Genomic DNA, 57,671 nt, shown 5'->3' with positions numbered 1-57,671 from the left:
CACATATAGCCATAATAGCCCCAGAAACGGCCATAGTAGCCGAATGCAGGATAAGGTGCATAGCCCATGGAACCTGGTACATATCTTCTTTCAGATTCTTTATTCACCAGTGATACTGTAAGCACGGAAGTATAGCCGGCGGCTCTCATCCGTTCTCCGGCGGCTGTTTTATCTGCTTCACGGGTGGGATCAAACTTAGGTGGAAAGATGTCGGCGCCCCGTCCGGCTACGATTCCGCGTTTCTGTAGTGCTTCCGCCAACCTTGATTCAACCGTTTGCTGCGCGCCCATATTGGAGGTCAGCGCTGCTACCACCATGTTATGAAACCCAGAAGAGGGTGCCTCCGGCGCTTTCCAGGTACCGGTCATATGTACCGTAGTGCCACAGGCTCCTAACAGTAGTATTGCAGCAAGCAGTGCTGACAAAAGGATTGATTTCATAGTTGTAATGTTTTAGTGGAACCTAATGGATTACATAAAGAAAACACTTTACCGGCCTGAAAAGTTTTACCGGCCGGTGAATGCATACATTCCGGGCGCTTTCGTTTTTTACCGGCAATAATCCCGCTTCTGCCGTAAAATGGGGGTAGCCCACCAGTAGCGTATTTCCTGGCTTTTATGTGCGGGATACATTTGTATAAAAATCGCTGCAAATGCTGGCCACTGCTATCTTACAGGTTCTGCTCCATCTGCTTACAACTGGTTTCCCGATGTTGTTGCTGCACCTTATTTATCACCATGCGACCAGTACAGCCACCTTATTTCCCTTTAACCAGATCCGGCATACTGGTTTACAGGAGCGGCTGGCCGATATTGTGATAGCGGCGGTATTGTTGTTGCTTCCTCTGCCGTCGATATTGGCGCATAGCCGGTTATGGCAGTATACCTGTTATTGTTTGCGAAGCTTTACGCTGGCAGAAGAATGGCATACCTGGAAGGAGTTGTATCACTGGAATCCTGAAAAAGCCTGGGTGGCCACTGCTACCGCTGCTATTCGTCTTCATTAGGCAGGCGCAACGCGCAGGCAACGCGATAAAATTCATATCCTTTTTCCGACCGTTCCGGCAGGTATCGTTGGCGGTATTGGGCAGCTCCCTGGTCCTGCTGCAGCGCAAAATGATATTGGCCCAGGTATGCCGCCAGTTCTTCCGGTTCGAAGCCGAAGGTCCATCGCTCTTCCAGGGCAGCTACATCTTCCAGCAATCTGGGGCCGCCCAAAAATGCAGCAGGGTTACGGAGTACCTCCTGGTGTACATAGGTGAAGATCACCGTAGATCCGGGGGCAAAACGTTGCAGGAAACTGAAGGTATTGTCGATGGCGTGCTTATCGAGATAATTGGTAACACCTTCCCAAATGATGGCAGTGGGCACGCTAAAATCGAAGTGATGCTGCGCTGCCAGCTGGTCGAGACTTTGTTTATTGAAGTCTATCTGGTAATAGAATATGTTCGCCGGCATATGATGCACCCGTAATGCTGCCTGTTTATAGGCGGAGGTATTAGGATGGTCTATCTCCACGACTTTTAGGTGTTTTAATGCCGGCAAACGCAGGCCACGGGTATCAAACCCTGCACCCAATATGAATACTTGTTGTGCGCCCGTGTCAACGGATTGCAATAGCAATTCGTCAATATATTTCGTACGTGCGATACCGGAGGACAGGGCTCCAGGAATTTTCTTTCTAACGATCCGTTCCACAAAGGCTCTCCAGCCGGGAATGGAGCAGAGTCGTACCGCCCATTTTAAGCCATTGTCGAGGAACCTGGAGGCAAATGGGTCGGCAAATAATCTTTTCCTGGGTGAGCGCGTAGTTTCCAATGCTCTGAATAACGCCATGTACTGCGCTGTTCTGCTGGTAACATTGGCTTTCATAGATCATAGATTTTAACGACAGGTAAATAGTTATCAATATAACTAAAAAAAGCCAGCTATCCGGGAGCATAGTTTCATTGGGAGAAAACATTACTTCTAAGCCCTTTCCCGTGTATAAACTGTAAAAGGCGGCGGTGGACAGGCTTTCCAGCTGATGCCGGAAAGCGAATAATTTTCGCCCAGATGATTATTGCGATTATTTCAAAAAAATACCTAATTTTAGAAAAAAATCTAAATCGCGTTGCAAAAATGAGTCACCCATTAAATATTGACAAATTAGACCTGCAAATCATTTCAGAAATGTCAACCGATGCCAGTATTTCCTATGCTGAATTAGGAAAGAAGCTCTTTGTATCTGGTGGTACTATTCATGTGCGCATTAAGAAATTACATGAAATGGGGGTCATTAAAGGGACGCGTTTACAGGTAAACCTGCGTGCCATCGGCTATGATGTACTGGCCTTTATAGGTATTTACCTGGAAAAAAGTTCGCTGTATGAAACCGTAGCCAAACAGCTGTTAAAGATTCCGCAGATTGTAAGGCTGAACTATACTACCGGCTCGTATAGTATGTTTGCAGAAATCATTTGCAAAGACAGCGGCGAGTTGCGTAAAATTTTACAGGACGATCTCCAGCACATTAAGGGAATAGAGCGTACAGAAACCATTATATCCCTGGAGGAGAGCTTTTCCAGGCCGATTAACGTGAGTGAAGCTATTTAAGACAACAACCGTTTTGTTGATATGCGCTGCCCGTAAAAGGCAGCGCTTTTTTATGTTATGTTTTTATAGTAAGGACTGCTACTCATTATTATCTACTACCAACTTCCTGGCATCGCGGGTACCGGCGTAGAGCTCATATTCCAGCAGGCGACAGTCGATTGTACTATTATAAAACTCGATTCTTCTTTTCGCTTTCAGGCCTATTTTCTTGGCCAGTTCCAGGTTGCCGGTAAACACGTAGCCGTGGTAACCGCCGCAGCGCTGCTTCATGAAATCGCCGATACGGCCATAGGTTTCTTCCAGCGCTTCTATTTCGCCGAGGCGCAGTCCATATTCCGGGTTCATGTATACAACGCCGGCAGCATTGGCAGGCACTTCTGTAGCAGCAAAATCGCAGACCCTGAATTCTATCATGTCCTGCACGCCCGCGGCCTTTGCATTTTTACGTGCATTCACGATAGCCATGTCGCTAAGATCGGTAGCAATAATGCGTAAGCCGGGCACTTCTACTATCTGTTTTTCCAGGATGCCCCGCTCTTCGAGGTACACCGCCTCGTTATAACCTTGCAGGTGCATAAAGGCGTAGTTGTCGCGGAACAGGCCGGGACGGCTGTTGGTGGCTATCAGTGCCGCTTCTATGGCCACAGTACCAGAGCCGCACATCGGGTTGATAAAGGGGCTCTTGCGGTCCCATTTCGTAGCAAGGATGGTGGACGCTGCAAGGGCTTCCAGCATAGGCGCGCGACCGGGAATTTTGCGATAACCATGGCGGGCCAGCGAATCACCGCTGGTATCTACAAAAACTTCTGCCTTTTCATTTTTCCAAAACAGGTGAATCACGGCGCCACTCAGCTCTGCGCCGGTAGAAGGGCGTTTCCCTGTTTTAGCACGCAAACGGTCTACCACAGCGTCTTTTACACGGAGATTGGCAAACATGCTGTTATTGATGGTATCATTCTGCACGTTGCTGGTGATAGAAAAATATCCATCTGCCGGAAGAATTGTTTCCCAGGGATAGCTATGCAATGCCTGATAAATATCATCCGCATCGGTGGCCTCAAATTGTTTCAGGCTATAAAGTACCTGGCTGCCGCAGCGCAGCTGCAGGTTTAAACGGATACACTCGTTGACAGATGCCTGCAACCGTACGCCAGTCACAAATGTTTCATCAATTGTAAATCCCAGTTCTTTTACTTCCTGTTCCAGGAAGGGTGTCAGGCGTTTGTTACAGGTAACTGTAACCGTTCCCTTGGTAGTGTATAATGACATAAGGCGGCAAATTTACCAATCTTTATGATAATCGCCGTTCATTCCTTAATTTAACCGCCTCATTAGATCCTGTTTTATATGCGATATTGTTTTATGCTGCTGTTGCTGGCAGTGTTTTATTTCCCGGCACAAGCGCAGCTGAAAGCCACACTGGTGCGTAATAAGCTGATCATGGAAAAGCCGGTCACCCCTTCCAGCCATGCATCTACCATCACTGCCCTTCCCGGCGGACAATTACTGGCAGCCTGGTTTGGCGGTAAGGAAGAAGGCAGTAAGGACGTGGTGATATGGGCATCTGTGTATAAAAACAACCAATGGCATCAACCTGTACAACTGGCAGATGGGATTATCAATGATACACTGCGGTATCCTTGCTGGAACCCGGTGCTGTTCCGCACCCGGGCAGGGCTGCTTTGCCTGTTTTACAAGATAGGCCCCAATCCGCGGGAATGGTGGGGCATGGCCCGTTACAGCCATGACAACGGCGTTAGCTGGTCATCTCCGGAAAAACTACCTGCCGGTATTTTAGGACCTATTAAAAATAAATGCATACAGCTGCCTGATGGGCATCTGCTGCATCCCTCCAGTACAGAGAGTGTGACAGGCAACGTATGGGTATCGCATATGGAAATCAGTGACAGCAGCGGGCATGCTTGGAAGAAAATAAACATCAACTGCGACACTTTCGGTGTCATACAGCCTACCCTGCTCTCTTATAAAGACGGGAAGTTACAGGCGCTGTTCCGCAGCAGGCAGAATGTGGTGGCCAGCAGCTGGTCGGCCGATAATGGAGCTTCCTGGAGCGCGGTGAGTGGCCTGTCTCTCCTCAATCCCAACTCAGGTATCGATGCTGTTACCAGGCCCGATGGATGGCAGGTGCTGGTATATAACCCCACCAAATCGGGAAAGGATTGGTCTAATGGCCGCAATGAGCTGAGAGTAGCCGTGTCGAAAGATGGACTGCAATGGAAAGATGTGTATACATTGGAGAAACATGCAGGCGGCGAATATAGCTATCCTGCTATTATCGCCACCGCAGATGGTTTGGTACACATTACGTATACCAGTGACCGTAAGAATATCCGGGAAGTAACTTTATCGCTGCGATAAGGATTAGTTCCAGATTTCGTTGGCGGCAGTCAATATGATAGGCGCCTGATCGGTTACCACAATGGTATGTTCGTGCTGGGCTACAAATCCACCCCTATTGCCGATGAGCGTCCAGCCATCGTTGCTTTGATTGGCAAAAGAAGATTTGGTAGAGATAAATGTTTCAATAGCGACCACTCCATTTCTTTTAAACCGGGTTTTATTGAAGCGAACATAACAATTGAGGATATCGTCTGGCGCTTCGTGGAGGCTGCGGCCTACGCCATGTCCGGCCAGGTTGCGAATTACCGTGAACCCTGACTTTCCGGCTTCGGTTTCTATAAATCGTCCCAGGTCGGCCACACGGGAACCTGTTTTGATGCGGTGAATCGCTTTATAGAGAATAGATCTTGATGCATCTACCAGCGCCTGGTGGTGATGGATATCTTCTCCCAACACGAAAGAGCCCCCATTGTCGGACCAATAGCCATCCAGCTCGGCGGATACATCGATATTTACCAGGTCGCCTTCCTGCAATACTTTCGTTTCGGAAGGAATGCCATGTGCCACTTCATTATTAACGCTGATACAGGTCCAGCCGGGGAAGCCATAAGTAAGTCTGGGTGCGGATTTTGCGCCTAAAGCATTTAATATTTCTCCGCCAAAATCATCGATTTCCCGGGCAGTCATACCCGGTTTGGCATAGTTCCTCATTTCTTTCAGGGTGACCGCTACCGCGTTGCTGACCCTTTTCATGCCATTGAGTTCTGCTTCGGAATTGATAGACATATTTTTTATTTAAAAGTACTGATTAATTAAATAATAAAGTCTCTCCTGTAACGGGAGAGACTTTTCAAGACAATTTCAATAGGGAGCTAAATCGCTTCCATGGCGATAAAGCTGGCATTACTGAATATATTTGGGTGGTACTTCATCCGTGAGCCATACCCCATTGGCCGACAGGTAAAACACCCAACCATCGCGATGCATTTGCCCACTGTGTATGGTAAGGATAAGCGGTAAGCCTCTCCTGCTGCCTACTTTCCGGGCGGTACCCAAGTCTTCCGACAAGTGTACATGTTGGCGGCTAATCTTCTGTATGCCGGTGTTCCTGATCTGTTGCACGAATTTACCTACTGTACCATGATAGAGGTATTCCGGCGGTGTAGCCGGGGGCAGATCCAGGGAAATATTCAGCGAAAGCGAATGTCCCTGGCTGGCCCTGATCCTGGTTTTATCTTCGTTGAACGCGAAGCGTTGTTTATCGTTTTCAGCCACCATCGATTCCAGCTCGGTGCTTGAGAAGTGGAATCCATGTGCTTTACATTGTTGCAGTAAAGTAGCTACATCGGCCCAGCCATGGGCATCGAGCGGTAGTTGTACTTTGTCCGGGTTATGCCGGAGAATAAGACTCAGCAATTTGCTGATAGCTTTTGGTGTCATGTTTATTTCAATTGATCCCGTACCGTCATGAGCGCGTAACCTAATAGGTTTTCGCCGCGCCACAGGCTAGGATTTTCCGCATGTTCGTGGGTTTCCGCCATGCCTATTCCCCAGATACGATCCATGGGGCTGGCTTCTACCAATATACGTTCCTGCGTGTTAAGTAAAAATTTTTTCAATGCGGGGTCCTGTGAAAACTTATGATAGTTACCGGTAACCACTATATCAAATTTATGGGCGTTCCAGGTAGGCTGGTCAAAATTTTTCACCTGTTGTCCCAGTTTCTTGACCTCCGCGGGAGCAGTCGCCTGCAATATCTTTTCCAGTGTAACGGGGTCATTAAAGAGACGGGCTTTTCCCGCCATCATCCAATGTTCCGCCGTTTTATAGGTAATACCGTCTACGGTAAAATTGCTTTTCCACCACTGTCCAAGGCAGGAGGCGGTAATTTGTCCGTTTGGCGCCACTAGTGGCTTCCAGAAGAAAACAAATTTTAATCGCTCTTTCGCTTCATACCTGGCTAACAGCCATTCGTTATTATACTGCATGATGTTGAAATTCGTTGTTAAATGCGTTACGGTTATGCTGTTTCTCTGAAGTATCATACACGGCAAATACAATGTTTGTGAAGGCGTGTTGGAATACTTCGTTGTGGCAGATATGATGTGCCAGCCAACGGGCGATATCGGCCGGGTTGTTTCTGAAAACGCCACATCCCCACGCTCCCAATATCAGGGTAGTTTGTTTGTTGGCTACCGCAACAGATAATAGTTTTTCGATCCTTGCCAGCATCACGGCTTCCATATCTTTAAGGCGACCAGGTTCATTGTTGCTGATGGCGCCCGCATTCACGGCCGGGGCGGTGATGATGGATACAGAGTAGGCTTCGTCCAGCAACTCATCGCGATCGTTCCTGAACACAGGTACCAGCGGGGAATAGATCATATTGTCGGTATACAGGCAGGTGTGGGTCAACCTGTTGGCCGTATACATTTGAGGCTTGGATTTGAGGCTGGCATACAGGCCGCTGGCTCTGGACAGCGCTTCTTCCTGGGCTTGTGCACCACCCAGAAAACCTCCGCCGGGATTTTTAGCCGATGCAAAGTTCAGGCAGCATACGTCGGAGATACCTTCTTTTACGATCAGTCGATATGCGGCGGCAAACGTGGTTTCACCGGTAACGGTTATACGAAGCGGTGTTGCCGGCTGATCTTTTAACTGCTGATCTCTTTGTATGAATACGATATCAAAATCTCCGGGTTTATAATGTATCGTGTTGGCCACGCTGTATTGCAGCGCTGCGCTTATATCAATGAGGTGGTTGTGTTGATTCCGGTAACAGCCTTTGTCCATTATATCCAGCGTTTCGTAAGCCGTGGCTATTCTTTTGCTCTTGTTCATGTGGTTGTAGTTTTTCAGCAGGGTTGTTGGAATAATGCCGGGGGTTAACATAATTCCATAGTACAGCTGAGGGTTCAATCACTTGTTTACGTCATTATGACGCAAAGTAAAAGAATATTTACGACTTCGCCACATTTTTTTTTGGGAGAAGGAGGAAAAGACATTTTTTTCAACACTCCCGGGCATTTATTTGTTAAACATAACAGGTGGCCATAAAATTAATTTGGAATTCAATTGTGTACAATTTAATTTTACACAATAAATAAAATATTTTATGGCCACATTTGAAAGTATATACACAGCACACGCCACCGTAGTGGGTGGCAGGAATGGACATGTAACCTCTTCCGACGGGGTATTGGACCTGGATGTTCGCATACCAAAGGAAATGGGTGGCAGCGGCGGCGCTTACACCAATCCTGAACAATTATTTGCTGCAGGCTATGCCGCTTGTTTCGACGGCGCGCTGAACCTGGTGATCAGAACAGAAAAGGTACGTACCGGTACTACCCGGGTAACTGCCGCAGTTAGTTTAGGAAAAGATGAAGCGGGGAATTATGGCCTGGCCGTAAAACTGGAAGTAGCCATCCCGGATACAGACCGTGAGCTGGCACAGTCACTGATAGAAAAGGCGCACCAGGTATGTCCTTATTCCCGGGCAACCCGTGGTAATATAAACGTTGAATTAGCGCTGATATAAACCAGATTATATGCAGGTACTTATTGTATTGACCTCGCACAGCGAGTTAGGCAATACTGGTCATAAGACCGGTTTTTGGGTAGAGGAGTTTGCCGCCCCTTACTATGTGCTGGCAGATGCGGGGGTAGAAATCACCCTGGCTTCTCCGAAAGGTGGTCAGCCACCCATAGATCCGAAGAGTGAGCTGGCCGAATTTCAAACCGCTGCCACCGAGCGCTTTAAGCGGGACGCTGCCTTGCAGGAAAAGCTGGCACATACCGTAAAGCTGAATGAAGTGGATGCGGCAGACTATGACGCGGTGTTCTATCCCGGCGGTCATGGCCCGTTGTGGGACCTGGCCAATGACCCCGGCTCTGTTTCCCTGATAGAAGCCTTCTATCGTCAAAATAAACCAGTAGCCTTTGTTTGCCATGCTCCCGGAGCACTGCTAAAGGTAAAAGGTCCCAACGGCGAGCCTTTGGTAAAAGGTAAGGAAGTGACCGGCTTTAGTAATGCAGAAGAAGAGGCGGTACAGCTCACCAGTGTAGTGCCGTTCCTCTTGGAAGATGAATTGAAAAAGTTAGGTGGCTTTTACAGCAAGGGGCCTGACTGGCACCCTTATGCCCTGAAAGACGGCTTATTGATCACCGGGCAAAATCCGGCATCTTCTGAGGAAGTGGCTAAAATATTAATTGAAACATTAGCTTAGCTTTGCGTTGTTAAATCAAGTCAATTGAAACAACTGAAATTATCCAATCAGCTTTGCTTTTCGTTTTACGCATTATCAAGGCTGGTAACCTCGCATTACCAGCCTTTTTTAAATGCGATAGACCTTACGTATCCCCAATACCTGGTAATGTTATCGCTGTGGGAACATGAAACGTTATCGGTGAAAGCGCTGGGAAAATTGCTAATGCTCGATTCCGGGACCCTCACGCCGTTGTTAAAGAGACTGGAAAGCAAAAGACTGATTAAACGGGCTCGGAGCAAAACGGACGAGCGGATCGTGAACATCCAGTTAACCGCAGCCGGAACGGAGCTGAAAGCCCGGGCGGCAGATATCCCCGAAAAAATCAGTTGCAGTATGGGATTCACCCCGGAAGAATATCAGACCCTGAAACCTATGATCAACGACATCCTGCAACGGAACCAGGAAGCATAGTTTTTTTTTGCATAGCTGGCATTTTTTCGCATAATCTATTATCTTTCTTACTGAACCTATTTTGTACGCGAAAGAATGCTTTACCCACTTTTAACTACTTCCACGCTATGTACCATTTTAACATCAATCGCCGTCGTTTTTTAAAAGGAGCTACGGCTACCCTCGCACTTTCCGCTATAGGCGCCAGCGCGCTCGATTTCATTTATCCTGACAAGCCTTTGCGGGTGGCGCTGATCGGTACCGGTTGGTATGGCAAGAGCGACCTTTTCCGGCTTATACAGGTAGCGCCGGTGAAAGTGATCGCCTTATGCGATGTTGACAAAAACATGCTGCAGGCGGCTGCTGATATGGTACGCCAACGACAGGTTTCCCATGAAACGCCGAGGCTGTATAACGACTATCGAAAGCTCCTGTCTGAAAATGAGCTGGACATTGTACTAATAGGAACACCCGACCACTGGCACGCCCTGCAAACCATTGCTGCGCTGGAAGCTGGCGCCAATGTATATGTACAGAAACCGATCAGCGTAGATGTGATCGAAGGCGAAGCCATGGTAGCAGCCGCACGCAAATATGGTAAGGTAGTGCAGGTAGGTACCCAGCGGAAAAGTACTCCCCACCTGATAGATGCAAAAAAGAATATCGTAGACGCAGGCCTGCTGGGCAAAATATCCCATGTAGAAATGTGCTGCTACTATCATATGCGCAATAACGGTAACCCTCCGGTGCAGGCGGTACCTGATTATTTTGACTACGAGATGTGGACAGGCCCCGCTCCCCTGCGCCCTTACGACGGCCTCCCCCATGTACGCTGGTGGCGTACTTTTATGGAATACGGCAATGGCATTATGGGCGATATGTGTATTCATATGTTTGATACCGTGCGCTGGATGCTGCAACTGGGCTGGCCCAAGCGCATCAGTTCTACCGGCGGTATCTATGTGCAGAAAGAAGGAAAATCGAATATCTCCGATACCCAGTCGGCCATCTTTGAATACGAAGAACTGAACTGCGTGTGGCAGCACCGTACCTGGGGCACGCCGGCAGATCCAAAATACCCGTGGGCATTTAAATTATATGGAGAAAAAGGAACGCTGGCTGCCAGCACCATGTCTTACGATTTCATACCTGCCGACAATGGCACTCCTATTCATAAAGATGTAGTATACGAAAAGGAAAAATACCCGGAAGACCTGACCGAACCGGCTATTGAATTAAATGCAGCTCCCGCTACGCGCCTGCATATGCTCAACTTCCTGGGCGCCATTAAAAATGGCGGACGCCCCGTGGCGGATATCGAAGAAGGACATATTTCCACGGCCAGCTGTATTCTCGCCAATATATCCATGCAACTGGGACGCCCCGTAGTATACAACCCGCAGCAACGGATTATTACCGGCGATCCGGCCGCCACGGCTTTGTTACAACGCCCCTACCGGTCGCCCTGGCAACACCCGGCAGTCTAAAAAACAACATTAAATTATCATGATAAAATATGTTTTGTTATTATAAGTACACTTATTATATTTGCACTTATAAAATATTACTCACATCAAAAACATTACTATCATGTGGTCACAATCTCATACTATCGTCACCAAAGCCGCTACCAAAGAACAAATGTGGAAACTTTTTGCCGACGTTAACAACTGGCATACCTGGGATAACGGTATTGAATATGCCCGACTGGATGGAAAATTTGAAAAGGGCAACCATTTCCTGCTTAAACCCAAAAATGGCCCCAAAGTGAAAATTGAGTTATTTGACATCGTTCCTAATAAAAAGTTTGTAGACCTCACCCGCTTTCCACTGGCTAAAATGTACGGTGAGCATACCTTTGAAGAAACACAGGAGGGGTTGAAAATCACCACTACAATGACGGTATCCGGCGCCCTTGGATTTTTATGGAAGAAGATAGTAGCGCAGGATATTGTGAACGGTTTACCTGCTGATATGGAAAATCAAATCCAGGTAGCGAGCAAACTATAATTACTTTTGCAAAAAAATGGGCGATGAAGAAAGAAGACAATCCATTTAGTGTAACCGAAGCGGAAGAGAGTCCGGGGTTTCTGCTGTGGCAGGTAACCAGTTTATGGCAACGGGAAATCCGCAAGGCGCTCGAGAAATATGATCTAACTCATTCGCAGTTTGTACTGCTGGCCAGTACCCTGTGGCTTACCCGGCAAAACGAGCCAGTGACACAGATCCTGCTCTCTGCCCACTCCAAGATAGATCCGATGACAACTTCCACAGTGTTGCGCACCCTGCAAACAAAAGGCCTGCTGGAGAGAAGGGAACATGCCACAGACACCCGGGCTAAAACCGTAGCATTGACGGCCAACGGTGAAAAGATCACCCGGCAGGCCATCAAAGTGGTGGAGCAGTTTGATGCCGATTTCTTTGCTCCTCTGGGCAGCAAGACCAGCGAATTTAATAAAAAGCTACGCCAGCTGTTACAACAGTAATTTTTAATATATACGTTGACGTTAGTAACCGGGAATAAACCGGCTCCAGATGTTCCGGAGCCGATGAAAAGGGTTTCCTGCATTCCCTCCTATTCCCGGATAATTTTCACCTGGGCAGGCGCTTTAATATCTGACTGAATTTTCCCGTTTGCCAGGCGTGTATGCTTTACCTTTACCACGCCGTAGGGCGTTGGGAAAGTACCTTCTGCAAACGTAAGGTCTCCCAGGTGAGGCACTACCCTGATCACGCGGCAGCCGGGTTCCACCACCGAAATACCCAATATATGCTCTGTTAACCAGGGTGTAGGCCCGGAAGCCCAGCCATGGCATAAACTATGGCGGAATCCCTTGTAACAGTAAGCGCCATAATCGCCGTGAATATCTTTTTGGCCCGGCTGCAACAGGGTATCGATGCGCGCAGCGCCGGGCAGCCAGTCCATATTAAAATCTTCCCAGAAAGTAGTGGCGCCCAGCTTCAGCATAGCGCCCCAGTAGGTGCGAATATCGTTTAGCCCTCCCTGGTAGTCGCCGGCTTTAGCTTTTGCCTGCAGCATATAGTAACCGTAAAATGTGGAGTAATCTTTTACACCTCCTACGGATAAAATCTCCTGGTTAATTTTTTCTGCCGGCACCAGGCCCGCCAATGCCAGCAAAGCAGCTGCCTGCTTGGAACCATTGGCATCCGGCACATTTTTTTTCAGCCGTGCAATAGCCGCTTCGCATTGCCGCACAGCAGCGTCATCTTTCAGCACTTTGCTGAGATCAGCCCCCGCCTTGAGGGTCATGATCATCATGGCCTGCAGGCCCGCATGTATACCGGGTTTATTTTCACTGGAAGGCCAGTCAAGGAACCTTGTACCATCGTTCAGGTCTTCACTATTATTGGCATCGATTTTCTTACATAAATGATCCAGCAGTCCTTTCAGGTACGCGGCCTGCTGTTGCAGGTACGCCTTGTTACCGGTATGTTGATACCAGTCGCGCTGGATCAGCACCCACCACATAGAATAAGACACCATGCCGTTCATATACTGCGGTATTGGTGTAATATCTCTCGACAAATCGAGGCTGCGGGGCACCACGTCATTATACCCAAATACGGCGCTGATTGTGGATGTTTCGGGATGCATATCGCCTATCCATACCAGGCGATCTCGTTTAATACCATCCCACAGATAGTCCTGCATATTGAGGTGCACAGTATAGGCGCCGGTCAGCCATATGTTGTTGAGTAGCTCGTCGCTGCACTTGAACGAGCCGAGGTAGGGCAAATCGCGGTATACGAAAATGGCCCTCACCTCTTTAAGTTGTAGTTCTGCATTATCATCGAGCAAATCTATACGCACAAAACGAAAGCCGGTGTTGCCCACTTCCAGTTTGCCCAACCAGGGCACTTCCACCACCATATCCCGTACCGCATGATCGTTGGTGGCATTTTTTGAAGGTTCTATGTCGCTCATCGCTTCACTGACCGATTCGCCAAAGCGCACCCGTAGCTTTAGGGGTTTCCCGCTTTTATACATGCCGGTTACCAGTTGCAGGCCGCCATGGAGTTCTTTTCCAAAATCAAACAGGATGGCTGGATGGGCTGCGGCAGTACTTTTCAGCACACACATATTTTGATTGGCCAGATCGGCCTGGCCATTGCCGGGCAACAGGAAACGGGCTGCATTGGTAATGGTGGCGCCGCCAGCGTTGGGTGTTTGCCAGGTAATCTTTTCCGGAGACAGGTAACGTCGTACGGTGGCGGTGGTTTGTACCGTCGCCATGCGGCCGCTGTCGAATACTGGTGGCAGTTGAGCCAGGAGAGTGTTTCCCCATAATAACAAGGCGCTGAAGGACGCCAGCCAGGTGCGTATTTTCATGATGATTTTCCTGTGTTTATTCCGTTAATATTTGATGGCTACCAGTTTTACCGGTCCTAACAAACCTGCGGACTGATAAGTAGCCTGCGGTGTATAGGGGTTTACGTTACTCCAGGTTTTACATGCTTCGGGTGGCAATTTACTATCGCCAATCAGCCGGTTTACCCAGGTATTCACCACTTCCACGGTAATTTTATTGACGCCTTTCTTTAGGGCATGCTGTACATTTACGCGGTAGGGAGCCGTCCATACCGTTCCCAGGTCGGCACCATTCAGTTTTACCTTGCCCATAGCAGTTAAATTACCCAGGTCGAGGTAAACGGTGTGGCCTGCCGGTATATTGCTTATTGTAAAAGAGGTTTCATAAACGGCGGTGCCGGAATAATCACGGATTTGTTCGTTGTCGTGTTTACTCCAGTCGATCAGTTGCTTAAATATCACGGGCTTTGCCGGTCCCCGCCTGTCTGCATCGAACTTCACTTTCCAGGCGCCCGCCAAAGTTGTAAGCACTACAGGTTCCGGGAAGTTAATATGCCCGTTACCGTTATTAGTTGCTGCTTTCCTGAACACTACAAAACCGCTCTCATAGGGCGCTAACGTTAACGGCACTACGATATGCGACGATTGCATGGTAAACTCAGGCAAATCGCGGATTTCGCCGGAAACGGCATCCCACCATTCCGGCTGACGGCCGGTAACACGAAATGCAGGCTGCAATGTAATAGGCTGGTCTGATTGGTTGGTAAGGAAGTAAAGGTCACCCATATCGCCGCTGCGGTGTGCATACAATACATTTTCCGGCAGCTGGGCTACATCAGCAGGGAGTTGCAGGATGTCGAGGGCGGCCTTCATATCTTTGCCACTGAGTACCTGTCCTCTACCATATGCATGACGAGCGCTTTGTTCACTGCCCCACAACGCCATGGCCTGTTGCTGTACATGTGCATCGGCAGCAGGAAAATGCTGCAGGCTGGGCGATCGTTTGGGGGCGGGCCCCAGGATGGTGGCGCCTTCCTTTACCAGGGCTGCTATCTTCTCCAGTAATGCCGGCCGCATGGTTTCCAGCTGGGGTATTACCAGCAGGCGATAACTCATGCCATCCGGCAACACCAGCTTTCCATCGCGCACCTGCAGCCTATCCAGGATCACTTCCGCATTGATGTAATCGTAGGAATACCCCGCGGGCAGTTCCGGTTCGCGGACACCTGTCATTTTAGGGGCATCTTCCCCGATGAAATACGCAATATCGTTCACGGCCTTACCTTGCTGTAAAAGGTAATTACATCTCCTGATATAATCTACAAAAGCTTTACCCTGGTAAAACCAGGTATTCTTCCGGTTAAATTCTGTCCCGAAGCCCGCGTTCACACCGGGTTCGCGATCCTCGTAAGGCTGGGTGATGAATACGTGCAACAGGGTATGATTAATACCTTCTGTGAAGGACCAGTCGCCCCGGCGCTTGAGCAGCGCCGGATATCGGGCAAAGGCAGCGCCGCCGGCGGTAAACGATTCTGCAGCTACGCGCGTTTTCCCATAAATATGTGCCGCAGAAGAGGCGGCCCTGCACTCAATATTTCCCAGGGTACCTTCATTCCAGAATTCACCAGCCACTTCATCCGACTGCCCTCCGTACTTCAGGAACTCCGATGGAAAGCCCCAGTGGCCGTAGTTTTCCAGCCATAGTTTCAACCCGTCTTTATGACTGGCTTTGCGAAGGCCGGCCACATATTTATAAGCCACGCGGTCGGCTATGAGGCGGCGCAGGTCCCACAGGAAGCGGTCTGACTGATCGGGGCTACCTACTACCCTGCCGGACAACACCGGCAGCCAGGGCAAAGGATCATAGCCATATTGACGGGCAAAATCTTCAGCCATATCGTCGGTCCAGTTCTGAGAACCGGTTTCATAGCTATCGGCCACCACCCATTTTAATGCGCTGCGCTCCGCCGCAGGAATGCTTTGGCGGATTTTACCGATAAAGGAATCATAATGATGTTGCAACCAGCTGTCATTGATCTTATCTATCTCCAATCCCGTTCCTTCCGGCGATGCCGGCGCATTGGTAACGCCGGTGGGTAGCATACCATAGCGTATTACAATCCAGTTACCCGCCGGTACCTGCCAATGTAGTATGCCTTCCGGAGAGACGTTCTTAGTCAGGTCCACCACCTTCGAGGGATCTATTACCAGGGCAGCATCTGTTACCGGTGGCTGCTGTGGCCACTGGTATTCGTTCCACAGCGGTAAGGGCGTCTGGAACATTTTAGCCAACTGCTTCTCCTCATAACGCTCAATGCGGGGGGCCGACAGCAATTTTACTTCTGCCAGCGCCGGTTGTCCGTCGCTGATGACAAGCCTGAACTGCCTGCCTGTAGTGGCCTCAAAGGCAATAGCTACGGGTGCATAAGGTTTAAACCCTACATTGGGTTGGGGGTTGCTGCGATCGAACGCAAATGCCTTAACCTTGCGCCAGCTACCATTTTGCTTTACCTGTAATTCGAAATTTGCTTTTGAAGGTTTAGCCGCCGGGTAAATAACCAAGCTGCGGGCGGTGAAGTCCTGGCTTACTTCCAGATCGATGCTGATACTGGCAGGCTTGTTACTGCCTGTTACCACGGCTTCATCGGTTATATTTCCATCCACCAGTTGTTCAATGTGCTGATAGCCGGCGTTGGAAGTCAGGCGGGGGGCGTGTTTACTGATATCCTCTTCGTCGGCAACCGGCACAGGAAAGGCCAGTACGGCTACCTGTTGAAAGTTGGCCGCAGCGGCAGGAAGCTGCTGCGAAAGTTGTTGAGGTCCTTTGATGGTGATTTCGTTACCGGCCAGGTAACGCATCGACTGGGAAGGCTTAATCCAGGGGCCGCCACTCTGGCTCCAGCCGGGACTATTAAACATCCCTATATCCAGGCCATTCCTGGTGGCTGTACTGATAGCGGTACGGGTCACTTTCCACCATTCGTCTGAAAAAAGCCTGACTGTTCCATAGGGCACCTCTTCTTTCGCATAACCGATGTTTCCAATGAAAGCACGGCCTATCCCTATTTTCACCATTGCTTCAATATCCTTCTTTACACCTTCCTGCGAAATATTATCACTCATCCAGTACCAGTACACGCTGGGTTTTATGCTATCGGGTGGCGTGATAAAGCCTTGCTGCAATTGCGCGCTGGTGGTACTCACCAGCGCCAGCAGGCCAATAGTTGTCATTGTTCTTTTATAGAGACAGCAATTCATAGTGGAATACGTTTATACGTTACCGTGGGTAACAACACCGAATAGTTACCCCTGCCGGTGATAGCACCGGTATACCAGGTTATTTCCCAAAATAAAAAAGAGATTTAGTATAACTGTCCTGTACCTCCCTGTAGCAGGGGATTACCGGGATTGAGCATACCGGTACGGCCCAGCCATTTCATGATGATCTGCATCCAGCCATCTGCGGGTAGCTTCAGCACAAACCCATGATCGCCTTCCGGGTAGATGTGCATTTCGGCGGGAACATGTTGGTGGCGCAAGGCCTGGTAAAAAGCGAGCGTATTATCTACGTCCACTACTTTATCATCGCCGGTATGAAACAGCAGGGTTGGCGGCGTACGCCGGGTTACCTGCCGGTCGTTGGAGTAGTATTTGATATTAGTTTCGTCAGGATGCTCTCCCAGCAAGAACTTACGTGATCCGGCATGGGTAAGATCCTTCTCCATACTGATCACCGGGTATACCAATACCATAAAATCGGGGCGAAGATTTAGGCCATTGTTAGCGGCTAACACGGGCCGATCAAAATGGGTGCCTAACGTGGAGGCGAGATGACCGCCGGCAGAGAAGCCCATCACACCGACCCTGGTGGTATCGACATTCCATTCCGCCGCACGTGCCCTGATTGTTTTTATAGCTTCCTGGGCATCCTGCAAAGGGCCGCTGCTTTTATCCTGCATGATTTTATCGGAGGGCAGGCGGTATTTGAGTACAAAAGCCGCGATACCTTGTTTTACAAAATACTCCGCGATATTAATCCCTTCTTTCTGAAGCACTACTACATGGTAGCCGCCGCCCGGTATAATCAGCACCGCGGCGCCAGTGGCTTTATCTTTTGCAGGCAGGTAGCTGGTCAGGGTGGGTATACTGGTCAAAAAGCGGTTATTGTCTTTATCCTTCGTTTCTTCATCCGGGGAGGCAATACCTCCGGGAGGCAGGCCCTGATATAAAGGGAACGTCGTTTGTGCGTTAGCGATAGCCGCCAGCAGGCAGCAGCAAAAAGTTAACAGGGCGCGCATAGTTGTTGATATTGAGCGTAGTGATAATCAAATCTTCATAAAGATACATCATGCGTCACTGAATAATACTTCAGTTCTATCAAATCGTTGGGCAGCGGCTTACTGTTCCAGGCGCCATGTATAGCCAGTGCGGCTCCCATGGCGGTAGCCTGCGCCATCGATGCAGCAAAAATTTCTATCTCGGGGAAAAAAGCTGCCAGCAGGTTCATGTAAATAGCATTTTTGCTGAAGCCACCGTCAACGAATATACGTTTTACTTTATCGCCACTCAATACTCTTTTTGTAGCAATATATTGCTGGTGGGCGATATCCAGCATTAACTGGTGATAGGCTTCGATATCGGAGGTAAAGGTATCCAGGTCCCGTTGCTCAAATTCGGAGGACTGCAATACTTTCTTTCCTGCTGTTGGTAACGGCGTTTCCTGCTGATTTCGTGCTTTCAGCCGGCGAATGATATCGCTGTCGAAGTCGATGTTGCGGTACCTGCCGGTATGCTGATTAAAATGTGCCGCGATGCGTTTTACCTGCTGCTCGTGCTCATAGCCGGCAAAGAGACGGGAGGCCTTTACGGGTTTGCCCTGGAAGGTCATATAGCAAAGGCAGTCGGCCTCGAGTTCTTCTGTGGTAAGCGGCGTATCGTTAAAGGGATTGAGACTGATACACCAGGTGCCGGTAGAAATTAATACAAACGGTTCCTGGAAGTTGACCAGGTAAGGAATCAGTGCTGCGGAGCTATCGTGCAAGCCGGTCCCTACGAGGTAATTGCTGCCTGGAAAGGCCGCCGGCATTACTTCATTGGAAGAAAAAAGAGGCGCCAGCTTATCCATCACCCCTTCTTCTGTTACCCACTTATGATAATTATTTCGTTGAAAATCCCAGAGGTTGGTATGACAGCCTATGCTGGTAATGTCTGCACAGGCCACACCGGTTAAAAGATAGCTCATGTATTGCGGCAAATGCAGTGCGTACTTCACTTGCCGGTAAATGTCCGGTTGTTCGTGCTTGAGCCGGTATAGCTGCATACCGGAGTTCAGGCTTCCCAATACCGGGGAGGCCGACTGCACCGAAAATGCAGTGGCTCCCCCATATTGACTGTAAAATTGCTCACTGAGCGCTGCGGGATATGCTTTCAGGTAATTGTACAGCGGAGTAAGTGGGCGCCCTTCCTCGTCTATATACACCAGGCTGGCGCCATAGGTAGAAAAATTAATGGCTTTAATCTGCCATTCTTTTTTCCGGAATACTTCTCTCAGCGAGTCAAACACGGAGAGGCGAAGGCTTTCCAGGTTCTCACAGGGCGCGCCATCTTCATCCACGGTTTCCGTGAAACGGGCTGTCCGCTCAAAAACGATCCGGTACTGTTCATCAAAGAGGAACAGTTTTTTGTTGGTTTTACCAACGTCAAAAATTGCTATAACGGGAATTTCGCTCATGATACGTTTTAAGTTACAAACCGGTGGCCATCGTTTTCGCACCTCTTTCACGGATCAGCACTGCTCTTATCTTTTCAGAGCGATAGAGGGACAGTGGGTTCAGCGCGCCTCCCGCCTGTAAGCGGGCGGCGGCTACCAGCGCCCGTACATCTGTGCGGAAAGCCTGTTGTAATACCTCCTGCGCCGTTACCACATCGTTTTGCTGTTGCGCTGCCAGCAGTTTCTTACGGTCTACCAACAAGGCTTGTGCGTAGCTGATCATGATGGCTTCTACCGACTGCAGCAGGTCTTCCAGCGGGTCTTTTACGTTGTGGGAAGCATCGATCATCCAACCCAGGTCGGTGGCATGGTTCATACCGCGGGCGTCCATGCCTTCCACCAGTTCGTTGAAGATGAGAAACAGCTGGTAAGGTTTGATGCTGCCTACCGTCAGGTCATCGTCTCCATATTTGGAATCGTTGAAATGGAAACCGCCAAGCTTCCCTTCCATCAGCAGCAGGGCTACAATTTGTTCTATATTGGCGTTGGGCAGGTGATGGCCCAAATCTACCAGGGAATAGGCTTTGGGACCCAGCTTACTGGAAAAGAGATAGGATTGCCCCCAGTCGCCTACCGTCGTAGAGTAGAAGTTAGGCTCTGCCGCTTTGTACTCTACAAACATTTTCCAGTTATCGGGTAGCGCGGCGTAAATTTCCCGGAGTCCTTCCAGCGTACGCTGAAATGCCTGCCGGAAATTAAGCTGACCCGGGAAGCAGGAGCCATCCGACAGCCATACTGTAAGCGAATCAGATCCTACGGCGACTCCCTGCCGGATGACTTCAATATTATGATCAATGGCCTGCTGCCGTACTGCTTTATCAACGTGTTGCAGGGAGCCAAATTTATAGCTATGTGTTTGCCCGGGTTGGTCCTGGAAGGTGTTTGAGTTCACGGCATCGAAGCGGAGCCCGTTTTGGGCAGCTACGGCTTTAATATGCGCGGGATTGTCAGCTATGTCCCAGGGAATATGCAGGGAGATGGCACCGCTGGATTGGTTCAGCTGGTGCAGTAATCCCACATCTTCAATTTTCTCTTCGAGGCTGCGGGGCTCGCCGCCACCGGGGAAGCGGCCAAACCGGGTACCGCCGGTACCCAGCGCCCAGCTGGGAATACCTACCTGGAAAGCTACCAGCTGTTGAATGATATCCTGTACATGGTCAATTTCCCCGGAGAGATATTCAAATGCTCGCTGATGGGCCGCCATCAACGCCTTGTTATGATCTTCTATTTTATATGGCGCTATACGCATTATTGTCATTTTAAGGAACTCATAAAATACTGCATTTATCTTACAAAAGCCATAGCAACGCCTCCGTCTACGTTAAGTACATTACCGGTGGCCTTGTTGAGCAATCCGCCAACAAAAGCATAACAGGCATTGGCAATATCTTCCGGCACAATAATTTCGTTGAGGAGCGTACGTTTGGCATAGAATGCGGGCAGCTCTTCCACTTTCACTCCGTAAGCTTTGGCCCTGCCTTCTGCCCAGGCGCCGGCCCATATTTTACTATCGGAAATAACGGCATCTGGATTTACAACGTTTACGCGTATACGATCTTTTCCGAGCTCGGCGGCATTGAGCCGGCTAAGGTGCAGTTGAGCCGCCTTGGCAGACCCATATGCCGCATTGTTAGGACCAGAAACCAACGCATTTTTACTGACAATATTCAACACATCGCCACCGGTACCTTGCTTACGCATAATATCTACGCCGGTTTGGGTGACCAGGAACTGCCCTTTTACCAGTACATCGTATAAGAGGTCCCAATCTTTTTCCGTATGGTCTTCCAATGGTTTGGAGATCGACAATCCGGCGCAATTGACGATGATATCCACGCCACCAAATGCCAGCACAGCGGTATTATAGGTTTTATGTACCGACGCAGCGTCTGTGACATCGAGCAGATCGGCTGCAAAGACATCTTTGCCATAGAGCCGGTTAAACTCATCCCGGGCGCTTTCCAGTCGCTGCGCATCGTTGTCGTTGATCACTACCACGGCGCCTTCTTCAGCAAACTTTTTAGCGATGGCTTTACCGATACCGCCGGCACTGCCGGTGACCAGCGCTACTCTTCCTGTTAGCGCCTTGGGTTTAGGCATGCGTTGCAATTTAGCTTCCTCCAGCAACCAGTATTCAATATTGAATGCTTCCTGCCGTGGCAGGGAGGTATATTCCGATACTGCTTCTGCGCCTTTCATCACGTTGATGGCATTGATATAGAATTCGGCTGCTACGCGGGCGGTTTGTTTATCCTTTGCAAAAGTAAACATGCCAACGCCGGGATACAGGATCACCACCGGGTTAGGATCGCGCATAGCGGGACTATTCGGATGTTTACAGGTATTGTAATAGTCGGTATACATTTGCCTGTAGGCGTCGAACAGCGGCACCAATGCTGCTTTTACGGCAGGCACATCGCTAAGATCGGCCCCGGTGGCAAGGTTGAGCACTAGCGGGCTGATTTTGGTGCGTAGGAAGTGGTCGGGGCAACTGGTACCGAGGGGGGCTAACCGTTGCAGGTCGTTGGAGTTAATAAATTCCAATACGCGGGCGTCATCGGTAAAGTGGCCAACCATTTTCTGTTGAGAAGAACAATAGCCCCGTAATACAGGCGCCAATGCAGCCGCCTGGGAGCGGCGTTGCGCTTCTTCCAGGGAGGCGATCGCCTGCCCGCCGAAAACGGGCTTATGACGTCCCATGTTGGCCTCCAGGTATTCTGCGCAACGTTCTATCACTTCCAGGGTATTAATATAGCTTTCGTAGGCGGTATCGCCCCAGGTAAAGAGTCCGTGAGAGCCCAGCATGATCCCGCGTATACCTGGGTTTTCATCCAGGCACTGTTTCAATTGCAATCCCAGGTCGAAGCCCGGTTTTTGCCAGGGTACCCAGCCAATGGTGCCGTTGAACAACTCCTGTGTGATCCGTTTGCCATCTTTCGCGGCAGCGATAGCGATAGCCGCGTCCGGATGCAGGTGATCAATATGTTTGAATGGAAGGAAACCGTGCAGCGGGGTATCGATAGATGGCGCTTTGGAGCTGAGGTCGTAGATACAATGGTTAAACAGTTCCACCATTTCGTCTTCATGCGCAATGCCTTTATAAATATGTTGCAGGCTGCGGAGCCGGTCTACATACAATGCGGCGAGCCCGCTTCTGCGGAGTGTGCCCAGGTCGCCGCCGGAACCTTTTACCCACATCACTTCTACCAGCTCGCCGGTGAGCGGATCCTTAGCCATCGCCTTACAGGAAGTATTTCCTCCTCCATAGTTGGTGAGCCGCAGATCAGCGCCGAGCAAATTGGAACGATAGATCAGCAAGGCAACTTCATCACCCGCCATAGCGGCGGCTGTTGCTTCATCCCATAAATAACTTACATGCCTGAATTGCGTAGTGGTTCCATTTATAGACATACTATATAATTTTAACGTTTTTAATTGCGGTAATACTGCAGGTTAATAATCAAGTGAGTTGCCATATCCTACGAGTACAACGGACAGGATGATGGTGAATATACCAAGTGAAATAGTAACAAACGTTTTTCTGCTGGCATTCTTCCATTCTTTCAGCACAAATCCCCACATGCCGGAGATCAGGATAATAAAGGCCATATGCAATATCCAGGAGCTGGCATCGTTGCCCAGCTTGCTTTCGCCCATGCCGTAGAAAAAAAACTGCAAAAACCAGGTAGTGCCGGCAATGGCGGCGAACAAATAGTTTTTTACCAACGGGGTTTCCTTATTGGTATAATCACCGAACGAGCGGTTACGGCTATTCAGGATCATACACCAGATAAAATTGGTAGTTAACCCACCTAACATTATGATGACAAAGATAACATTGTTCTTAAACAGAGGGTTGGCATCATTGGCTACCGCCGCCTTTCCCATACTGTTGCCGGCGCTGATAGCGAAACTCATACAGGCGCTTAGTATACCGGAAACAATGGCAACCACCAATCCTTTACGGAGATTAAATTCCTTTATACTGGCTGTTTTCTGTTCTTCCGACAACTCCTTCTCCTTCATCATCCCTGCACGGCCGCAGATAGCAATACCTACCAGGCATACTGCTACCCCCATTAGCACATAGCTGCCCCTGCTGGTATGGAACATGGCACTCAGGGTATTGGGATCGCTGGTAAACAACTGCCGGTAAACAGGAGGAATAAGCGCTCCAAATGCAGAGCAAAAGCCCAGTGCTACCGCCATACCCAGCGACATTCCCAGGTAGCGCATAGACAGCCCGAAAGTTAAACCGCCGATCCCCCATAAAACGCCCAGGAACCAGGTCCAGAAAAGCACCGGGCCTTCTGTGCCGGTAATGATATCGAGGAAACCCGGCACTGTTAGCCAGGCAGCAAACAATGGCACTACCAGCCAGGAAAAAATGCCACCTACAATCCAATAACTCTCCCAGCTCCACCCCTTCACCTTCTTGTAAGGGATATAAAAACTTCCGGATGCAAAACCACCTATAAAGTGGAATAAAACTCCCAATAAAGCCTGCATAATGATGTACTAATTTGTAACGTGGAAACTAATATTTCGTAAAAATAAAGCTTGTATATTTTAAAACTGTCATGCACTGTCATGCCTCCTGCGCCCATTACCATTTATAGAATTAAATCACTATCATTGTCCCGAAAAGCTGATCACTGACTCCACGGAAAGATTAATAACTGACGTACTATGAAGCAACATCCGATTTTTAAATACCTGTTTATAGATGACTTCTCTGCTACTCCCAAATACTATCAGCTGGCTAATTCCATTATCAAAGCCATTGTAGATCAGAAAGTACAACAGGATGATATACTGCCTTCTATCAACGAGGTTAGCTATGCCTTCGAGATATCGCGGGATACTGCGGAAAAGGCCTATAAATACCTGAAGAGCCTGGGCATCCTGGGGTCGGTACCTGGTAAAGGATATTATGTACAACAAACCAACTTGGACCAACAATATAAAATATTGCTGTTGTTCAACAAACTGAGTGAGCACAAAAAAATCATCTACGACTCTTTTGCTGACAAGTTAGGAGAACAGGCCAACATTGACTTCTATATTTACAATAGCGACTTCAGTTTGTTTAAAAAATTGCTGTCACAAAACATCAACGAATATACCCATGTCGTGATACTCCCCCATTTCCGGGAGCGTTGGGAGCATGTAGACGAGGTGATTAATACCATCCCTAAAGAAAAGCTGATATTACTGGACAAAAAGCTGAAAGGCGTTACCGGCGAATATGGTGCCGTATATGAAAACTTCCAGGAAGATATCTATGGGGCGCTGGAACAGGCCAGGGACAAACTGCAACAGTACCATACCCTGAAAATTATTTACCCGGAAAACACCTATTACCCTGAAGAAATTTATGAAGGGTTTGTACAGTTTTGCCAGAACTACGCTTTCAACAGTAAAAAAGTAAATGAGATTTCGGAAGAAAATATACAGCCAGGCGACGTATACATCAATCTCCGCGAAAATGACCTTGTCTCTCTCATTGAACGGATTATTTCGCTGAACCTGCAGATAGGAAAAGATGTGGGAGTAATTTCTTATAACGAAACACCGTTGAAGAAATATATCCTGAATGGTATTACCACTATTTCCACTGATTTCCGGTGTATGGGAGAAATGGCGGCACAACTGATACAAGATCATTCCAGGGCGCAGATTGAGGTACCGTTTTACGTCACGATGCGGGCATCGTTGTAATGCCCCCTGCGACAAATGTCCGGAATCGGACATCTTATATGACAATTACGGACACATCTAAATAATTAAAATACATAACACAGCTAAAAATACAGTTACGGAATCCTGGTCTTAAAATAGTGATGGAATTGACTGATACATAAAATCCATTACATGTTTCTCAGCTACCTAAAAACCGCCACCAGGGCCATCAGCCATAACTTACGCTACACCTTCCTGAATGCCTTTGGACTGGCATTGAGCATAGCCGCCAGCCTGATCATATTCCTGATTGTAAGGAACGAGCTCAGTTACGACAGTTTCCACCAGAAAGCAGACCGCACTTACCGGGTTACCTTCAACGAACTGGATTATAATCCCAGCGTGTCTATGGCGGTTACACCGGCGATACGAAATGATTTTCCCGAACTGCCGCTGGTATCGCAGTATTGGTACCGGGAAAAAGGGTTGATGAAAGTGGGGAACACCCGGTACAATCAGAAAGGCTATGCCTTTGCCGATGGCGACTTCTTCCGGGTATTTGATTTTAGCTGGTTGTCCGGCGACCCGCGTAATGCTCTATCAGGGCCTAATGAAGTAGTACTGACCAGGAGTACTGCGCAGAAATACTTTGGAGATAGAGACCCCATTGGGCAGCTCATTAACCTCGATAATAAGTTCGATCTGAAGGTTACTGGTGTAATTAAAGACGTACCACCGAATTCCAGCCTTGTATTTTCGATGCTGGTGTCTTTTGAAACCGTAAAGAAGTTGGTATTAACCGACAACGCATTCTTCCGCATTATGGGTGGCAATACCTTTGTGGTGCTGCCAGAAAACTACACTATTGAACAGCTACAACGCAGGCTGCCCGGTTTCATTGCTAAAAACTGGGGGGCTGATATCAGTAAAACCACGAGGCTGATCCTACAGCCTTTAAAAGATATTCATTTCGACCAACGCTATATTTCCAGTCCTGGTAACACCACTACCAGCAAAACCACCTATTGGGGGCTGGCGGCTATCGCCTTGTTCATCATCATCACGGCCTGTATCAATTTCATCAATATGGCTACAGTGCAGGCCATACGGCGGGCCCGGGAAACCGGTGTGCGCAAAGTGCTGGGTGCTTACCGTGGACAGCTGGTGCTACAATTCCTTTCAGAAACGGCCGTACTCGTCCTGATATCGGTGATACTTGGTTTTATTTCGGCGCTACTGCTCCTGCCTCTGGTAGCCACCTGGATGGATTTAAGAATACCGGTTTCCCAGCTGTTGCAACCGGTCATATTGGGGCTACTGGCAGCTATAACGGTAACGGTTATACTATTGGCAGGGTTATATCCCGCTTTTGTACAGGCAGCCTTTAATCCTACCAATGCCTTAAAAGCTAACACGAATATCAGCTTCAAAGGATTAGGGCTTCGTAAAGTGCTGGTATCCGCGCAATTCGGCATTTCCCAGGTGCTCATTGCCGGAACATTGATTGTGGGCTACCAGATGGATTTTCTGAAAAATAAGGACCTCGGCTTCAATAAAGAAGCAGTGATTTCTATCCCTTTACCGGATGAAACAAAACGGGAGGTGATGCGTGAGCAACTGGCCGCAAATCCGGGAATTCAACAAATGAGTTTTGGCTCCGGTGACCCGGTGTCCAACAATGCCTTTGCGCCGTTTACTTGTCCCGATGTTGGTATCACCAAAAATGATGTTACAGAAATTAAATTCATCGACGAGCAATATCTTCCCATGTTTGATATGAAAATACTGGCGGGAGAAAATGTTCACCGGCAAAGGGAAGGCGATACGGTGCGACAAGTGGTCGTGAATGAAACCCTGATGCATAAGATACATATACAAACTCCGCAACAGGCCATTGGGAAGCGTTTCAACTTAGGCAGCAATACCTGTCTCATTACCGGCGTAGTGCATGATTTTCAGAGTGAATCGCGGTATAAACAAAGAAGGCCTTGTGTGCTGATCAATGAGCCTGACGCATTCGGCGCAGTGAATATCAGGATTCAACCCACGGATATGGGTAAGACCATTGCCGCCATCGACAAGGTGTGGTCGGCTATTTTTACTGATAACCAGTTTGCTTACCGCTTCCTTGACGATCGGATTGCAGATATGTACAGGCAGGAACAAAAAATATACACTGCCTTCCGGATTTTCTCTTTCCTGGCCATCGTGATTGGGTGCTTTGGTCTTTATGGCCTCGTAGCTTATGCGGCGGTACAACGTACCAAAGAGATGAGTATCCGAAAAGTATTAGGCGCTACAGTATGGAGTATTGTGGGCTTATTTGCAAAAGAATTTATTATCCTGATCATTGTTGCTTTCTGCATCGCTGCGCCTCTTACTTACTACGTGATGCAACACTGGCTGGAACATTTTGCCTACCAGATGCATATTGGCGGCGGTATTTTCCTGGTAGCAATTATTTTATCGATCGTTATTGCTGCTATCACCATTGCTTACCAGGCAATTAAAGCAGGGCTGGTGAACCCGGCCCAAAACCTGCGATAAGGTGGTTATCATTTTATTTTGAGCCCCAATTCCTTTTTCATGGTTAGCAGGGCTTCAGCATTTCCCCGGGCATCGTCTACGGGATGATGCGTATGCGCGGTTTTGCGCAGATGTTTGAAGTTTTCAAACGTGTCCTTCATCAGGCCCTTGTACATGCTGCCCAGGTTCTGGGAGCTGTGTCCGAAGGGGTTTTCACCCAGGAAATGATGAAAGTACCAGCAAATAAACATCCAGTCAAAGCCGTTGTTATCGCTGATAAAAATGGGACGATCTTTACTGACCGAAGTAATCCAGTCACGAAAATGTGTCATTACCGCTACCGGATCGCCGAAGGTCAGGGTTTCTTCACGGGTAATGTTGGATACAGCCAATGCTTCGGGAATAAACTTGTCAGATATAGGTTTTAATTGTCCATAAAAGGTTTCGTCCAGCGCATCATTTACCAGTACGGCACCGAATGAAATCATGGAGTAGTCGCCGGGGATAGGGCCATCGCACTCTACATCCACCATAATAAAAGCCATATTACTTAAATTTTAGTTTGGGGGTTTAACAATTCATTATTCATCTCACAAAAATATAAAATATAATATTACGGCCCCTGCGGTAAAAGAAAAAGGCATCCCGGCAATGCCAGGATGCCTTTAACGCCAAAGCGTTAACAGTGCTCAAATGGAGCCCCCTTTGGTTAAACTAAATCAACCGCAGGTGTCCATGAATATACTGTAGATAACATGAATACCTCCTTTTCTTTGGTGAGAAATGAAGTTAGCGGAAAATGTCCGGATTAAAAAACACGTTGAGAAAATTTTAACAAATTATCGTGATAAAATGCTGTTACCGGTGATTTTCCTTTGCCACCGGCGATATCAGCGACAGGATGTCTTTCTCGAACGAAAATCCATGTGGCAGGTCTGACTCTTTCCACGCCACATTTTCCAACACAATCATACTGGTTCGGGTAGCCGGGAAATACAGGTTGATGGTCGTAAATCCTAATTGCGACATGTAACCGGTATGTCCTATCTCTTTTTTATCATCTGTAAGTAATACACCGTAGCCGGCGCCCATCCTGCCTAATATGCTGTGGTCGCGGTGCTGCCAGGCAGTGATCATAGCCTGATAGCTGCTATCCCTCAATAACTTTCCTCCATGCAAATGCTGGTTCCAGCGCAGGAGGTCGCCTGCGGTAGACACTACGCCTGCTCCTGCCAACAGGAAGTCGGGGATAGTATCTTTCGGCGTTAATATGTCCCCGGGAACTTTTTCGCTGTAGGCATACCCCTGTATGGCCGGCAGCTGGCCAGCCACACCGGAATGCGACATGCCGCATTTTTTAAACAGGATACTGGCTAATGCGCGGTAAGGTTGCCCTGTCACCTTTTCCAATACCTGCTTCAGCAGCGCATATCCAAAATTGGAATAGGCATAACGGGAACCAGGCGTAAATGCCAGCGGCTGATCGTACCAAACCACGCCGGAAGTGTGGTTCAGCAACTGATGAACCGTAATAGTGTCTGCCCACCTATCGGGAAAATCCGGCAGGTAAGTACGCAACGTTTGTTGCAGTTGTATACGCCCCTTCTCTGCTTCCTGCAATACCATTACCGCGGTTATCTGCTTGGTAACAGACATAATAATAAAGCGGCTGTCCATATCCAGTTGACGCTTTTTTTCGCGGTCAGCATACCCGATGCTCTTTTCATATTGAACTTTCCCATCTTTTGCAATCAGCACTACGCCATTGAAGGCGCGGATCTGCTTTACTGCCAGGATGGAGTCGATAGCGGGCGCCCAACGTTGCTGCGCGCCCAGGAGGTTAACAGTACAGGAAAATATTCCCGCCAGCAATAATGTCCGTGTCAGCATTTATTTCTTTTTGAGCGCAGTTGCAATTGCTTTTTCCACCAGCGGTTCCATCACCAGGTAACCGGCTTTATTCGGGTGTACGCCATCGTAGGTCAACTCTGCTTTCAGGCCTTTTTTATCATCTTCCATAGCAGAAAAATAATCAAGATATACGCAATTATTTTTTGCGGCATAGTCTTTCAGGCGTTGGTTAAGATCCGCGATTTTCCCTACAGCATCGATACCCATACCCTTTCTCCATGGGTACTCATACACCGGCAATACCGTCGACAGTATCACTTTAATACCGTTGGCCTTCGCCAGCTCCGTCATAGATACGATATTGCCGAAGATAGTTTCCACCGGCGTATAACCTGTATTGCCGGCGATGTCGTTGGTACCTGCTAAAATTACCACCACTTTGGGTTTCAGGTTAATCACATCAGGCCGGAAGCGGATCAGCATCTGGGAGGTGGTTTGCCCACTGATACCCCTGTTGATATAGGGTTTCCCTTCAAAGAACTCAGGGTGGGCATTCTTCCAGCCAATCGTGATAGAGTTACCCATGAATACGATCCGTTGCTCTCCTGCCTTAGGCGGCGCCACTTTGGTATTTTCTTCCTGGAAACATTTCAGGCAGGCCCAATCCTGTTTCATCAGTTCCTCAAACTGTTTTCTTTGTTTGGCCGTGTCTACTGTTTGTTGTTGGGCAAAAGTGTTGGCACTTAACAGGGCAAATAATGCCACTAGTGGTAAACGTAGTTTTTTCATTCTCATGGATCGGATTTTATAAGCGATATACTTCCGGTTTGCAATGCTTAACATCGGATAAGTGAAGCGAAAATTAAAGCTTTTTTTGTGCTTTTCATACGCCATTCATCCGAAAGTCCTCTAAAAATGGGGTATGAATACAGGACAGTACAGGACAGTACAGGACACAACAGGACAGGAATGTATTATTCTTCGACTAAATTGGATTCCGTAAATCATTGCCGTTTCATCACCACAAATTCCACTTGTTATGATTAAAGCATTCAGCCTTTATCGTAAACGACCACTCATTTTCGTACCTTTTGGCGCAACGTTCTCGTTATTCATGTTTTGTTGTGCGTACGACAGTTATGCGCAGAAAAGCAATATTAGCGGACAGGTTACCGACGCCGGTAGCAATTCCCCGCTACCCAGCGTTACTATCGGCGTAAAAGGAAGCAGCCAGGGAACTTTCAGCGATGCCAATGGCCGATACACCATTGCCGCCGCCAGCACAGATTCACTCGTATTCAGTATCATCGGGTACATTTCCAAAACAGTGGCGGTGGGCAGCCGCACTAAAATAAGCATGCAACTGGAGCCGAGCAATAAAGTGCTCAACCAGGTGGTAGTAGTTGGCTATGGTACCCAACAGAAAAAAGACGTTACCGGATCCGTAGGCATCGTGTCTATGAAAAATGTAAAAGACATGCCGGTGGCAGGTCCTGACCAGGCTTTATCCGGACAGATTGCCGGCATACAGGTCAGTACTTCCAATGGTATTCCCGGTGGCGGCCCGCAGGTACAGGTACGTGGTATCGGTGCGGTGGGCGCAGGCAGCCAGCCACTATATGTAGTAGATGGCTACCCGCTGGCTTCCTCTTCCGACCAGGTATCAGACCCTATGAATGCGATTAATCCCCAGGACATCGAATCCATGGCGGTATTGAAAGATGCATCTGCCACTGCTATCTACGGTTCCAGGGGAGCAAATGGCGTGGTACTCATTACTACCAAAAGAGGCAGCTCCGGTATCCCCACCGTGCAGCTTTCCGCCAATTATGGCTCTCAGCGGATTCCGCAAAAGGGACGTCCTAACCTGATGAATGGACAGGAATTTGCGCAATTCAGGAAAGAATCGATCGAAGATAATATACGTTTCACCGAACATCGCGAACCTACCGATGCTGACATCCCGGAAATTTATCGCCATCCTGAACTGATTGGCGAAGGCACCAACTGGTTTGATGCTATTACCCGCGTAGCACCTATGCAAGACATCAACCTGAGTGTAAGCGGTGGTAACGACAAAATAAGAACCTATGTATCTGCCGGTTACTTCAACCAGGATGGTGTGATCATCAATTCCGGTTACCAGCGCTATTCTGTCAGGGCCAATGTAGATGCCAGCCTCTCCGACCGGTTTAAAATAGGGTTTAATGTAGCCCCCTCCTACACCACCCGCAAAGGCGGCACCAACGGCGAAGGCCGCGACGGCGTATTCGGCATTGCCAGCCCCATAGAACCTATCTATAATAAAGACGGCAGCTATAACGCCTTCATACAAAGTCCGGGTACTTTCGGTTTACCCAACCCGGTAATGATGCTCAATGAAATTGTGAACCGGTCTAAAAGCACCCGTATACTGTTCAATACTTACGGTGAATATGAAATTATTAAGAATCTGAAATTTAAGTCCACCTTCAACGTCGACTACCAGGAAGGTAGTGCAGAGTACTTCCGGCCTTCCACCATTGGCAATACAAACGCAGCACCTCCCAGTATCCCCAGTGGCAACTACTCCAGCGGTAACTACCTGAACTGGCTGAATGAAAACACGCTTACTTACCAGTACAATACCAGCAATGGTCATGCCTTTACCGGTTTGCTGGGATATACCGTACAATCACAGAAAGAAAATTATGCCGGCTTTAACGGGGCCAACTATCCGGACGATGATATCAAAACATTAAACGCCGCTGCTACCATCACCGGCGGTACCGACAAAACAGAATGGGCCCTACTGTCATATCTTGCAAGGGTTAACTACGCGTACAAGGACAAATACCTGGTGACCGCTACTGTCAGATCAGATGGTTCATCCCGGTTCGGCGCCAACAACCGCTGGGGCACATTTCCTTCTGTAGCGCTAGGATGGCGCCTATCACAGGAAGAATTCATGAAGTCTTCCCGCATCATCAGCGATCTGAAAGTAAGGGCCTCCTATGGATTTACCGGTAACTTTAATATTGGCAACTACTCTTACATGAGCAATATCGGTACCAGTGATTATGTACTCGGTGGCGCACTGGCCGGCGGTCGCGTGATGAACTCGCTCGGCAACCCCAACCTGGGCTGGGAAAAAATGAAAGAACTAAATATAGGCGTTGACGTTGGATTGCTGAAAGACCGCCTCTACCTCACCATCGATGCCTATAAAAGAAATACCCAGGAACTGTTGCTGAACGTAGAAATTCCGCAGTCCAGCGGCTTTGGCAACGTAACAGAAAACAAAGGCGATATGGAAAACAGGGGTCTTGAAATTGGCATTAGCTCCCGGAACATAGAAACCAAATCGCTTACCTGGAACACCAACTTCAATATCGCCTTTAACCGCAACAAAGTGCTGGCACTGGGTAAAGACAATGCGCCTATTTACTCCGGCAACAGCAGCGAGGGTAATCCTACCAACATCAGTGTAGTAGGCAAACCACTGGCCATGCTGTATGGATATGTATTTGACGGTATTTATCAAAACCAGGCAGAAGTAGATAAAGGCCCTGCCTTCCCCGGCGCTATCCCGGGTAATATCCGGTTTAAAGATATCAACGGCAACGGGGTGATTAATCCCCGGGAGGATTTCGCTATCATCGGCAATCCGTATCCCGACTTTAACTGGGGCATGACCAATACCTTCTCTTATAAAAAATGGGACCTGCGGGTGCTGGTAGTAGGTTCTATGGGAGCCGACCGCTTACACGCCACGAATGACTACAATGGCAATATAGATGGTGTATTTAACGTGCGGAAAGATGTAGCTAACCGCTGGAGATCTGAATCAAATCCAGGCAACGGCAAAGTGCCAACCACCAATGGCTCCGGACGTGGCCGTGTGATGTACCGCGATGTAAGCTCCCTGACAGTAGAAAAGAACAACTACGCCTGGATAAAAAACATCACGCTTGGATACAGCTTTCCAAAATTCGGATTTGTACAAAGCGCCCGCTTATATGTAAGTGTGCAAAATGCCATCCTGTTTACCAAATACAGCGGCAATCCGGAAGTGACCAACTACCTGGGCAAGGGCGGCAGTGGCGCACTGGTACCGGGTATAGACTATTCCAACTATCCTGTGCCAAGAATTTACTCACTCGGCGCCAACCTCTCTTTTTAATTCAGCCTCTAAAAGCATAGCAACATGAAAACTAAAATATCATTAATCGCGCTCCTGGCGATTGCCATGAATGGCTGTAACAGCATGCTCGATGTAAAACCGAACTCTTTCTCCAGCGGATCCAACTATTATACTTCAGAGGCGCAGGTGCTGCGTGCAGTAAATGGCTGTTATGGCGTGCTGCAGGACCTGTACAAGAGCGACTACTGGGCCATGGCAGAAATGCGGTCAGACAATACCAACTATCAGTACGATGAAAGTGATCGCGGCGCGCAGCAAAGGGAAGAGATAGACGAGTTCCTGATCACCGCCAGCAATAACTACGTGAATAATACCTGGGCACAACTATATAGAAATATACAGCAATCCAACGTCATCATTAGCCGTATTGATAACGTCAAATTTGCTAACGACGCAACTAAACAACAGTACCTCGGCGAAGCCAAATTCCTCCGGGCGCTCTATTACTTTCACCTGGTACGCCTTTTCGGAGCAGTGCCCTTGCTGGTGAAAGAAGTAGCCAGCCCGGAAGAGGCTTCCACTCCCAAGCGTGCCAGCGTAGAAGAAGTATATACACAGCTCATTGCCGATGCTACCGATGCCGCCGCGGGACTGCCTGCCACCTATGCCTCCAGCGAAACAGGAAGAGCTACCAAGGGTGCTGCGCTGACGCTGCTGGGCGATGTATATCTCACCAGGAAAGAGTATGCCAAGGCGGTAACCACCCTGCAACAGGTGCTTACATTGAATTATTCGCTGGTAGATAATTATGCAGACAATTTTGATCCGGCTAAGAAAAATAATTCAGAATCTGTTTTTGCCGTGCAGTATAATGCAGGACTGGAAACAGAAAGCAGCAACTTCATTTTTACTTTCGGGCCACGCAACGGCAAGAAAGATCTCACGGGCTTCAACGGTAACCTGGGCGGCAACAACATTCCTACCCCCAGCATTGTAAACGCTTATGAAGCTAAAGACAAAAGAAAGGATGCTTCCATCTATATGTACGACAGTCCCACCAACGCCGCATTTGCTGAGTCCGTGGCTTTCGGTGGTAAGCTGCCGTTAATTAAAAAATTCTATCATCCGCCTTATGCATTAGATGGACGGTCTAACGAAAACTGGCCGGTGTACCGTTATGCACAGGTATTATTGATGCTGGCAGAAGCGGTGAATGAAACCGGCAACGGTGATCCACTGCAGTATATTAATCCCGTGCGCAAACGTGCCGGCCTGGATCCGCTACCGGCTCTGAGCCAGGCGGCCTTCCGCGATACCGTATTTCATGAACAACGGGTAGAGCTGGCGTTTGAAGATCAACGCTGGTACCAGCTGCTGCGCACCGGTAAGGCCATCTCAGTAATGACCGCGCATGGTATCGAAGAAAAGAAACGTTTATCCAGGCTGAGCCCTGCTTCTTATAACATACAGCCGTTCCAGTTATTGTATCCGATTCCTGAAAGAGAAGTGCGACTGAATAAATTTGATCAGAATCAAGGTTGGTAAAAAAAACTAGAAAAAGGCAGAAACGTTTACTATATTACTACAGCTATAGTCAACGGAAGACCCATACAGGCAGTATCAACTCAGGAACATATTCAAGTAAATATTTATGACCACGTTACGCAAAAAACCATTCAGGCTACTGGCGCTTATTTCCACTGTTGTAATAGCAGCTGTGGCCTGCAATAACGGCAACGACTCAACGTCAAAAAACAAAGAAACCGGCAACCGGAAAATTGATGCTTTGAAATTACCTGACAATTTTAAAGCAGAACGGCTGTATAGCCCCGGCGATAACAAGCAGGGGTCCTGGGTATCCATGACATTCGACGACAAGGGCCGCATGATTGTATCGGATCAATACGGCTACCTGTACCGGCTACAGTTGCCTGCCGTAGGAGAAGACTCCGCCAAGCTGAAAATTGAAAAGCTCATTATCGGTGGCGATACCTCTACCCAAAAGGTAGCGATGGGCTATGCACAGGGACTGCTATATGCTTTCAACAGCCTGTATGTAATGGTAAACCACAACAGCGACGACCGCTTCAATAAAGGCAGTGGCTTGTATCGCCTGCAGGATACCGATGGCGATGACCAGTTCGACAAAATCACGCTGATAAAGGCACTGGAAGGAGAAGGAGAACATGGCCCGCACAGCATTGTTCTTTCTCCGGACAAAAAATCCATTTATGTGATCGCCGGTAATTTCACCAAAATACCGGAGATGAATAACTATAAGGTGCCGCCTTCCTGGAATATCGACAACGTATTTCCTTTTATTAAGGATCCTAACGGTCATGATAATACGGTAAATACGCATGGCGGATGGATAGCGCACCTCGATTCCACTGGCACCAACTGGGAGCTGATCAGCTCCGGTTACCGCAACCCGTTCGATCTTACATTCAATGATAATGGGGATATGTTCACCTATGATTCTGACATGGAGTGGGATTTTGGAACACCGTGGTATCGACCCACCCGTATCTGCCATGTTACCAGTGGCAGTGAATATGGCTGGCGCCCAGGTACTGAAAAATGGTCACCGGCCTATCCGGATAACCTGCCTCCGTTACTGAATATCGGCCAGGGCTCTCCCACCAACCTGATTTACGGTGGCAAGGCGCGTTTCCCGGAGAAGTACCGTAAATCGTTGTTTGCGTTTGACTGGAGCTTCGGCATCATCTATGCTATCCAGCTGCAGCCCGACGGCGCATCTTATAAAGCCAGTGCCGAAGAATTCCTGTCCGGTTCCCCGCTACCACTTACCGATGGCGCTATTGGTCCGGATGGCGCACTGTACTTCCTCACCGGTGGACGCCGGCTGGAATCAGATCTGTACCGTGTATACTACAAAGACAACAAGGAAAGCAACGATCCGTTGCCGGTAACTGCGCCTACTGCCGGCGCCAATATACGCAAACAGCTGGAAGCCTTTCATGGCGGCCCCAAAGCGGGCGCAGTAGATTTTGCCTGGCCATACCTGAAAGACAACGACCGCTTTATTCGTTTTGCCGCCAGGATTGCCATAGAAAATCAACCCGTTAGCCAGTGGCAAAATAAAGTATTGCAGGAGAAAGATCCGGAAACACTCATCCAGGGAAGCATTGCACTGGCCCGTCAGGGTAAGGAAGATGTAAAGAAAATACTGCTGCCGCAACTGATGACCATCAACTATGCACAGTTATCGCCTTCCCAGCAGATTGATCTGCTCCGTGCATTTGAGCTGGTTTTCGTACGCATGGGTAAACCTGATGCTACGTTAGCCGGACAGGTGGCCGCCTACCTCGATCCACAGTATCCTGCCAGTAACAATGACCTGAACCGTTCCCTGAGCAAGGTGCTGGTGTACCTGGATGCACCTAAATCCGTAGAAAAAACCATGGCTTTGCTGGCAGTAGCAAAAGATGATACCGCTGCACAGAAAACCGCCATGCAATCGGCCGACCTGATTTTGCGTAACCCGCAGTATGGACTCGACATCGCAGGTATGCTCTCCAAAATGCCTCCGTTACAACAAACCTGGTATGCCACCGTATTAAGCCAGGCTAAAAACGGCTGGACACCAGCCTTACGCGAACAATATTTCCAGTGGTTCTACCATGCCTTCACGTTTAAAGGAGGCCATAGTTTCATTGGGTTTATCAATAATGCCAGGAAAAATGCGCTGGACAACCTTCCGAAAAGCGAGTACGCGCACTTCAACCAGGTATCCGGTGATTCGCTGCTCAACAGCAATGGCAACCTGGCTCAGGGCTTTCCGCAGCCGAAAGGGCCGGGCAGGCGCTGGACCGTGGAGGAAGCAGTGAAAGTAGTAGACAGCGGCTTAACAAATCGCAACTTTGAACAGGGCCGCGCTATGTTTGCCACCGCTTTGTGCAGCTCCTGCCATGGCATGCGCGGTGAAGGTGGTGTGGCTGGTCCGGATCTGACACAGCTGGGCACCCGCTTTTCTACCAAGGATATCCTCGAAGCGATCATCGATCCAAGCAAAACTATTTCAGACCAATATGCCGCTACCGTATTTTCCCTGAAAAACGGCGGTTCCGTATTAGGGCGACTGGTGAGCCAGGATAAAGACAAATACGTTATTTCCCAGAATCCTTTTGCACCACAGGAAGTACGTGAGCTGCCGAAGAAAGAGGTAGCCGGCACAAAAGCATCTACCGTATCGGTGATGTTGCCGGGACTAATTAACCGCCTGAACGAAGAGGAATTGAGGGACCTCATTGCATACCTCAAAGCAGGCGGCAATAAATCTGATTCTGTCTTTCTACCTGCAAAACACCCGGTAGAACTTTCAAAAAAATAAACCACGCGCGGATGACCTCATCACCTCAACCATGGCTTCATAAAATATCCAACCATTTACAGTTGGGTGGTATTGAAACGGCGGTATTGGACAATGGTCCCGGCAGGGGCACCCGTATCGCCTGGATCAATACCGGCACCGGCTTGCGTTATAAAGTGGTGCTGGACCGGGCCATGGATATCGCGGATGCCTTTTACCAACAACATAGCCTCGCCTGGCTGAGCCATGGCGGGGTGATACCGCCGCAAAGATTAACAGACAAAGGTTTGGACTGGCTCCAAACCTTTGGTGGTGGATTGATGACCACCTGTGGGCTGATGCATGTAGGCGGACCGGAAACCGATGAATATGGAGAACGTGGCCTGCATGGTCCTATCAGCAATACACCGGCAGAAATCATTTCCATTATACAGCCAGATCCTGTAGCCGGTAATTTCGATATGAGCATTACCGGTATTATATCCCAGGTACAGGCGTTAGGTCCGCAGCTATGGCTGAAACGAACCATTTCCGGGACGTTGGGTATTGCGGGCATTCGTGTACAGGACGAAGTAATTAATCGCGGTAATACGACTGTACCACATATGTTGTTGTATCACTTCAACTTTGGCTGGCCGCTGGTAGACGAAGGCGCCGATATTTTGTGGAAAGGCAGCTGGACTTCCAGGGCAGGCAATCCTGATCATATTTTCAATAACACCCATAATTATAAAAAGGGAATGGCGCCACTGGATAGCCACGCTGGCGGCGGAGAAGAAGCCGCGATCATCGACCCTGAAGCAGATGCAAAGGGCTGGTGTACCTGCGGTGTACACAATGCCCGCCTGCCGCTGGCGGTATCCCTGCGCTTCAAAAAAGCGCAGCTGCCGGTGCTTACCAACTGGCAACACTGGGGTAAAGGCGAATATGTGATGGGACTGGAACCCGGTACCCATCCCCCTACCGGCCAGGCCAAAGCCCGCCGGGAAGGGACCCTATTATTTCTCGAACCCGGCAAAAGCCGGCGGTATGACCTGGAACTGGATGTATGGCATACCGAAGCAACGATAAAACAATTTCTCACTGATCTTTAAATCACGACACATGATTGAAGCAAAGGAAAAAATAAGTTTCGCCGAAAAAGCGCTTGAACAGGGACAAGGTATTCTTCGCTTAGCGCCTACCTGGGTGCCCCGGTCGTTTTGTGTACCCGGACGCAGGATTAAATTACATCCCGACGATTATTACGTCCTGGGCGGCGAACGTGGCGGCATCGATGAGCGTTGGCTGTCATCCACCACCCCAGCCAAGAACGGCCCGTTAACCGGCGAAAATGAAGGATTAAGCATGGTGGTGTGGCAGGATGGTCAAAATACGCGGCAGTTCCTGTTGAAAGATGCCATCAGTGAGTTAAAAGACCAGCTGATCGGAAAACGGTTATGGAACGAATATGGCGCCTGGCCTATGTATTCCAAGTTCTTCGATAACATGGGACCACTGCCCCATCACATACATCACAACGATGAAAAAGCGGCGCTGATAGGCCAGGCCGGCAAACCGGAAGCCTACTATTTCCCCCCGCAGCTGAATAATCACGGGGGCGACTTCCCTTATACCTTCATGGGTATTGCTCCCGGTACCAGCCGTGAACAGATCAGGGAATGCCTGGTGAACTTCACCAAAGGCGATAATAAAATCACCAACTACTCACAGGCATATCGCCTGGAACCCGGCACAGGCTGGGATGTACCGCCTGGCTTATTACATGCGCCCGGTAGCTTATGTACCTACGAACCACAAAAAGCTTCCGACGTATTTGCTATGTACCAGTCGCTCGTAAATGAGGCGATTGTGCCTGAAGTATTGCTCTGGAACGGCACTCCGAAGGAAAACATAGGCGACTATGACGCGCTCATGGACGTGATTGACTGGGAACTGAATGTTGATCCCAATCAGTTCCAAAACCGTTTTATGCCGCCCAAACTGGCTGCTAACGGGGAAGGTTATACGGAAAATTGGGTATGTTATAAATCGGCTGCTTTCAGCGCCAAAGAGCTGACCATAGCGCCGGGCGCCACAGTGGTAATCAAAGACAGCGCAGCCTATGGCATGATCATGATGCAGGGACATGGCACGATGGGCGTATGGGATATTGAAACTCCTTCCCTGATCCGCTATGGACAGCTGACCCATGATGAGTATTTTGTCAGTGAGGCGGCAGCGACGGCCGGGGTAAAAATTATAAACACCTCCGCCACCGATCCTATTGTAATGCTGAAACATTTTGGTCCGGGTAATCCTGACCTGGTGTTGTAACTCACCCATTAAACACCCACGTGATGAAAAATAACAATTTCCCAAAGCTCCACAATGCCACCTGGCCGGGTATTGTAGGCAAAGGCGATGGATCAGAACCCATCATCTCATTTGATACACTGCTGGAAATGACGGCTGCCGCCGAAGTAGACGGTGTCAAATTCGATGGCATCGACATCGGTCTATTTGATCCGCATGTACCGGTGGATAGCAGTGATGATGACCTGAAGCGGCTGTGCGACAAAGTAGCGTCTTATGGACTGGAGATAGGCAGCCTGGTAGCGCCCATCTGGCCTCCCAGCGGAGGATCTGCTATGGGCAATAAAGAAGACCGGGCCCGTTTTGTAGAACAGGTGCGTAAAGCCTGCCGCGTTGGTCAACGGCTAAGGGAACTGGGTATACGTCCGCATGGTATCGTACGCATCGACTCCGCCACTTCTCCCGAAAGCTGGGCCCAAGACCCCGCTGCCAATACCCAGTTAATTGCTGCCACGTTCCGCGAAGCCTGTGATGTAGCGGCGGACTACGGCGAAAGGCTGGCCGCAGAAGGCGAAATATGCTGGGGGGGCATGCATAGCTGGCGAGCCATGGTAGATACCTTAGAAGCGGTGAATCGCCCTAATATTGGCTTCCAGGCCGACATGTCGCATACCCTCCTGTATTTACTGGGATATAATAGTCCGGAAGACAGGATCTTGCCGGCGGATTTCGACTGGAAAGACAGGGAAGCGTTGACAGCGGGCCTTCGACAGCTGACCCGGGCATTACGCCCGTGGACCATTGATTTCCATGTAGCACAAAACGATGGCACTGTTCATGGCACCGGCTCGCACGACAAGACCGGCCGGCATTGCCTGGCCACCGATCCTAACGGCAAGCTGAACATCCCGGTGGATGCCGGCAACTGGCTGCGCGATGAACAGGGGCAGCTGACAAAGGCCTTTCGTCATATTTGCTGGGATGGCTGCATGTTTCCCAATGTCGTAATGACCCAGGCAAAAACCTGGAATGATATACTGGCGGCCATGATCGCTGTAAGAACGCAACACGGCTGGCAGGAATAGCTTTTCAATCACCTAACGAGAGATAACTATGACAACAAAGAAAGCACTGAGGATAGGATTAATAGGATGCGGTTTCATGGGCCGGACACATTCCAACGGATACCTGCGGGTAAAAAACTTCTTCCCCGAACTGGCATACCAACCGGTACTAAAGGCCGTATGTTCCCGCACCGAAAGCAAGGCCAGGGCCTTCGCGGAACAGTGGGGCTATGAGTCGGTAGAAACAGACTGGAAAGCGCTCATTGCCCGGGACGATATCGACGCAGTTGACATCTGCACCCCCAATGACAAACACGCAGAAATTGCCATTGCCGCCGCCGCTGCTGGTAAAATGATCCTTTGTGAGAAGCCATTAGCCCGTACCCTCCGGGAATCGGCCGATATGGTAGCCGCGATAGAAAAAGCGAAAGTTCCCAACACCGTATGGTACAACTATCGCCGGTTGCCTGCGGTAACGCTGGCCAAACAAATCATCGACTCCGGCAAGCTGGGTCGCATCTTCCACTACCGCGCCAACTTCCTGCAGGACTGGACTATCAACGCCAGTCTTCCCCAGGGCGGCGAAGGGCTCTGGCGCATGGATGCGGAAGTAGCCGGTTCTGGAGTCCTGGGCGACCTGCTCTCCCACTGCATCGATACTGCCTTGTGGCTAAATGGCAGCATCACTACCGTGTCGGCCATGACGGAAACCTTCGTCAAAGAACGCATGCACCAGCTTACCGGTAAGGTAGAAAAAGTTAATATCGATGATGCATGCTCCTTCATGTGCCGCTTCAGCAACGGTTCTTTAGGACTATTTGAATCAACACGTTACGCACGCGGACATAAAGCTTTATATACATTTGAAATCAATGGCGAACACGCCTCCATCCGCTGGGACCTGCATGACCTGAATCGCCTGGAATTCTTCGATAACGCCGACGCCTCTACGCTGAAAGGATGGAGGTCTATCCATGTAACAGATGGGGATCAGCCTTATATGAATAAATGGTGGGTGCCCGGACTGGGCATTGGCTATGAACATTCCTTTGTACACCAGGTGGCCGACTTCCTCAAAAGCCTGGAAGATGGCAGCTCTTGCTCGCCTACCTTCCGCGAAGCCTTTGAAACACAGAAGGTCTGCCAGGCCGTACTGGACTCTGCCGATACCGGTACGTGGAAAGATACCCATGCAGCGTAACTAACGGCGCCGGGCAAACGAAATATATCTCCAAAGGATATACGAAAAACAAACATTTAAAATATCAATTATGCTGAAAAGATACAGGACATTGTTTATGCCATTAGCCGCAGCAGCACTGCTATGCTCCGCCAGCAGCTGTCAAACCGGCAACAGCATGGGCAATGACACCGGCTTTGTTTCCATCTTCGATGGCAAAACATTAAAGGGCTGGGACGGTGACTCCATCCACTGGCGGGCGGAAAACGGCTGCCTCGTAGGAGAGGTCACACCACAAACCCTGCTTAAAACCAATACGTTCCTGGTATGGAAAGGCGGGCAACCGGCTAACTTCGAACTCACCTGTGAGTTTAGGATTACCGGTGGCGGCAACAGTGGCATCAATTACCGCAGCGTATGGGTAGACAACGTTCCTCACGCTCTCAAAGGCTACCAAGCCGATATAGACGGCGCTAACCGGTATACCGGGCAAAACTATGAAGAACGGGGACGCACTACCCTGGCTTACCGCGGGCAGATTACCACCATCCCCAAGCCTACAGCTTCTTTAGCGGATGGCATAAAAAATAATGCCTGGACCGCCGCCATTGTAACCGGCTCCCTGGGCAGCAGCGACTCGCTGCAAACCCTAATCAAACATGAAGATTGGAACAGCTGTCACCTTGTTATAAAAGGCAATCGCCTCCAGCATTACATCAACGGCGTGTTGATGAGCGATGTGACCGACAACGACAAAGTAAACGGTAAATCCAAAGGATTGCTGGGTGTACAGGTGCATGTAGGCCCGCCAATGAAAGTAGAATACCGGAAAATTATGCTGAAGCAATTGTAGAGGAGCAGAAAGCGAAAAGCAGAAAGCAAAAAGCTATTGAAAGAAATGATCAAAGCGAGCATTATATACTCGCTAAGTTCTTCTGTACAATAGCTTTTTGCTTTCTGCTTTTACCTTTCTGCTTCTTTTACTATATTAGCTCTATAAATCTGGAAACGATGCAGCTATCTATTGCCATAGACATGGACGAAACCATTGCCGATCCTATTAAAAAAGCCAGGGAATGGTATTACAGGGATTACGGAAAAACATTTACTCCTGAAGAGTTACACGGCAAAACATTCACCGAAGCAGTACCACCCGAACACAAAGACAAGATCAAGGAATACCTGAATACACCGGGATTCTTCCGCGACCTGGATGTATTCCCCGATGCAAAGGAAGTATTGAAAGCACTCAACCAGAAGTATAAACTCTACATCGTATCTGCCGCCATGGAGTTTCCCGATTCCTTACGGGACAAATACGACTGGCTACAGGAACATTTTCCTTTCCTCACCTGGAAGCAATTCTGTCTTTGCGGCGATAAATCAATTGTACAAACAGACATTATGATCGATGACCTGATCCGTAACTTTACCTTTTTCAAAGGGAAAGCGTATCTCTATCATGGTCACCACAATGTGCATATAGAAGGTTATGAACGGATATTAAACTGGGAAGATGCCGCCCAAAAGCTGCTGTAACAGCTATTGACGGATCACTTTTCCATCTTCCATTTCGATGATACGATTGGTATTTTGCGCAAACTCCAGATCATGAGTAACGACCAACAGCGTTTGATGATATTGTGTAGCCAATTCTTTAAAGATATCGAATACAATCTCGCCATTTTTCTTATCCAGGTTACCGGTAGGTTCATCTCCCATGATGATGGCAGGATCGTTGATCAGGGCGCGGGCAATGGCTACCCGCTGTTTTTGCCCACCGGATAACTGGTTGGCGCCCTTTAACGCCAGTTCGTCTATATCGAGCATTTTGAGCCGTTCCATGGCCCGGTGCTCTATTTCTTCGGCGGAATATTTATTGAGCTTAAGTCCTGGCAACATCACATTCTTCAGTACGCTGAATTCATTGAGCAGGTAATGAAACTGGAATACGAAACCGATTTTTTCATTGCGTATGCGCGCCAATTGCTTCTCTTTCTGCCCTGTTACAAGCTGCTGTTCAATCCACAGCTCTCCTTCATAATCAGTATCCATCGTAGACAACACATATAATAGCGTGGATTTGCCGCAGCCCGACTTACCTACTACCGAAACAAATTCTCCTTTGTTCACCGACATACTAAGGTCGTTCAGCACCGGTACGGTTACCGGGTCATGAAAATACTTCGTGATATGTGTTGCCTGCAGAATAACTTCGCTCATCTTATTTACCTCTTATAATAACTACCGGATCTACCTTGCTGGCCTTTCTTGCCGGGAAAAACCCTGCCAGGTAGGTAGTGACCAGTGAAAATACCGTTGCTATTACATAAAATACCGGGTTATAATTCACCGGAAACGTTGATATGGTAGGTAATGCAGCCGTTTTAAATGGAATATGATTAATCACTACCGATAGGATATAGCCAAATACCAACCCTGCTGCACCACCTGCCAGCCCTATACTGAGTGCAATCACAATAAAGATCCGGTTTACATCGGCACCGGAAAAGCCCGTTGCTTTCATGATGGCAATGGCATCCATTTTTTCATAGATCATCATATTCAGAATGTTATAAATCCCGAAACCGGCTACAATCAGCAGCGTAATACCTACCGAGTAAGAAATCAGGGTACGGATAAAGCTTCCGGTTTCAAACTGCGAGTTGGCGGTCTGGATATCTTCGGTATCGGCCTGGAACAGCCCCCCATACTCCCTGGCTACGGCCGGCGCCCCATTCAGGTCATGCAGTTTTATCTGTATATCGGTAAGATAATTATTGGGCTTGCCTAATAATTTCTGGGCAGTATTGATAGAAGTATAGCATTGTACTTTGTCGAAGTCCTGTAGCCCTGACTGAAAATAACCTACTACTTTCAGGGGCATCATCTCTCCCTGGGAGGTAGTTACCTGTACTACATCTCCCAATTCTGCCAACAGCTTTTCCGCTACCCCTTTTCCCAAAATGATGCTGTTGGGCACATTCTTCAGGTCGATGGCATTTCCGGCTACAATATATTCGTAGAAGTGAAACAGGCTGCTCTCTGCCTGGACATCGATCCCGTTCACTACGCCGGTGATGTCGATAGTACCGGCATTAAAAAAAACGGGAGCCACGATTTTAGGCGCCACGCCCAGTACGCGGCTGTCGTGATGCAACAGGTCGAGAATAGCGGCGCTGTTGTATATTTCCAGGCGTCCGCTGGCCGATTTAACAGAGCGGATGAAATTATGTGCGGTTTTATTTTCGGGCGCCAGCGTCACCGGCTGACCTTTGGTGGGTTTAATATCATTGTAGATACGCACATGTGGCGTTCTGTTCAGGATCAGGCCATCCAGGAGGCCATTGAGCCCCGTCATGAAACTCAGCAGGGCAATAAACATGGTGATGCTGAAGGTAACGCCGATGGCCGCTACCAGTGTTTGCCTCCAGCGGGCTTTCAGCAATGAAACAGCGATATTGACAATTAACCGGTAGTTCATGGCGCCGGCTTAATGATCACATCGCTGGCAGTAAGCCCGCTCACAATTTCTACCTGCTGGTAGTCTTTCACGCCTGTTACCACTTTCTTCCTTTCCTTATTTTCCAGCATTACTTCATCTTCCGCCAGTAAATAACTTCGGGGGATGGTTAATGCATGTTCTTTCGTTTGTATTTCGATATTGGCCTCGAGGGTGAGATTGGGATACACCACTGGCGGCGCGGCGGTGAAGTGGGCGTCTACGGTAAAGGACCTGGATTTTTCGTTCATCATCGGGTAGATCTTTTCTACCACGGCCTCAAACACTTGTCCCCGGTAGCTATCCAGCGTTACATACACTTTTTGTCCCAGGCGGATGCGGGCAATATCATATTCGTCGGCCTGTAATTCCAGGTAATAATTCCCCGCATCTCCAATTACAGCTATGGGACTTTGGGTAGTCACCATCTCCCCATTTTTCGGGACGATGCTGTACACCTTTCCGTCGATATCGCTTCTGACAGTATAATCATCGTTCTGGGTATGACTGATTTCCAGGTTTTTGCCAGACTGCTTCGCGGCGAAATTAAGCTGCTTTTGCAGGTCGTTGTACTTAAATACGGCAACATCATAGGCTGTCAGTGAATTTTTATAGGCCAGTTCTGCCTGTTCCAGTTGCTGCTGGCTGCCAATGCGTTGTTCCCATAGCCTGCGCTGGCGGGTTTGGGTAAGGGAATCGTTATTGAGCTTTATCCGGGCCAGGTCTATATTCACGCGGAGTTCATTTAATTTATCTGCGTTGGCTTTTACCGAATTGTAATCGGCCGCGATAGCAGCGTTTTCGGTATTGAGTTTTGCGGTTTCATTGCGGATGATGACAATGGGGTCGCCTTTCCTGACGGTATCTCCTTCCGTGACAGGGATGTTGACGATCAGTCCATTTACCCTTGAAAACACCTGGTACTGGTGCCGGGCTTTGATGATACCGGAAGCGTATACCGACTCAGTGATTTTTCCTACCGAAGGTTGTGTCTTTTCCCATTTGCCTTTACAGGAGGCCAGAAGGAAAAGCACCGCTAATAATTGGATCGTCCTCATGTAACATATTTTTCCTGCCGGAAAATAACGGACAGTGCTTCATTAGTACTTTGTACGGTATCAAATGTACGGCTTTCCGGTTGATGGCGGGGGCTAAAAATTTGTATCTTTAACCGTTGTAATCTCCACTGCTATGGGAAAATTCTTTGATGATATCAAGCCGCAGCACCAGGCATTCATTTCCGCCCAGAAAATGTTTTTTGTAGCCACTGCGCCGCTCAGCCAGGAAGGGCATGTAAATCAGTCTCCTAAGGGGCTCGACAGCTTCCGGGTGTTGTCGCCTTCCCGGGTGGCTTACCTGGATATTGTAGGCAGCGGCAATGAAACCTCTGCCCACCTGGTAGAAAATGGCCGCATCACTTTTATGTTCTGCGCCTTTGACGGCCCTCCCAATATACTGCGCTTATACGGCCATGGCTATACGGTATTGCCGGATGCCCCGGAATGGACGGAGCTGTCGGCCCACTTTGCCCTGTTGCCGGCTACCAGGCAAATCATTGTGGCCGACATTCATAAAGTACAAACCTCCTGTGGTTTTGGTGTACCGCTATATACGTATACCGGGGAAAGAGACCATGCCGCTAAATGGGCTGCCAGCAAAGGCCCCGAAGGACTGGAACTTTATAAGGCTGAAAAGAACCGCATTAGCCTCGATGGATTACCTACCGCACTGGGAAAATAAAACACGGTTGGGAAATACTTTGCCTTAAGCGATGATAGCGGCTAATCGTTGATCTCTCTGTTCGCACCTGTCTGAGTACCAATTGTTTTATGAATAGCTAAAACAGATTTTGATATATGTAGTCAACTACGTAGTTTTATACTATAATTACGGAAACATGAGTACAGTACCAACAATCAGGATGATCGATAATCATTTCAGCCAACAGGCTATTGGTCTTATCCTCCCTATCCAACAGCAGGAGTTTAACATCCCCGTTACCCTGGAAGACCAGCCGGACTTATTGGATATTGACACCTGTTATCATCGCACCGGCGGCGGATTCTGGGGAGCTATGCAGGGGGAAACACTGGTAGGTACGATTGCGCTTATTGCCATTGGTCATCAGGCCGGCGCTATCCGCAAGATGTTTGTCAAAAAAGAATTCCGGGGGAAAGAGCTGGGTATTGCCCAACGTTTGCTGGAGGGGCTAATAGCGTATAGCCGGCAACAGGGTATCCAGGACCTTTACCTGGGCACTGTCAATAAACTGGAAGCCGCCATGCGCTTTTATGAGCGTAATCATTTCAAAAGGATTCCCAAAACGGATTTACCTTCGTATTTTCCGGTGATGCCTGCAGATAACGTATTCTATCACTTACACCTGGAAAAAGAGGGCTAATGAGCAATTTAATCGAAGCATCCGGCATATTGGCCATTGCCACGCGTTTACAACGCCTCAGCGATCAGCTGCGCAAGGAGGGGCAATTGATTTATAAGGCCCATGGGATTGATTTTGAGCCGAAGTGGTTCCCGGTAGTGTATACCCTGCACCAAAAGCCGGTATTGAGCGTAGTAGAAATAGCCGCAGAAATAGGCTATTCTCATCCATCTACTATCAGCCTGTTGAAAGAATTGGAAAAGCAAAAGCTGGTTCGTTCTAAAAAAGACAAGACAGATGAGCGGAAACGGCTCATCCTGCTTACAGAAAAGGGGAAAGAACTGGTGATTCAGATGCAGCCGGTGTGGAAAAGGATGTCGGCCGCCCTGGCGTCTCTCACTGACACCCCCCATAACCTGATGAAGGCCATCGAAGAAGTAGAAGCCAATATAAAAGTGCAAAATTTTTTTGAACGAGAACAGCGGCAATAGGCTTATTCCAATACTCCCTTTACCAGGGCTTTCCATTGAAGTTTTGAAATACCGATAGCACCCGTAGAACCTACCACGGCATTCCTGATCCGGTCGCCCAGGTCGGTGCTCTGGGTATTGGGCACCTCATTACGACCATATACCGCTGCAGTAACGGTAGTACCGTTCCTTACCAGCACAAACGAACTGCTGGCTTCTTTACGCAGGAAATGTGCGATCCCCGCACTTTTTTGTATAGGATGTTCGGAAGGCCTGGCCCGGATAAAGAATACTTCCTGGTGCTCATTTAACATGATATGTTCCTTTTGTTCAATCTTCACCCAGTCAAACCCCTTCCCTGCATGGGTACCCGGCCCCGGGATATCAATGCGTATATACATGCCCGTTTCCGCCGGCCCTGCTACAGGCTTTCCTGCCAGGTCGGTAAGCTGAAAGCCCGACGACATGCTACCACTCAGCGATTCCCAGTTATTAACGTCTGCCAGGCGCAATACGGCCGTTTTGAAAAAGGCTGAGGCTGCCTCTTCATTCATTAAATCTTTGCTCTCGGAAGTAGTAGTGGCTTCTCCCACGTACTGCGCCGGTAGAAACGGCGCCGCAATATTATCTCCCATGATCAACTTTTTATGGATAAAACAATGCTGCCTCCAACCTTCACAATTTCCATTCCTGCTTATACCTGCGATCTTTGTATTTTTGCTTTATAAACACCACAAAACATCCGGATAAAGAGCACGTATACCGCTTTGAACATCCTACATCCAATCGCATAATGGAGTTTCATGGGCATTACATTTTATGACACTAAAGGTACAATTTATGAATCGTATTTATACCCTTCTACTTCTCGCCATCATTCATATCAGTTGCAGCAATGTTCCTCCCGGCCAGAGTAACGGCAGAATTATCGGCAAATGGCTCCCGGTGAAATCTGTCATGAGCGGCAGTGAAAACGGGAAGAAAATGTTCGAGAAAATCGACAGCAGTTTTAGCGAGGTTGACATCATGGATTTTAAAGAGGACGGCCACCTGGAAGACGGCGGCCAACGGTACGAATCCTATATCCTCTATCCCGACTCAAAGGAATTAACTTTGCTGGAACCTACCGGTGATGCGGTCACATTTAAAATTCATACCCTCAATCCCAAGCAAATGATCCTGGTACGGGACGACGAGGAAGACTTTCATAACACCCGCCGGCATATGCGGCTGGAAATCCATTTTAAAAGGCTCTGATCATTTCAGGACAGGCAATACAATACCCGAAGGAGGCCCAGGATCATGATGGATACAAACGGGAGCCTCGATAAAGGCTGCTTCATCGGCTTCATTAATATTCACGAACGGTTATAAATTACAAACCACCTGCTATCAAGGATTCTGCGGGAAATTGGTAGGATCGTTGTGAATATCGATTTCGCTTTGAGGAATATAAAATAATAAGCGGGAAGGCATGAGCACCGGCGCAGAAAGATTATACTCTTTTTTCAGGTGCGCCTGCATGATGGCCAGTCCCTTGCTATACCTGACGAGGTCAAACCAGCGGTTGTTTTCAAAAGCCAGTTCTATCCTCCTCTCAGCAAACACCGCATCACGGAAACTGGCCTGATCGGGCAGGTCGGCAGCTGTTCTGGGTTTAAGTCCGGCTCTTTGCCGAACCTGGTTGAGATAACCGAAGGCGGTACCAGCACCGGTGGCTGCACTGTAAGCCTGCTCGTTCTGCGCCTCGGCCTGCAGCAACAGGATATCGGCGTAACGTAATACGGGGAAACTGCTGCCGCCGTCGCCCGTGGCGCCGGGCGGATCGAGGAATTTCTTCACATAGTTGCCCGACTGTTTGGTGGTAGCATTGCTGTAAGACACTGTATCGAGAGAAGCTGCAAAACGCAGATCACCCGGCTCATAAGCCGCTACGATATCGTGTGTGGGGCGATTGTTGTTAGAACCTCCATAAGCCACACCATTGTAGAAGAAGGAAAAAGGCACCATGTCGGAGAAATAGGTATTTCCTTCAGATGGACTCAATCCTTTTTTAAAACGGATGGTAAACAATACTTCGTTGTTCACGGCATTGGCAGGTGTAAACAACGCCGCATAATCGTTCAACAACGTATAGCCATTTACGTTTTTCAGGACATCGGTGGCGGCTTGCCATTTCTTTTCTGTGACATATACCTTACCCAATAAACCATTGGCGCTGCCGGCGGTTACCCGGCCATAATCATTGGGATTGGTATACACGGCAGGTAGCAAGGTGGCGGCTTGCTGCAGGTCTTTTTCTATTTGTGCGTATACGGCTGTTACATCATTCCGCTTGTCGTTCTGTGCTTCTCCGGTAGTTTCTGTTTTGATCACCAGGGGTACTTTGCCATACAACCGCACCAGGTCGAAATATACAAACGCCCGCAGGAACAAGGCTTCTCCCTTGAATTGCTTTTTAGAAGAATCCGGTATAGCGGCGGCATCTACCTGGTCAAGCACGGAGTTGGCGCGGGAAATCACGATATATGAACCGGCATATACATCTGTGAGAAAGGGATTGGTCGTGGTTTCTCCGAAGAGATCGATCTGGGAGGCTACTCCAGCCAATGCGCCACGGTCGAGGATATCGGTGTTGTCGCTTCGTACTTCCATCAGGTAATAACTGGATTTACCATAGGTGCGCGTACTTTGTAACCCATCATAAATACCATTCACCCCTTGCTGAAAATCACTGGCAGTTTTGAAAAAGGTAGCGGTAGTTTGATTAGATACCGGGGGCCGGTTAATAAAATCTTTGCTGCAGGAAGATATAATCGTTACCAGCGACAAGCCTGCTGTTACTATAGTGATATTTAACTTCATATACTCCTGTTTTTAAAATAAAAGATTGATACCTGCGGTAAATGTTCTCGGCAAAGGATAAGTACCATAGTCCTCTCCCTGCGACAGCGGGCTGTCGGGCCGGGCATTCACCTCGGGGTTATAACCGGTGTATTGGGTCCAGGTATAAATATTCTGCCCGGAGAGGTATACCCGCAACTGCTGTACTTTATTGCGCAAGAGGCGTTGATTAAAGCTGTAACCAATGGTTAGGTTACGCAAACGTACATACGAACCGTCTTCTACAAAGAAGGAACTGGGCTGTGTGCTATTCCCGGTAGCTACGCGATTAGGACGCATGGTATTGCCATCGCCCAGGTCAGTAGGCGACTTCCAATATCCCAGCTCTTCTACCATCTGGTTAGCATTGCCTTCGCTATTGTAGAGGAATCGGCGTTGCAGGTTCATAATTTTGTTTCCATGTACCGCCTGCAGCGCAATGTTCAGATCAAATCCCTTATAGCGGAATTCGTTGCTGAGGCCCCAGATAAACTTCGGAAAGTAGCTACCGATATCGGTTCTGTCGCTGGCATCAATTTTCTTATCATTATTAAAATCTATAAACTTACGATCTCCCGGCTTCGTGCTGTTGTAATGAGGATAAGCGTCAATTTCTGCCTGGTTTTTAAATACCCCTCCGTTGATATAACCGTAATAACTCCCTATAGGCGATCCTACTTTGGTGATATATAACTGGGAGATGGTGCCGTTGCCGCCATCGGAAATGATGGGGGCGTTGCTGGTGCCCAATTGCAATACTTCATTTTTATTGGCAGAGATATTAAAGCTGGTATTCCATATGAGGGCGCCGGTGAGATTGCGGGTATTCAGTCCAAATTCCACTCCGCTGTTACGTACCTTGCCAATATTTTTCAAAGCGGTACCAAAGCCTGAACTCAGGGCTACCGGTACATTCAATAGCAGGTTGGAAGTGGTAGCGCGATAGTAGTCGGCGCTGAGGTAAACCCTGTTGGTAAACAAGCCTATATCCAGCCCCGCATTCAGTTGCAGCGTTTTTTCCCAGGTCAGGTCCGGGTTGGCAGGTTGTGATAGTCCTGCGCCATTAGCTGCGTTACCCGCACCTGGCCCCAGCACATATCCGTTGGACGATAACAGGTCATAAGCCGCATAGTTGGCAATCTGGAAATTACCGGAAGTACCGTAACTCACCCGTGCTTTTAACTCAGAAATCGGTTTTACTTTAAAAAAGGACTCATTGCTGATTAGCCAGCCGCCTGAAACAGCCGGGAAATAGCCCCATTTATTGTTGGCACCGAAGCGGGAAGATCCATCGCTACGGATGCTGGCAGACACAAAATATTTATCGTCGTAGTTATAGTTTATCCTACCCAGGTACGAGATCAGCGACCATTGCGATTCCGTGGAGGTGCCGCTGGTAATGGTGGCGGCATTCAACGTTTGTACCGCGTCGTTAGGAAAGCCGGTACCATCAGTTTCACTGGCTTTGGTCACGTTCTTCTGGGAGGTATAACCGGTCAGTATATCGAATTTGTGCTTATCGTGTACACTAAACTGGTAGGTCAGCGTATTTTCCCAGAGCCAGTTGGTAGATAAAGCAGTTTGCGCAGATCCCTTGGGAATCGTGGGCGCGCCTTGCTGTATCGGCTTATAGGTCCCCAACGTAGAAGGCCTGAAATAGTTACGGCTGAAATGATTAATATCAGTGCCAAAGAAGGTTTTAAACTTCAACCCCTTAATAATTTCGTATTCTCCCCAGGCGCTTCCGAGGTTGCGGATATGATCCATTTTATCTTTGATCTGGGTGGCCAGTGCGACGGGGTTTTCTCCTCCTGAATAGCCAAACGCCCATATATTCTGGCGATTGGTGGCCAGCGAGCCATCAGCATTATACACCGGGAAAATGGGAGCAGCCTTCAGGGCATTACTCAACACGCCGTCAAATGTCCACGGGCCCTCACTGTTGATCAGGTCGTAGTGGTCAAACGTGGGATTGAGGCTAACGCCCACCCTTAAACGTGATGTGAGATCGGCGGTTAGATTTGCCCGCACACCATATCTTTTATACCCGGATCCCAGGATGATACCTGTTTGATCAAGATAATTACCGGAGATATAATACTGGAATTTGTCGCTGCCGCCGGAAGCGGACAAAGTATGGTTTTGAATAGGCGCTGTTCTGAAGAGGGCATCCTGCCAGTCGGTATTCACCAGCCCCTGCTGCCCTGCCAGGTAAGGCAGTGTTTCCGGTGCAATCTGGTAGTTGGAGTTGCCGCGGGTAGCATTGTCGTCGGTAATTTTACCGGAGGGCCTGAAGTCGAGATAAGCGTTGTTTTTGGCGTCGTAGCTGTATTTGGCCCACTCGTAGGCATCCATCAGTTTAATTTTCCTGCTTACCTGTTGAAAGCCTGCGTACATGCTATAGCCGAATACAGGTGGGCCGGCCGGCTTTCCTTTCTTCGTGGTGATCAATACCACGCCGTTGGACGCCCGGGAGCCATAGATAGCGGCGGAGGATGCATCTTTCAGGATATCGATGGAAGCAATATCATCGCTGTTCAAGGTGCTGAGCGGATCCGGCGATTTCTGAAAAGAGGCCTGCCCCGCAATATTGACAACATCGGTGGAGCCTTGCAGGTTTTTAAGATCATTGGAAAGCGGGATCCCATCTATTACATAGAGCGGATCAATGCCAGCGGAGATGGAGTTTAGTCCGCGGATACGCACGCTCATGCTGCCGCCGGGCGCGCCGGTATTCTGCAGCACCTGTACGCCGGCTACCTTGCCTGCAATGGCTTGCTCGAAGGTAGTTACCGGCTGATCTTTCAGATCGGCTGAGCGTATGGAGGCTACCGCACCTGTAATTTCTTTGCGGCGTTGTACCCCATATCCCACTACTACCACTTGGTTAAGCGAGGAGGTGGATTCTTTCAGCACAATCGTCAATTGTTGCGTAGTTCCTTCTGTTAATGTAATACCACTTTGCAGCGCAGGCTCATAGCCGATGGAACTGAATTGTACAGTGTAAGGACCGCCAGCTGTCAGTACAGGAAAGCGAAATACGCCACTGGCATTGGTTTGCATAGATGCAATGCCGCCGTTGGCTTCATTTTTTATCATCACGGATACACCGGGAATACCTTCCTGCCGCTCATTGCGAACAATACCGGTAATGCCTGTACGTTTTTCCTGCGCCAGGAGGAACAAAGGAGCCAATAAGGTAACGAGCAATAGTAAGCTCCTCCATCTCTTTGGGAAAGACTGATAGTAAACAGCGTCCATAGGTAACATTTTTAGGCCCTGCAGCCTGTTGCCGTAGCCGCACTGGTAAGCGTTTGCTCACCGGTGTTTAGGCCAATTTTTAAAAACTATTTATATTGATTCGGGTTGTTCTAAGCGATCTTTAGATTTTTTTTCAAAATTAAAAATACCAACAAGTTTTTAGTCCACCAAACCAATAGACTAATAAAGAAGAAAATTTTTGTGATAGATAAATTTACTTTTCTGTTGATAAACAGTTGGCATCAATTACATAACCGGTAAAAAAAAGTAGGGGCTTGATATGTTCAAAAATGAACACCAGGTCGTAAAAACGGACAACCTGATATATATACATGGCACATTATCTATTGATAATCAATACTTAAAAGACTGGCACTTCCTTCGCCATCCTGTTTTTATAAGTTGTACTACCATGATCAGAAGTCAATTAAAAATTGCGTTCAGAAACTTCCGCAAGAACATTACCCATAGCTTATTAAATCTCGTTGGATTGACGCTTGGGCTGACCGCCTGCTTTTTTATTGCCATCTATGTACGGGATGAATATAGTTACGACCGCTGGGTACCGCAACACGAGCAGGTATATAGAATAGGAATGGATGTGAAGACCCAAACGAATGACAATATCCGGTTTGCTGCAACCTCGGGCAACCTGGCCAGGGCGTTGATGGAATATCCGCAGGTAAACAATACGGTACGGGTATTTAATTATGGTAACAACGGGGTGATAAGTACTTCTCTTCAAAAACAAATTCCGGAACAGAGCATTTTCTTTGCCGACAGTTCCTTCTTCGAGGTACTCCCCTACCCGCTCCTGGCTGGTGATAGCCGTACCGCGCTCAACGATGCAGATGGTATTGTACTGACCGCAGAAAAAGCCGTCAAATATTTCGGATACCAAAGCAATGCCAGCAACTGGCTGAATCATTCGCTCGATATCAATGGTACCCATTACCGGGTAACAGGCGTACTGAAAGATATCCCGTTCAACACCTATTTCCGGCCAGACTTTATTATTTCTACCGTTTCGGTAGCGCACCAGCAGTGGTTCCAACAGAATACGGATAACTGGCACGGCACGATGGTGCAGACTTTCATCAGACTGAAACCCAATGTATCTGTGGCCGCTTTTGAACCACAGATCCGGTTTATTGCGTATAAGTATGTGGGCGATGAAATCAAAGCTAACGGGCAGGTATATACGCATTTTATGCAACCACTGGCATCCATCCATCTGCATTCCAATTTACGTTATGAGCTCAGTAAAAACGGGGATGCGCTTTACATACGCATTCTTTCTTTCATAGCTTTGTTTATCCTGTTAATAGCCGGCATCAACTTTGTAAACCTCGCTACTGCAAGGGCTACCACCCGGGCTAAAGAAGTAGGTGTCAGGAAAGTAATTGGCGCACAGCGCGGGCAACTGATCTTCCAGTTTATGCTGGAATCTTGCATGATGAGCAGCCTGGCATTCATCGCCTCGCTGCTACTGATGCTGATATTGTTACCAGCTTTCAATCATGTTGCCGATAAAAATTTTACGCTTGCTGCCTTACTGGCGCCAGGTATCATCGGCGCAGGACTGGGCATCAGTTTAATTATCGGCCTGTTATCGGGCATCTACCCCGCTATCATACTGTCAGGATTCAGCCCTTCGCGGATTATACAACGTTATGCCTGGCAACGAAAAGCCAATGTGCTCAGAAATACGCTGGTGGTCACCCAGTTCTCCATCTCCATACTGCTCATCATTGCCACCATTGTTGTGTACAAGCAGTTGCAGTTTATGAAACACCAGGACCTGGGCTTTAACCAGTCGCAGGTATTGGTAATCCCTACTGCCGGCAATGAGGCCAGGAAACAACTGCCAGCGCTGGCAGAAAAACTGCGTGGACAAGCGGATGTATTATCTGTGAGTGCATCCAGCAGTATTCCGGGCCGGGATTTCGGCAATAACCTGCTGCAATTGAAAAATGACCATACTAAGAAAACAGATACCCGTTTACTGACTGCCGATGACCAATTTTTCCGCACTTACGATATTAAATTATTGGCGGGTCGCTTGTGCAATATGGAGGTAGATACTACCGGTCATCCAGATATTATGATCAATGAATCGGCACTTCCCTTCTTTGGATGGAGGAAGCCTGAAGAGGCACTGGGACAGGAGTTTGACTGGGGTTGGGGAAGGATATGCGGGGTGTATAAAGATTTTCATTTTAGCTCGTTACAGCATGGTGTAACGCCCATGGCTATATTTTACAGGCCCTGGTCGCTGGCTTATATCAGTGTAAAAATGGATACGCGTAATGCCGTTGCTACCATCGCGGGCATTGAAAAGACCTGGCATACGTTAATACCAGGCGCGCTATTCAGTTACTTCTTCCTGGATGAAGATTATAACA

The 57,671-nt window shown here is 48.6% G+C and carries 48 protein-coding genes (2 of these 48 cut by a window edge); 25 read left to right on the top strand and 23 right to left on the bottom strand.

The genetic code is table 11. From position 1 onward, the window contains the following. Positions 1–440, bottom strand: partial view of a DUF4136 domain-containing protein gene (locus HGH90_RS16410; protein ID WP_168763086.1) — the 5' portion only. It extends 205 nt beyond the left edge of the window; the window shows 440 of its 645 coding nt (coding positions 1–440); it begins with the start codon at positions 438–440; the stop codon falls past the left edge of the window. Between the two features lie 212 nt (positions 441–652). Between HGH90_RS16410 and HGH90_RS16405 the strand changes: the two genes are divergently transcribed. Continuing rightward, positions 653–1,006: a hypothetical protein gene (locus HGH90_RS16405; protein WP_168763085.1), complete on the top strand. Its 354-nt coding sequence runs from the start codon at positions 653–655 to the stop codon at positions 1,004–1,006. Here the strand turns inward: HGH90_RS16405 and HGH90_RS16400 are convergent. Then, the gene (locus HGH90_RS16400; RefSeq protein ID WP_168763084.1) at positions 990–1,871 is read right to left on the bottom strand and encodes a class I SAM-dependent methyltransferase; all 882 of its coding nucleotides are present in this window, start codon (positions 1,869–1,871) and stop codon (positions 990–992) included. The genes HGH90_RS16405 and HGH90_RS16400 overlap by 17 nt on opposite strands. A 249-nt stretch (positions 1,872–2,120) precedes the next feature. On the opposite strand from HGH90_RS16400, the gene HGH90_RS16395 reads away from it, so the two are divergent. Then, entirely contained in the window at positions 2,121–2,594 is a 474-nt protein-coding gene (locus HGH90_RS16395; protein WP_145666780.1) for an Lrp/AsnC ligand binding domain-containing protein, read from the top strand. Positions 2,595–2,672: 78 nt separating this feature from the next. Here the strand turns inward: HGH90_RS16395 and HGH90_RS16390 are convergent, their stop codons facing one another. Beyond that, positions 2,673–3,863, bottom strand: a complete 1,191-nt coding sequence (locus HGH90_RS16390) for a class I SAM-dependent RNA methyltransferase (protein WP_168763083.1) — start codon at positions 3,861–3,863, stop codon at positions 2,673–2,675. A gap of 78 nt (positions 3,864–3,941) precedes the next feature. On the opposite strand from HGH90_RS16390, the gene HGH90_RS16385 reads away from it, so the two are divergent. Continuing rightward, complete coding sequence (locus tag HGH90_RS16385) at positions 3,942–4,973, top strand: sialidase family protein (RefSeq protein ID WP_169191563.1); 1,032 nt, start codon at positions 3,942–3,944, stop codon at positions 4,971–4,973. 3 nt (positions 4,974–4,976) lie between these two features. Here HGH90_RS16385 and map read toward each other — a convergent pair whose 3' ends face one another. The 4 genes from map to HGH90_RS16365 all read right to left on the bottom strand — a co-directional run bounded on the left by map (position 4,977) and on the right by HGH90_RS16365 (position 7,796). Further along, on the bottom strand, positions 4,977–5,741 hold the full coding sequence (map, locus tag HGH90_RS16380; protein WP_168763081.1) for a type I methionyl aminopeptidase: 765 nt from the start codon (positions 5,739–5,741) through the stop codon (positions 4,977–4,979). Between the two features lie 117 nt (positions 5,742–5,858). Then, positions 5,859–6,395 (bottom strand): RNA 2'-phosphotransferase, encoded by a 537-nt coding sequence (locus tag HGH90_RS16375; protein WP_211092907.1) that lies wholly within the window; start codon positions 6,393–6,395, stop codon positions 5,859–5,861. A gap of 2 nt (positions 6,396–6,397) precedes the next feature. Continuing rightward, positions 6,398–6,943 (bottom strand): NADAR family protein, encoded by a 546-nt coding sequence (locus HGH90_RS16370; protein WP_168763080.1) that lies wholly within the window; start codon positions 6,941–6,943, stop codon positions 6,398–6,400. Then, on the bottom strand, positions 6,933–7,796 hold the full coding sequence (locus HGH90_RS16365) for a TIGR02452 family protein (RefSeq protein WP_168763079.1): 864 nt from the start codon (positions 7,794–7,796) through the stop codon (positions 6,933–6,935). Before HGH90_RS16365 ends, HGH90_RS16370 begins: the two co-directional genes overlap by 11 nt. 274 nt (positions 7,797–8,070) lie before the next feature. Here HGH90_RS16365 and HGH90_RS16360 point away from each other — a divergent pair, with 274 nt between their 5' ends. The 6 genes from HGH90_RS16360 (at position 8,071) to HGH90_RS16335 (ending at position 12,102) form a co-directional block, all read left to right on the top strand. Then, complete coding sequence (locus HGH90_RS16360; protein WP_168763078.1) at positions 8,071–8,496, top strand: organic hydroperoxide resistance protein; 426 nt, start codon at positions 8,071–8,073, stop codon at positions 8,494–8,496. Positions 8,497–8,506: 10 nt separating this feature from the next. After that, positions 8,507–9,184 carry a type 1 glutamine amidotransferase domain-containing protein gene (locus HGH90_RS16355; protein ID WP_168763077.1) on the top strand — a complete coding sequence of 226 codons (678 nt, stop codon included), beginning with the start codon at positions 8,507–8,509 and terminating at the stop codon, positions 9,182–9,184. A gap of 24 nt (positions 9,185–9,208) precedes the next feature. Continuing rightward, on the top strand, positions 9,209–9,637 hold the full coding sequence (locus HGH90_RS16350) for a MarR family winged helix-turn-helix transcriptional regulator (RefSeq protein ID WP_168763076.1): 429 nt from the start codon (positions 9,209–9,211) through the stop codon (positions 9,635–9,637). A gap of 107 nt (positions 9,638–9,744) precedes the next feature. Further along, positions 9,745–11,103, top strand: a complete 1,359-nt coding sequence (locus HGH90_RS16345) for a Gfo/Idh/MocA family oxidoreductase (protein ID WP_169191562.1) — start codon at positions 9,745–9,747, stop codon at positions 11,101–11,103. A gap of 103 nt (positions 11,104–11,206) precedes the next feature. Further along, positions 11,207–11,626: an SRPBCC family protein gene (locus tag HGH90_RS16340; RefSeq protein ID WP_169191561.1), complete on the top strand. Its 420-nt coding sequence runs from the start codon at positions 11,207–11,209 to the stop codon at positions 11,624–11,626. Between the two features lie 23 nt (positions 11,627–11,649). Next, positions 11,650–12,102, top strand: a complete 453-nt coding sequence (locus tag HGH90_RS16335) for a MarR family winged helix-turn-helix transcriptional regulator (protein ID WP_168763073.1) — start codon at positions 11,650–11,652, stop codon at positions 12,100–12,102. A gap of 89 nt (positions 12,103–12,191) precedes the next feature. Here HGH90_RS16335 and HGH90_RS16330 read toward each other — a convergent pair whose 3' ends face one another. From HGH90_RS16330 to rhaT, 7 genes are all read right to left on the bottom strand, one after another. Continuing rightward, a complete protein-coding gene (locus tag HGH90_RS16330) occupies positions 12,192–13,967 on the bottom strand; it encodes an alpha-L-rhamnosidase C-terminal domain-containing protein (protein WP_211172650.1) in 1,776 nt (591 codons plus the stop codon). Between the two features lie 24 nt (positions 13,968–13,991). After that, positions 13,992–17,204, bottom strand: a complete 3,213-nt coding sequence (locus HGH90_RS16325) for a glycosyl hydrolase (RefSeq protein WP_169191560.1) — start codon at positions 17,202–17,204, stop codon at positions 13,992–13,994. A 104-nt stretch (positions 17,205–17,308) separates the two neighbouring features. Continuing rightward, on the bottom strand, positions 17,309–18,244 hold the full coding sequence (locus HGH90_RS16320; RefSeq protein WP_169191559.1) for an alpha/beta hydrolase: 936 nt from the start codon (positions 18,242–18,244) through the stop codon (positions 17,309–17,311). Positions 18,245–18,279: 35 nt separating this feature from the next. Next, positions 18,280–19,677 carry an FGGY-family carbohydrate kinase gene (locus tag HGH90_RS16315; RefSeq protein WP_169191558.1) on the bottom strand — a complete coding sequence of 466 codons (1,398 nt, stop codon included), beginning with the start codon at positions 19,675–19,677 and terminating at the stop codon, positions 18,280–18,282. A gap of 13 nt (positions 19,678–19,690) precedes the next feature. Further along, positions 19,691–20,965 (bottom strand): sugar isomerase, encoded by a 1,275-nt coding sequence (locus HGH90_RS16310; RefSeq protein WP_169191557.1) that lies wholly within the window; start codon positions 20,963–20,965, stop codon positions 19,691–19,693. 35 nt (positions 20,966–21,000) lie between these two features. Beyond that, entirely contained in the window at positions 21,001–23,127 is a 2,127-nt protein-coding gene (locus HGH90_RS16305; RefSeq protein WP_169191556.1) for a bifunctional aldolase/short-chain dehydrogenase, read from the bottom strand. Positions 23,128–23,169: 42 nt separating this feature from the next. Continuing rightward, positions 23,170–24,225, bottom strand: a complete 1,056-nt coding sequence (gene rhaT, locus HGH90_RS16300; RefSeq protein WP_168763067.1) for an L-rhamnose/proton symporter RhaT — start codon at positions 24,223–24,225, stop codon at positions 23,170–23,172. 180 nt (positions 24,226–24,405) lie between these two features. Here rhaT and HGH90_RS16295 point away from each other — a divergent pair, with 180 nt between their 5' ends. Continuing rightward, on the top strand, positions 24,406–25,437 hold the full coding sequence (locus HGH90_RS16295) for a GntR family transcriptional regulator (protein WP_169191555.1): 1,032 nt from the start codon (positions 24,406–24,408) through the stop codon (positions 25,435–25,437). Between the two features lie 153 nt (positions 25,438–25,590). Next, a complete protein-coding gene (locus tag HGH90_RS16290; protein ID WP_169191554.1) occupies positions 25,591–27,945 on the top strand; it encodes an ABC transporter permease in 2,355 nt (784 codons plus the stop codon). Positions 27,946–27,953: 8 nt separating this feature from the next. Here HGH90_RS16290 and HGH90_RS16285 read toward each other — a convergent pair whose 3' ends face one another. The 3 genes from HGH90_RS16285 to HGH90_RS16275 form a co-directional block, all read right to left on the bottom strand. Further along, complete coding sequence (locus HGH90_RS16285) at positions 27,954–28,469, bottom strand: exonuclease domain-containing protein (RefSeq protein WP_169191553.1); 516 nt, start codon at positions 28,467–28,469, stop codon at positions 27,954–27,956. 313 nt (positions 28,470–28,782) lie between these two features. Then, on the bottom strand, positions 28,783–29,814 hold the full coding sequence (locus HGH90_RS16280) for a serine hydrolase domain-containing protein (protein ID WP_169191552.1): 1,032 nt from the start codon (positions 29,812–29,814) through the stop codon (positions 28,783–28,785). After that, the gene (locus HGH90_RS16275; protein ID WP_248277023.1) at positions 29,815–30,570 is read right to left on the bottom strand and encodes an SGNH/GDSL hydrolase family protein; all 756 of its coding nucleotides are present in this window, start codon (positions 30,568–30,570) and stop codon (positions 29,815–29,817) included. It abuts the gene before it with no gap. Positions 30,571–30,814: 244 nt separating this feature from the next. Here HGH90_RS16275 and HGH90_RS16270 point away from each other — a divergent pair, with 244 nt between their 5' ends. The 9 genes from HGH90_RS16270 (at position 30,815) to HGH90_RS16230 (ending at position 44,309) form a co-directional block, all read left to right on the top strand. Then, positions 30,815–33,937: a SusC/RagA family TonB-linked outer membrane protein gene (locus HGH90_RS16270; protein ID WP_168763062.1), complete on the top strand. Its 3,123-nt coding sequence runs from the start codon at positions 30,815–30,817 to the stop codon at positions 33,935–33,937. Between the two features lie 24 nt (positions 33,938–33,961). Then, a complete protein-coding gene (locus HGH90_RS16265) occupies positions 33,962–35,443 on the top strand; it encodes a RagB/SusD family nutrient uptake outer membrane protein (RefSeq protein ID WP_168763061.1) in 1,482 nt (493 codons plus the stop codon). Positions 35,444–35,549: 106 nt separating this feature from the next. Further along, on the top strand, positions 35,550–38,252 hold the full coding sequence (locus HGH90_RS16260; protein ID WP_169191551.1) for a c-type cytochrome: 2,703 nt from the start codon (positions 35,550–35,552) through the stop codon (positions 38,250–38,252). Positions 38,253–38,263: 11 nt separating this feature from the next. Next, positions 38,264–39,325 carry an aldose 1-epimerase family protein gene (locus HGH90_RS16255; protein WP_168763059.1) on the top strand — a complete coding sequence of 354 codons (1,062 nt, stop codon included), beginning with the start codon at positions 38,264–38,266 and terminating at the stop codon, positions 39,323–39,325. A gap of 10 nt (positions 39,326–39,335) precedes the next feature. After that, the gene (locus HGH90_RS16250) at positions 39,336–40,547 is read left to right on the top strand and encodes a hypothetical protein (protein WP_168763058.1); all 1,212 of its coding nucleotides are present in this window, start codon (positions 39,336–39,338) and stop codon (positions 40,545–40,547) included. 23 nt (positions 40,548–40,570) lie between these two features. After that, positions 40,571–41,611: a sugar phosphate isomerase/epimerase family protein gene (locus HGH90_RS16245; RefSeq protein WP_169191550.1), complete on the top strand. Its 1,041-nt coding sequence runs from the start codon at positions 40,571–40,573 to the stop codon at positions 41,609–41,611. Positions 41,612–41,639: 28 nt separating this feature from the next. Then, complete coding sequence (locus HGH90_RS16240) at positions 41,640–42,791, top strand: Gfo/Idh/MocA family protein (protein ID WP_168763056.1); 1,152 nt, start codon at positions 41,640–41,642, stop codon at positions 42,789–42,791. 70 nt (positions 42,792–42,861) lie between these two features. Next, positions 42,862–43,623 carry a DUF1080 domain-containing protein gene (locus tag HGH90_RS16235; protein ID WP_168763055.1) on the top strand — a complete coding sequence of 254 codons (762 nt, stop codon included), beginning with the start codon at positions 42,862–42,864 and terminating at the stop codon, positions 43,621–43,623. A gap of 158 nt (positions 43,624–43,781) precedes the next feature. Then, entirely contained in the window at positions 43,782–44,309 is a 528-nt protein-coding gene (locus tag HGH90_RS16230; protein WP_168763054.1) for a 5' nucleotidase, NT5C type, read from the top strand. 3 nt (positions 44,310–44,312) lie between these two features. Here HGH90_RS16230 and HGH90_RS16225 read toward each other — a convergent pair whose 3' ends face one another. The 3 genes from HGH90_RS16225 to HGH90_RS16215 are packed head-to-tail and all read right to left on the bottom strand — an operon-like array spanning position 44,313 to position 47,330. Beyond that, entirely contained in the window at positions 44,313–44,993 is a 681-nt protein-coding gene (locus tag HGH90_RS16225; protein WP_168763053.1) for an ABC transporter ATP-binding protein, read from the bottom strand. 1 nt (position 44,994) lies between these two features. Next, on the bottom strand, positions 44,995–46,254 hold the full coding sequence (locus HGH90_RS16220; RefSeq protein ID WP_169191549.1) for an ABC transporter permease: 1,260 nt from the start codon (positions 46,252–46,254) through the stop codon (positions 44,995–44,997). Beyond that, a complete protein-coding gene (locus tag HGH90_RS16215; RefSeq protein WP_168763051.1) occupies positions 46,251–47,330 on the bottom strand; it encodes an efflux RND transporter periplasmic adaptor subunit in 1,080 nt (359 codons plus the stop codon). Before HGH90_RS16215 ends, HGH90_RS16220 begins: the two co-directional genes overlap by 4 nt. A 133-nt stretch (positions 47,331–47,463) precedes the next feature. Between HGH90_RS16215 and HGH90_RS16210 the strand changes: the two genes are divergently transcribed. From HGH90_RS16210 to HGH90_RS16200, 3 genes are all read left to right on the top strand, one after another. Beyond that, positions 47,464–48,012, top strand: a complete 549-nt coding sequence (locus tag HGH90_RS16210) for a pyridoxamine 5'-phosphate oxidase family protein (RefSeq protein WP_168763050.1) — start codon at positions 47,464–47,466, stop codon at positions 48,010–48,012. A gap of 157 nt (positions 48,013–48,169) precedes the next feature. Further along, positions 48,170–48,673, top strand: coding sequence for a GNAT family N-acetyltransferase (locus tag HGH90_RS16205; protein ID WP_169191548.1), 504 nt, complete (start codon positions 48,170–48,172; stop codon positions 48,671–48,673). Continuing rightward, positions 48,673–49,143, top strand: a complete 471-nt coding sequence (locus HGH90_RS16200; RefSeq protein WP_168763048.1) for a MarR family winged helix-turn-helix transcriptional regulator — start codon at positions 48,673–48,675, stop codon at positions 49,141–49,143. The genes HGH90_RS16205 and HGH90_RS16200 overlap by 1 nt, the downstream gene beginning before the upstream one ends. Positions 49,144–49,145: 2 nt before the next feature. On the opposite strand, the gene HGH90_RS16195 is transcribed toward HGH90_RS16200, so the two are convergent. Then, positions 49,146–49,757, bottom strand: coding sequence for a hypothetical protein (locus tag HGH90_RS16195; RefSeq protein ID WP_168763047.1), 612 nt, complete (start codon positions 49,755–49,757; stop codon positions 49,146–49,148). Between the two features lie 205 nt (positions 49,758–49,962). Between HGH90_RS16195 and HGH90_RS16190 the strand changes: the two genes are divergently transcribed. After that, on the top strand, positions 49,963–50,379 hold the full coding sequence (locus HGH90_RS16190; protein WP_168763046.1) for a hypothetical protein: 417 nt from the start codon (positions 49,963–49,965) through the stop codon (positions 50,377–50,379). A 135-nt stretch (positions 50,380–50,514) separates the two neighbouring features. Here the strand turns inward: HGH90_RS16190 and HGH90_RS16185 are convergent, their stop codons facing one another. Together HGH90_RS16185 and HGH90_RS16180 are read right to left on the bottom strand one after the other, a co-directional pair. Continuing rightward, positions 50,515–51,987: a RagB/SusD family nutrient uptake outer membrane protein gene (locus tag HGH90_RS16185; RefSeq protein WP_169191547.1), complete on the bottom strand. Its 1,473-nt coding sequence runs from the start codon at positions 51,985–51,987 to the stop codon at positions 50,515–50,517. A 12-nt stretch (positions 51,988–51,999) separates the two neighbouring features. Then, complete coding sequence (locus tag HGH90_RS16180; RefSeq protein ID WP_211092904.1) at positions 52,000–55,266, bottom strand: SusC/RagA family TonB-linked outer membrane protein; 3,267 nt, start codon at positions 55,264–55,266, stop codon at positions 52,000–52,002. Between the two features lie 280 nt (positions 55,267–55,546). On the opposite strand from HGH90_RS16180, the gene HGH90_RS16175 reads away from it, so the two are divergent. Further along, on the top strand, positions 55,547–57,671 hold the 5' portion of the coding sequence (locus HGH90_RS16175) for an FtsX-like permease family protein (protein WP_169191546.1). It continues 407 nt past the right edge of the window; 2,125 of the gene's 2,532 nt are visible here — the first part of the coding sequence; its start codon is at positions 55,547–55,549; the stop codon falls past the right edge of the window.

The sequence above is a fragment of the Chitinophaga sp. Ak27 genome, from assembly GCF_012726295.1.
Lineage (GTDB): Bacteria > Bacteroidota > Bacteroidia > Chitinophagales > Chitinophagaceae > Chitinophaga.
Note: the sequence above shows the minus strand (reverse complement) of the source record. Positions and strands in the feature narration are given on the sequence as shown.

Bases quoted from the DNA above. Each gene is read 5' to 3' on its own strand.
- HGH90_RS16405 (WP_168763085.1), top strand. From the start codon at position 653: ATGCTGGCCACTGCTATCTTACAGGTTCTGCTCCATCTGCTTACAACT.
- HGH90_RS16400 (WP_168763084.1), bottom strand. From the start codon at position 1,871: ATGAAAGCCAATGTTACCAGCAGAACAGCGCAGTACATGGCGTTATTC.
- HGH90_RS16395 (WP_145666780.1), top strand. From the start codon at position 2,121: ATGAGTCACCCATTAAATATTGACAAATTAGACCTGCAAATCATTTCA.
- HGH90_RS16390 (WP_168763083.1), bottom strand. From the start codon at position 3,863: ATGTCATTATACACTACCAAGGGAACGGTTACAGTTACCTGTAACAAA.
- HGH90_RS16385 (WP_169191563.1), top strand. From the start codon at position 3,942: ATGCGATATTGTTTTATGCTGCTGTTGCTGGCAGTGTTTTATTTCCCG.
- map (WP_168763081.1), bottom strand. From the start codon at position 5,741: ATGTCTATCAATTCCGAAGCAGAACTCAATGGCATGAAAAGGGTCAGC.
- HGH90_RS16375 (WP_211092907.1), bottom strand. From the start codon at position 6,395: ATGACACCAAAAGCTATCAGCAAATTGCTGAGTCTTATTCTCCGGCAT.
- HGH90_RS16370 (WP_168763080.1), bottom strand. From the start codon at position 6,943: ATGCAGTATAATAACGAATGGCTGTTAGCCAGGTATGAAGCGAAAGAG.
- HGH90_RS16365 (WP_168763079.1), bottom strand. From the start codon at position 7,796: ATGAACAAGAGCAAAAGAATAGCCACGGCTTACGAAACGCTGGATATA.
- HGH90_RS16360 (WP_168763078.1), top strand. From the start codon at position 8,071: ATGGCCACATTTGAAAGTATATACACAGCACACGCCACCGTAGTGGGT.
- HGH90_RS16355 (WP_168763077.1), top strand. From the start codon at position 8,507: ATGCAGGTACTTATTGTATTGACCTCGCACAGCGAGTTAGGCAATACT.
- HGH90_RS16345 (WP_169191562.1), top strand. From the start codon at position 9,745: ATGTACCATTTTAACATCAATCGCCGTCGTTTTTTAAAAGGAGCTACG.
- HGH90_RS16340 (WP_169191561.1), top strand. From the start codon at position 11,207: ATGTGGTCACAATCTCATACTATCGTCACCAAAGCCGCTACCAAAGAA.
- HGH90_RS16335 (WP_168763073.1), top strand. From the start codon at position 11,650: ATGAAGAAAGAAGACAATCCATTTAGTGTAACCGAAGCGGAAGAGAGT.
- HGH90_RS16330 (WP_211172650.1), bottom strand. From the start codon at position 13,967: ATGAAAATACGCACCTGGCTGGCGTCCTTCAGCGCCTTGTTATTATGG.
- HGH90_RS16325 (WP_169191560.1), bottom strand. From the start codon at position 17,204: ATGAATTGCTGTCTCTATAAAAGAACAATGACAACTATTGGCCTGCTG.
- HGH90_RS16320 (WP_169191559.1), bottom strand. From the start codon at position 18,244: ATGCGCGCCCTGTTAACTTTTTGCTGCTGCCTGCTGGCGGCTATCGCT.
- HGH90_RS16315 (WP_169191558.1), bottom strand. From the start codon at position 19,677: ATGAGCGAAATTCCCGTTATAGCAATTTTTGACGTTGGTAAAACCAAC.
- HGH90_RS16310 (WP_169191557.1), bottom strand. From the start codon at position 20,965: ATGCGTATAGCGCCATATAAAATAGAAGATCATAACAAGGCGTTGATG.
- HGH90_RS16305 (WP_169191556.1), bottom strand. From the start codon at position 23,127: ATGTCTATAAATGGAACCACTACGCAATTCAGGCATGTAAGTTATTTA.
- rhaT (WP_168763067.1), bottom strand. From the start codon at position 24,225: ATGCAGGCTTTATTGGGAGTTTTATTCCACTTTATAGGTGGTTTTGCA.
- HGH90_RS16295 (WP_169191555.1), top strand. From the start codon at position 24,406: ATGAAGCAACATCCGATTTTTAAATACCTGTTTATAGATGACTTCTCT.
- HGH90_RS16290 (WP_169191554.1), top strand. From the start codon at position 25,591: ATGTTTCTCAGCTACCTAAAAACCGCCACCAGGGCCATCAGCCATAAC.
- HGH90_RS16285 (WP_169191553.1), bottom strand. From the start codon at position 28,469: ATGGCTTTTATTATGGTGGATGTAGAGTGCGATGGCCCTATCCCCGGC.
- HGH90_RS16280 (WP_169191552.1), bottom strand. From the start codon at position 29,814: ATGCTGACACGGACATTATTGCTGGCGGGAATATTTTCCTGTACTGTT.
- HGH90_RS16275 (WP_248277023.1), bottom strand. From the start codon at position 30,570: ATGAGAATGAAAAAACTACGTTTACCACTAGTGGCATTATTTGCCCTG.
- HGH90_RS16270 (WP_168763062.1), top strand. From the start codon at position 30,815: ATGATTAAAGCATTCAGCCTTTATCGTAAACGACCACTCATTTTCGTA.
- HGH90_RS16265 (WP_168763061.1), top strand. From the start codon at position 33,962: ATGAAAACTAAAATATCATTAATCGCGCTCCTGGCGATTGCCATGAAT.
- HGH90_RS16260 (WP_169191551.1), top strand. From the start codon at position 35,550: ATGACCACGTTACGCAAAAAACCATTCAGGCTACTGGCGCTTATTTCC.
- HGH90_RS16255 (WP_168763059.1), top strand. From the start codon at position 38,264: ATGACCTCATCACCTCAACCATGGCTTCATAAAATATCCAACCATTTA.
- HGH90_RS16250 (WP_168763058.1), top strand. From the start codon at position 39,336: ATGATTGAAGCAAAGGAAAAAATAAGTTTCGCCGAAAAAGCGCTTGAA.
- HGH90_RS16245 (WP_169191550.1), top strand. From the start codon at position 40,571: ATGAAAAATAACAATTTCCCAAAGCTCCACAATGCCACCTGGCCGGGT.
- HGH90_RS16240 (WP_168763056.1), top strand. From the start codon at position 41,640: ATGACAACAAAGAAAGCACTGAGGATAGGATTAATAGGATGCGGTTTC.
- HGH90_RS16235 (WP_168763055.1), top strand. From the start codon at position 42,862: ATGCTGAAAAGATACAGGACATTGTTTATGCCATTAGCCGCAGCAGCA.
- HGH90_RS16230 (WP_168763054.1), top strand. From the start codon at position 43,782: ATGCAGCTATCTATTGCCATAGACATGGACGAAACCATTGCCGATCCT.
- HGH90_RS16225 (WP_168763053.1), bottom strand. From the start codon at position 44,993: ATGAGCGAAGTTATTCTGCAGGCAACACATATCACGAAGTATTTTCAT.
- HGH90_RS16220 (WP_169191549.1), bottom strand. From the start codon at position 46,254: ATGAACTACCGGTTAATTGTCAATATCGCTGTTTCATTGCTGAAAGCC.
- HGH90_RS16215 (WP_168763051.1), bottom strand. From the start codon at position 47,330: ATGAGGACGATCCAATTATTAGCGGTGCTTTTCCTTCTGGCCTCCTGT.
- HGH90_RS16210 (WP_168763050.1), top strand. From the start codon at position 47,464: ATGGGAAAATTCTTTGATGATATCAAGCCGCAGCACCAGGCATTCATT.
- HGH90_RS16205 (WP_169191548.1), top strand. From the start codon at position 48,170: ATGAGTACAGTACCAACAATCAGGATGATCGATAATCATTTCAGCCAA.
- HGH90_RS16200 (WP_168763048.1), top strand. From the start codon at position 48,673: ATGAGCAATTTAATCGAAGCATCCGGCATATTGGCCATTGCCACGCGT.
- HGH90_RS16195 (WP_168763047.1), bottom strand. From the start codon at position 49,757: ATGGGAGATAATATTGCGGCGCCGTTTCTACCGGCGCAGTACGTGGGA.
- HGH90_RS16190 (WP_168763046.1), top strand. From the start codon at position 49,963: ATGAATCGTATTTATACCCTTCTACTTCTCGCCATCATTCATATCAGT.
- HGH90_RS16185 (WP_169191547.1), bottom strand. From the start codon at position 51,987: ATGAAGTTAAATATCACTATAGTAACAGCAGGCTTGTCGCTGGTAACG.
- HGH90_RS16180 (WP_211092904.1), bottom strand. From the start codon at position 55,266: ATGGACGCTGTTTACTATCAGTCTTTCCCAAAGAGATGGAGGAGCTTA.